This is a genomic window from Leisingera sp. S2M4 (assembly GCF_055398055.1).
On record NZ_AP040861.1, the window covers coordinates 1992834 to 2047601 of the forward strand.

Here is a 54768-nt window from a genome sequence, read left to right on the forward strand (position 1 = left end):
TTCCCCCACATCGGGGAGGCGCATGGCATAAACACCCATCGTGTCAGCCCTCCATCACTTTTTTCAATGCCTCGCCCACCCGGTCCGGGCCGGGGAAATAGTCCCACTCCTGCGCGTGCGGATAGGGCGTGTCCCAGCCGGTTACGCGGATCATCGGTGCCTCGAGGTGGTAGAAACAGGCCTCTTGCACCTGGCTCATCAGTTCTGCGCCAAAGCCGGAGGTGCGGGTGGCCTCATGCACGATCACGCAGCGGCCGGTCTTCTCGACCGAGGCGGTGATGGTGTCCAGATCCAGCGGAAGCAGGGTGCGAAGGTCGATCACCTCGGCATCAACGCCGGTGGCCTCGGCGGCGGCTTCGGCCACGTAAACCATCGTGCCATAGGCCAGAACCGTCACATCCGACCCCTCGCGGGCGATGCTGGCCTTGCCCAGCGGTACGGTCTCGTTGCCCTCCGGCACCTCGCCCTTGGGGTGTTTCTTCCAGCTGGTGACGGGGCGGTCGTGGTAGCCGTCAAACGGCCCGTTATAAAGCCGCTTGGGTTCGAGGAAGATCACCGGGTCGGGATCCTCGATCGAGGCCAGCAGCAGCCCCTTGGCGTCGCGCGGGTTGGAGGGCACCACCACCTTCAGACCGGAGACATGGGTGAACAGCGCCTCCGGGCTCTGGCTGTGGGTCTGGCCGCCGAAGATGCCGCCGCCGGTGGGCATGCGGATCACGATCGGGCAGGTGAAATCGGCGTTGGAGCGGTGCCGCAGCCGCGCCGCCTCGGATACGATCTGGTCATAGGCGGGATAGACGTAATCGGCGAACTGGATTTCGATCACCGGCTTCAGCCCGTAGGCGGCCATGCCGATGGCGGTGCCGACGATGCCGGATTCGTTGATCGGCGTGTCAAAGCAGCGCGATTTGCCGTATTTCGCCTGCAAGCCCGCCGTGCAGCGGAACACGCCGCCGAAAAATCCGACGTCCTCGCCAAAGACGACGACCCGGTCGTCCGCTGCCATGGCGACGTCATGGGCCTCGCGGATGGCTTCGATCATGGTCATGCTGGCCATCTCAGTACCCCGCTTCCTGGCGCTGCCGGATCAGATGCGGCGGCATGGTTTCATATACACCCTCGAACATGTCGCGCGGGCTGGGGGCCTGGCCGTCGCCCAGGGTGCCGATGGCCTCGGCCTGTTTCTGGGTGGCGATCACCGTGTCCATCACCTCGGCTTCGGCCTGCTTGTGGCGCTCCTCGCTCCATTCCCCGATGGTGATGAGGTGCTTTTTCAGCCGCTCGATCGGATCGCCCAGCGGCCAGGCGGCGGCTTCGTTCTTGTCGCGGTAGGCAGAGGGGTCATCGCTGGTGGAATGGCCGCCGGCGCGGTAGGTTACATGTTCGATTAGGGTTGGCCCCAGCCCGCGCCGCGCGCGCTCAGCCGCCCATTTCGCCACCGCATGCACGGCCAGGTAGTCATTGCCATCCACCCGGATCGAGGCGATGCCAAAACCGTGGCCGCGCGCCGCAAAGGTGCCGACGCCCCCGCGGGCAATGCCCTGGAAGGTCGAGATGGCCCACTGGTTGTTGACGATGTTCAGAACCACCGGCGCGTCATAGGTCGAGGCAAACACCATGGCGGAGTGGAAATCGCTCTCCGCGGTGGAGCCGTCGCCGATCCAGCCGGTTGCGATCTTGGTATCGCCGGAAATGGCCGAGGCCATCGCCCAGCCAACCGACTGCACGAACTGGGTGCCGAGGTTGCCGGAGATCGAGAAGAACCCGTGCTCCTTGGAGGAATACATGATCGGCAGCTGGCGGCCGTGCAGCGGATCTTCGGCGTTGGAGTAGATCTGATTCATCATCGTCAGCATCGGATAGCCGCCGGCGATCAGCAGCCCCGCCTGCCGGTAGGTGGGAAAGTTCATGTCCCCAGGCTGCAAGGCGCGCGAGAAGGCGCAGGCGACGGCTTCCTCGCCCAGATGCTGCATGTAGAAGCTGGTCTTGCCCTGGCGCTGGGCGATCAGCATCCGCGCATCAAAGGCGCGCAGGGTTAGCATGTGGCGCAGGCCCTCGCGGAGTTCGTCGGGTGTCAGCGCCCCGGCCCAGTCGCCCACTGCCTCGCCGTCCTTGTTCAGCACCCGCACGATGGAAAAAGCCATTTCGCGGATTTCGTCGGGTTCTACATCGACCGGCGGGCGCTTCACGGCGCCTGCGCGCGGGATCTCGAAATCGGAGAAGTCAGGCGTGTCGCCCGGACGGCAGCCCGGTTCTGGCACATTCAGCGATAGCGGCGGAAAGTCATCACTCATGCGGATCCTCTTTGGTCTGGATGCATCCGGGGCGGGCGTGCGGCGGACCGCGCGCACCTGCGCCGTTCCCACCAGATTAGCAAACCCTGCTGGTTGAAAAATCTCGAATCCGGGGGTAAGACAGCAAAAATAGAGTGAAATCCGCTATAAAGGCGAAAATTTGTGGCTGAAAACACTACTGATCAAGTGGACCGGGAGATACTTCGCGCCCTGCGCGACGATGGGCGTATGCCATTGGTGCAGTTGGCGGCGCGGGTTGGCCTGTCGCAGACCCCCTGCAAGCGGCGCCTGCAGCGGCTGGAGGAAAGCGGGCTGATTTCCGGCTACATGGCGCGCATCGACCGCAAGGCGGCGGGCTTTGGCATCACCGCCTTTGTCTCGGTCGAACTGGAGCGCCAGGACGGTGACGAGATCGCGGAATTCCAGAAGAAAGTCAGCCGCTTCGACGAGGTGATCACCGGCACATTGATGACCGGGGCACAGGACTTCCTGCTGGAGATCGTGGTCGGAAGCCTGGAGGAATTCGAGACCTTCCTGCAGACCAAGCTGCTCAGGATTTCCGGCATTCGCGCCGTGCGCTCGCGCTTTGCGCTGCGCAAGTTCATCGACCGCGCCCGCATCCCCTGACGCGGCCCATGGGCCGGGCAGCCCCGGGGTCAGGTGTCGGTTGGTGTCAGCAGCTTGCCGTACATTTCCAACAGGAAGCTTTCGGCCTCGGCGTAGCGGTTCTGCGCCTTGGCGGGGGCGATTTCCTCGATCTGGACATCGAAATCGGCATAGTGCTGCGTCGTCGCCCAGATCGAGAACAGCAGGTGGTGCGGGTCGGTGGTGTTGATCCGTCCGTCGCGCATCCAGTCCTCCAGCACCATGATCTTGGCGTTGTACAGCTCTTTCAGCGGGCCGAAGATCTCGCTGTGGGACTGCGGCAGGCCGCTCAGCACCTCGTTGGCGAAGAACTTGCTTTCCTTGGGGAAATTCTTGGAGATTTCCAGCTTGCGGCGGATGTATTGGCGGATCTCGTCGATCGGGTCGCCATGCGGGCTCAGCATGTTCAGGGGCGCCATCCACAACTGCAGCGTGCGCGACAGCAATTCGCGGCGGATCGCGTCCTTGCTCTCGAAGTAATACAGCAGGTTGGGCGTCGTCAGCCCGGCGTTCTTGGCGATCAGGTTGATCGACGCGCCGGACGACCCGTGCTGGGCAAATACCTCCAGCGCAGAAGCGAGGATCTGTTCGGTCTTTTTCCGCTGGATCCGAGTCTTGGGCTTTTCAGCTGCCATGCGCGCCATGCAAAATCCGCCAGTTTCAAAAAATCAGTGTGGCGCCCTATTGGCACAAGTCAAATCCCAGTGCCAGCGGTTGCGCCGGGAAGGCGGGCGATATCACTAAACTATCATCTTTGCCGGTGTCCCGGGGCCGGTAAAAGCGGCGGGCAGTGGGGGCTGCCCGCCGGATGCCCCTGCCCGGCGGGGATCTGTCCGGGCAGGAGGGAGAGACTTCAGCGGAAAGCGGGGATGATCTTTTCGCCGTAGTCAGCGATGATCTTTTCCTCGTCGCCGCTGTCCAGGTAGATGTTGAACTGGGTGGTGCCGGCATCGGCCAGATCGCGGATCTTGGCGATATGCTCATCCGGGGTGCCCAGCACGCAGAAGCTTTTCACGATGTCTTCGGTGATGAAGTCCAGGTAGGGGTTATCGCTCTGGCCGTGCTTGGAGTAGTCGTAGCCTTTGCGGTTCTTGATATAGTCGGTCAGGCTGGTCGGCACGTGATCGCCATCGGTGCCGTATTTCTCCACGATGTCAGCGACATGGTTGCCGACCATGGCGGGGAACCACTTGGTCTTCTCGATGCCTTCCTCAATCGGGCCGGTGTGCGCGGGCGCGGCCGCCATCACGCGGTAGTTCGACATGTCGCGGCCTTCCGCTTCGCCGCCGGCCTTGGCCTGATCTGCCAGCCATTTGACGATCTTGGGTTCCGCGATCTGCAGCACCACGCCGTCGCCGACCTTGCCCGCCGAGGCCAGCGCCTTGGGGCCGTAGGCGCCGATCCAGACCGGCAGCTCATAGCCCTGGGCCCAGGGGAATTTCACCGGCTCGGGGCATTCGCCGTACTGCACTTCCTCGCCGCGGATCAGCGATTTCACCACATGGGTAAATTCTTCCATCCGCTTGATGGTCGAGGGCTTTTTGCCCATCACCCGCACGGCGCTGTCGCCGCGGCCGAGGCCGATGTCGAAGCGGCCGTTCGACTGTTTTGCCAGCGAGCCGAACAGCGAGGCCGCCACCGACCACTCGCGCGAGTTCGGGTTGGTCACCAGCGGGCCAAAGCGCATCTTCTTGGTGTGTTCCATGCACATCGCCATGGCGACGAAGCTTTCGCGCCACAGGATGTGGCTGTCGTAGAACCAGCAGTAGGTGAAGCCTGCGTTCTCGGCCTGGCGGACCAGGGCGCGGGCGCGGTCGGGCTCAACGAAGCCTTTGAAGCAAATACCGAATTCCATTTGTGTTTTCTCCCTGTTGGAATCTTAGTGTTCGGGCGGGCAGATGCGGATACCAGCGTGGGTAAAGGGCACTGCCTTGGAAATGTTCTGGCGGATCAGGATCGGGGTGATCGCCTCGATGCAGCGGGCGGCCTCGGCGTCGCCGGCGTTGTAGGCCTCGACGTCCAGCGCGCGGACCAGCTCGATCACCTTCTTGCGGGCGGGCAGGCTGTTGCCGCAGACCAGGATGTCGCAGTTGATCGGCCAGTCGAGGTTGTTCAGCGTGGTGGCCGAGACATTGTGCAGCGCGCCGATCACCGGGATGTCACCGCCCAGCAGCGCCTGCGCAGCCTCGGTGGCGGAGCCTTCGGGCGGCATGTCCACCTTCTTGGGGTCGCCCTCTTTCAGCGGTACCACGATGTCGACCAGGATCTTGCCGGCCAGATGCGGCTTCAGCGCCGTGAGCGTGGCATTATGGGCCGAGAACGGCACCGCGAGGATCACCATTTCATCGGCGGCCTTGGTGGCGGCCTCGTTGTCCAGCCCCTCGATCTTCGCGGCGCCTTCGGGCAGCTTGGCCATCAGGTCGGCGGCGATGCCTGCACTGCGCGCGCCATCGCGCGACCCCAGCGCCACGGCGATCCCGGCGCGGGCAAAGCGCAGCGCCAGACCCTGGCCCTGCGGCCCGGTGCCGCCAATGATTGCGATTTTCATCTGAACATATCCTCCTGTTTTTTCCGTATTATGTCGGCGCCACGGCTGTCGGTCGGCTGCCACTCCAGCCCCCGCAGCAGCACCGCCGGTGTTTTTCCGTTCTTGCGCACCACCAGCCCCGAGGCGGCGGCGATCTCATCCGCCAGCGCCGGTTCGGTGACCATCAGGGGGCGGCCCCAGGCGTCGAGGTTGCCCTGTTCCTGAATGGTGGCAGGCACTTTCGACAGGCCGATCGCGACGTTGATCTGGCCCAGCCGCCAGGGGCGGCCGAAGGTGTCGGTCATCACCACGCCGGTCTGCACGCCAAAGCGGTCTGCAAAGGCCTGCTGAATGCGGGCGCAGCTGGCGTCCGGGTCGGCGGGCAGCACCATGGCGGCGTCCTCCTCGCCGAAATTGGATTCATCCACAGCGGCATTGGCCGAGATGAACCCCAGCCGGTGCTCGCAGATCATCGTGCCGCTGACCTGATCGGGGCGGCGGAAGGCGCGCACCACGCGGGTGCTTTCGCGCAGCACGATCTCGACCTTGCGGGGATCCTTGTTCAGCTCCTCGCCGTATTTGATCGCTTCAGCCGAGGGCGTGACCGTGGACAGCGGAATGATGCAGCCCTCGGCCTTGGAGAAGACCTTTTGCGCGATGCACAGGATGTCGCCCTGCTGCGGTACCAGCCCGGCCTGTTCCATGCAGTCGCCCAGCACCGCAGCCAGATCGTCGCCGTTCTGGATGTCGGGGATGCCGGGAATGGCGGTGAGGGAAACGGACAGGCTCATCGCGCGGCCTCCTGCATCAGCAGCTGCGGCTGATGCGCCAGCAGATGCTGAAGGTCATCTGCGGTGTCGACATCCGCCCGCAGGCTGGCCAGCGGCAGCATCACCGGACACAGGCCGGCGGCCTCGGCCGCCTGCCGGTGGGCAACCACGGATTTCACTCCGTAGGCAAAGCGGAACGGGCAGGGCAGCGGCGCCAATAGGGCGTTGGTGCCCAGATCCTCGGCCGGGCACAGCACCATCTGGCCGCCGCTCAGATCATGCGCCAGCAGCCGGGCCAGCTCAGTCGGTTTGGGGGCCGCGAGATCACCGGGCAGGACGCAGATCGCGCCGTAGCCGCGGCCCGCAGCCCAATCCGCCGCCGTCTCCAGCGCCTCCGACAGGCCGCGGGGGGCGCCCTCGTCGATCAGGATCAGCCCCATGGCACGGGCCAGCCGGGTGATCTTCGGGCTGGAGGTCACGACCGCGATCTCCACCCCGCCGCCGGGCAGCAGTGCCAGCGCCTCCTGCGCACGGGCCACCGTGGCGCGGAACAGGGTCAGCGCCAGCGTTGCGCGCCGCTCGGGGCTCAGCGTCGGGTCCAGCCGGGTCTTGGCGCGGGCGGGATCCTTCATCGGGATCACCACCAGCCGCTTGTCGCTGCGGGCCGCGGTGCTCATGCCACGGCCTCCGCCGCTGCGGGGGCCAGGCACAGGTCGACCACCTCGCGCGCCAGCCGGGCCTTGTCGGCCTTGTCCTTCATCAGGATATGGGCGCAGATCGGCGTCATGCCATGGGCGCGGATCTCATCGCCCAGACCCTCGTCCTGATGGTCGATCACCAAGGTCTGCGCGACACCGGCATAACGTTCGGCGACGCCCGCCGCATCCGCGCGCAGCCCCAGAGCCGCCATCATCCGGTCGGCCGGTCCCTTGACCACCTTGCCCTCGATGAAGGGGCTGACCGCCACCTTGAAGGCGGGCGCGGCGCGCACCGCGTCCCGGATGCCCGGGGTCTCCAGCAGCGGTGCGATGCTGACCAGCGGGTTCGAGGGCGCGATCACGATCAGATCCGCCCCGGCAATCGCCGCCAGCGCCTCTGGCGTGGGGCGGGCCTGTTCGATGCCGTCAAAGGCCAGCTCGCGCACTTCGGGCGCGCAGCGTTCGCGCACGAAATATTCCTGAAAGCTGAGCCAGCCCGCATCGGTCCGCACCCGGGTCTGCACCCGGTCGTCCGTGGGCAGCAGGATCTCTGCCGCGACCCCAAAGGCGCGTGCCACGTCGCGGGCGATCACGCTGGGCCGCTCGCCGCGCAGCCGCCGCATGGTGCGGTGGATGTGCAGGCCAAAGTCGCGGTCGCCCAGCGACATCCAGGTGTCATTGCCGAGCCTTGTCAGCGTGTCCAGCGCCCGGTGGCTTTCATCCGCCACGCCCCAGCCCTGGTTGCGGTCGATCACATCCGCCAGGCTGTAGGTCAGCGTGTCGATATCGGGCGAGACCCACAGCCCGTGAAATTCGTCGTCATCGGCGACATTGCCGATCACCGACAGCTCCACATCCGGCAGCGCCGCCAGCCCCTCGGCCATCTTGGCCCCGCCGACGCCGCCCGCCAGCAGGGTGACCTTATGCTTCGCCGCGCCGCTCATTCCGCTGCCTCCAGCGCGTTGCGTTCGGGGAACATATCAAGGAAATCCAGCGGGTTGCGGCCCTGACGGTCCACCAGCGGTGCCAGCTCCTCCGGGTCGTGGTCATCATAGATGTCGCGGATTTCATAGATGGTGTTGCGGCGCACCGGCACCCGGCCCGCAGCGCGGATGATCTGGGTCAGTTCGCGCGCCGTGATCTCCTGCCCGTGGTCCGAGCCGGCCGCCCGCGAAATGCTCTCGTTCATCAGCGTGCCGCCCAGATCGTTGACGCCGCGTGACAGCATCTGCTGTGCGCGGGCCGCGCCCAGCTTGGTCCAGCTGACCTGGATGTTGTCGATCCAGCCGTGCAGCATGATTCGCGAGACCGCATGCATCAGGTCCACCTCCAGCGCGGTCGGGCCGGGGCGCACCTTGTCCGGGTTCTTGGCCCATAGCGGCGATTCCGTGTGCACGAAGGACAGCGGCACCAACTCGGTAAAGCCACCGGTGTCCTTCTGGATGTCGCGCAGCAGCCGGATGTGGGCGGCCCAATGCTCGGGCGCGTCGATGTGGCCGTACATGATGGTGGCGGTGGTCGGGATACCGACCTCATGCGCGGCGCGGATGATCTCGACCCATTTCTCGGCGCTCAGCTTGTTCTTGGTGAGCTGCATCCGCACTTCGGTATCAAGGATCTCCGCCGCGGTGCCCGGCATCGAGCCGAGGCCCGCCTCCTTCAGATCCGCCAGAAAATCGTGGTAGGACATCTTGGTCTTGGACGCGCCATACCAGATCTCAAACGGCGAGAAGGCGTGGATGTGCATGTCCGGGAGTGCGGCCTTGATGGCGCGCACGATGTCCCGGTAATAGGTGCCTTCCATCTTGGGGTGCAGCCCGCCCTGAATGCAGACCTCGGTCGCGCCGCGGTCCCAGGCCTGCTGGGCGCGCTCGACGATCTGCTCAGGCTCCAGCCACTCGGCGTTCTTGTCCTTGGATCGCTTGGCAAAGCCGCAGAAACGGCAGCCCATGTAGCAGATGTTGGTGAAGTTGATGTTGCGGTTCACCACAAAGGAGACGTGGTCGCCATTGGCGCGGCGGCGCAGCTCGTCCGCGGTGGCATAGACTGCCTCGGCATCGGCGCCACTGGTGCGGAACAGCTCGACGCCTTCCGCCTCGGACACCTCGCCGCCTTCCAGCGCCATTTCCAGGATGGAGCGGATAGGGGCGGAGGCCCCGGCGACGGCCGCGGGCAGAGCGGCAGGCGGGGCGGCAAACTTCTCGGATGCGGGCTGAAGGGTCATGCTGTCTCTCCGATGTGGCGTTGATCGCGGGCCAGCCCGCCAGCCCCGGCCATGCCTGCGGCACGGGCCAGAATGGCGGGGTTGATGAAGTCCTGATCGCGGGTCAGGTAGCGGGGGTAGACGGTCAGCCGCTCGCGCAGCTCGAACCCGGCCTGGGTGCTGGACTGCGCCAGCGCGCGGATCTCCGGCCATTCATGCTGGGGATTGATGAAGTCGATGGTCACGGGGGAAATCCCACCCCAGTCGTTGATGCCCGCTTCCAGGTAGGCGATGTGGCGCGCGCTGAGGTTCGGGGGCGCCTGCAGGCTGATCTCCGGCGCCAGGATGATCCGCGCCGCCGCGATGGTGCGCAGCATGTCCTCCAGCGAGGGCTCCGGGTGGTTGGCCATCTCGATATCCGGCTTGCGCTGGAAGTTCTGGATGATGACCTCTTGTATATGGCCGTGGCGGGCGTGCGCCGCGTTGATCGCATGCAGCGCCTGGATCCGCTCGGCAAAGCTCTCGCCGATGCCGATCAACAGGCCAGTGGTAAAGGGCACCTGTTTCTGCCCCGCCCGCTCCAGCGTGCGCAGCCGCTGCACCGGCACCTTGTCGGGGCAGGCGTAATGCGGCTGGCCCTTGCGGGTCAGGCGGCGGCTGACGGTTTCCAGCATCATCCCCATCGAGGCCGAGACCGGCCGCAGCACGTCGATCTCGTCGTCGGTCAGCGTGCCCGCGTTCACATGCGGCAGCAGGCTGGTTTCCTCCAGCACCAGCTCGCACATGTCGCGCAGGTAGTCGGTGAGGCGGGAATATCCCAGCCGTTCCAGCCCCTTGCGCGCCTTCTCATAACGCAGCTCCGGCTTCTCGCCGAGGCTGAACAGCAGCTCCTTGCAGCCCTCGCGCTCGCCCTTCCTGGCGGTCGCCAGCACCTGCTCCGGCGTCATGATGTTGGCCTCCGGCGAATCCGGGTGCTTGACGAAGGTGCAGTAGCCGCAGGTGTCGCGGCACATGTTGGTCAGCGGCACGAAGGCCTTGCGCGAATAGGTGACCGTGCGCCCCCAGTGGGTGTCGCGGATCCGGGCGGCACGCCGCATCAAGGCATGCAGATCTCCGGTCTCCGCCCAGGCCGTGCCTGTGCTGAGCATTTCAGTGTTCATGGGGTCCTCCCTGTGGCTCTCAGACTGTGGAGGAGGGCCTCAGCTGTCAAATATTTTTTTATCACTAGATCAAAAAAAATACCGCAAACAGCAAATTCGCCTATCTACTTGGCTGTTTTTAAACTGCAAAAAATATGATCTCCAAAAAATATTGACTACTAAGTAAAACGCTCAAATACTTTCCGGCAAACGCGGCGTCCCGGTCCCGCTGGGAACACCGTGCAACGGGAGGACATCAAAGTGCTTATTGGAACGCCGAAGGAAACGGCGAATGGAGAGGCGCGCGTTGCGCTGACGCCGGACTCTGCGCGTCAGCTGCAGAAGCTGGGTTACACTTGCGCGATTGAGACCGGGGCCGGGGCGGCGGCGGGGTTTTCGGATGCCGCCTATGCCGAGGCGGGCGTCGAGATCGTCAAGACCGCGGCGCAGCTGTGGAAGACGGCCGACATCATCGCCAAGGTGCGCCAGCCCAATGAGACCGAGCTGAAGCGGCTGACCAGGGGCAAGACGCTGATCTCCTTCTTCAATCCCGCCGGGAATGGAGAGGGGATGGAGGCCGCCAAAGCCAAGGGCGCCAATGTCATCGCGATGGAAATGGTGCCGCGGATCAGCCGCGCGCAGAAGATGGACGCGCTGTCCTCGATGGCCAATATCGCGGGCTACCGCGCGGTGATCGAGGCGGGCAACAACTTCGGCCGCTTCTTCACCGGCCAGATCACCGCCGCGGGCAAGGTGCCGCCGGCCAAGGTGCTGGTGGTGGGCGCGGGTGTTGCGGGCCTTGCCGCGATCGGCACCGCGACCTCGCTTGGCGCGGTCACTTACGCCTTTGACGTGCGTCCCGAGGTGGCCGAACAGGTGGAATCGATGGGCGCGGAATTCGTCTATCTCGATTTCGAGGAAGAGCAGCAGGACGGGGCCGCCACCGGCGGCTATGCCTCTGTATCCAGCCCGGAATTCCGCGAAGCGCAGCTCGCCAAGTTCCGCGAGCTGGCGCCGGAGATGGACATCGTCATCACCACCGCGCTGATCCCCAACCGCGAAGCGCCCGAACTGTGGACCGAGGACATGGTCGCGGCGATGAAGCCGGGCTCGGTGATCGTGGATCTCGCGGCCGAGAAGGGCGGCAACTGCAAGCTGACCGTCGCGGACGAGAAGATCGTCACGGACAACGGCGTCACCATCATCGGCTACACCGATTTCCCCAGCCGCATGGCGGCGCAGGCCTCGTCGCTCTATGCGACCAACATCCGCCACATGATGAGTGATCTGACGCCGGGCAAGGACGGGCAGATCGTGCATGACATGGAGGATGACGTGATCCGCGGCGCCACCGTGGCGTATCAGGGCGAGATCACCTTCCCGCCGCCGCCGCCCAAGGTGCAGGCGATCGCGGCGCAGAAGAAGCCCGAGGTGAAGGAGCCGACGCCGGAGGAAAAACGCGCCGCCGAAGTGGCCGCCTTCAAGGCGCAGACCAAGGCGCAGGTGACCATGCTGGCAGGCGGCGGCGCGCTCTTGCTGCTGGTCGGGCTGTTTGCGCCGGTCAGCTTCATGCAGCATTTCATCGTCTTTGCGCTGGCCTGTTTCGTGGGCTTCCAGGTGATCTGGGGCGTTGCGCATTCCCTGCACACGCCGCTGATGGCGGTGACCAACGCGATCTCCTCGATCATCATCCTCGGCGCGCTGATGCAGATCGGCTCGGGCAGCTGGCTGGTGATCCTGCTGGCGGCGCTCAGCGTCTTCATGGCCGGGATCAACATCTTCGGCGGCTTCCTCGTCACCCGGCGCATGCTCGCCATGTTCCAGAAATCCTAAGGAGGCCGGACACATGGATTACGGTTTCACCACCGCCGCCTATGTCGTTGCGGCTGTTCTGTTCATCCTGTCGCTGGGCGGCCTGTCGAACCAGGAAAGCGCCAAGCGCGCGGTCTGGTACGGCATCGCGGGCATGGCGCTGGCGGTCTTTGCCACCCTCATCGGCCCCGGCTCGGGCCTGTGGTTGCTGTCGCTCTTGCTGATCGCGGGCGGCGGCATCATCGGCATGTATGTCGCCAAGAAGGTGCAGATGACCGAGATGCCGCAGCTGGTGGCGGCGATGCACTCGCTGGTCGGCCTCGCCGCGGTTTTCGTCGGCTTCATCGCCCATTTCGAGATCGGCAATGTGGCGGCCGCCGCGGCGGCGGGCACGGCGGACGAGCTCGGCACCTTTGCCAAGCTCATCGCCAAGAAGACCCCGGCCGAGATCGCCTTTTTGCGGGTTGAGCTGTTCCTCGGCATCTTCATCGGCGCCATCACCTTCACCGGTTCGGTCATCGCCTTTGGCAAGCTGGCGGGCAAGGTCACCTCGGCGGCCACCAAGCTGCCGGGCGGTCACGCGCTGAACGCCGGTGCCGCGGCGCTCTCCTTCATCTGCCTGATCTGGTACTTCAACGCGGGCACCTTCCTGCCGCTCTTGCTGATGACGCTGGCAGCCCTCTTCATCGGTTACCACCTGATCATGGGCATCGGCGGCGCCGACATGCCGGTGGTGGTGTCGATGCTGAACAGCTACTCGGGGTGGGCCGCGGCGGCGATCGGCTTCTCGCTGGGCAATGACCTCTTGATCGTGGTCGGCGCGCTGGTCGGCTCCTCGGGTGCGATCCTCAGCTACATCATGTGCAAGGCGATGAACCGGTCGTTCGTCTCGGTGATCCTTGGCGGCTTTGGCGGCAGCACCGGCCCGCAGATGGAGGTCGAGGGCGAGCAGGTCGCGATCGACGCCGAGGGCGTGGCGCAGGCGCTGGAGGAAGCGGACAGCGTCATCATCATCCCCGGCTACGGCATGGCGGTGGCGCAGGCGCAGCAGAACGTCGCCGAGCTGACCCGCCGCCTGCGGGCGAAAGGCAAGGAGGTGCGCTTCGCCATCCACCCGGTCGCAGGCCGCCTGCCGGGCCACATGAACGTTCTCCTGGCCGAGGCCAAGGTGCCTTACGACATCGTGATGGAGATGGACGAGATCAACGACGACTTCCCGCAGACGGATGTGGCGATCGTCATTGGCTCCAACGACATCGTAAACCCGGCGGCGCAGGAAGACCCGAACTCGCCCATTGCCGGCATGCCGGTTCTGGAGTGCTGGAAGGCGAAACAGGTGATCGTCTCCAAGCGTGGCCAGGGCACCGGCTACTCCGGCATCGAGAACCCGCTGTTCTTCAAGGAGAACACCCGGATGTTCTACGGCGATGCAAAACAGAGCCTCGACACGCTGCTGACCGCCGTCAGCTGACCCCTCATCAAGACAAAGGAACCCGACATGGACACCAACCCCAAGCGTGCCAATGCCATGGACGCCTATTGGATGCCCTTCACCGCCAACCGGCATTTCAAGCAGAACCCGCGCATGATCGCAGGCGCGGAAGGCATGTATTACACCACCACCGAGGGCAAGAAGGTGCTGGATGGCACCGCGGGCCTGTGGTGCGTGAACGCAGGCCACGCCGCGCCGCGCATCACCGAGGCGGTGACGAACCAGATGACCGAGCTGGACTATGCGCCGGCCTTTCAGATGGGCCACCCAAAGGCGTTTGAGCTGGCCAACCGGCTGGCAGAACTGGCACCGGGTGATCTGAACCACGTGTTCTTCACCAACTCCGGCTCGGAATCGGTGGAGACCGCGCTGAAGATCGCGCTGGCCTATCACAAGGCCAGGGGCAATGCCTCCCGCACCCGGCTGATCGGCCGCGAGAAGGGCTACCACGGGGTGAACTTCGGCGGTATCGCGGTGGGCGGCATCGTCAACAACCGCCGCCACTTCGGCAGCCTGCTGACCGGCGTTGACCACCTGCGTCACACCCATGACCTTGAGCGCAACGCCTACAGCCAGGGCGAGGCCGAGCATGGCGTCGAGCTGGCCGAGGATCTGGTGCCCCTGATCGAGCTGCACGGCGCCGAAACCATCGCCGCGGTGATCGTCGAGCCGATGGCAGGCTCCGCCGGGGTGATCCTGCCGCCCAAGGGCTATCTGAAACGGCTGCGCGAGATCACCCGTGAGCATGGCATCCTGCTGATCTTTGACGAGGTGATCACCGCCTATGGCCGTCTCGGCAAGGCTTTTGGCGCCGATTACTACGGTGTCGAGCCGGACATGATCACCACCGCCAAGGGCCTCACCAATGGCGTCATCCCGATGGGCGCGGTGATGATCAGCAGCGAGATCCACGACGCCTTCATGACCGGCCCCGACCACATGATCGAGCTGTTCCACGGCTACACCTACTCGGGCAACCCGGTGGCCTGTGCCGCCGCACTTGCCGCGCTCGACACCTACCGCGAGGAGGAGCTGTTCGAGCGCGCCGCCTCGCTGGAGGGCTATTGGGCCGAGGCGATGTTCAGCCTGAAGGGCTTGCCGCACGTAAAGGACATCCGCTGCGCGGGCCTGGTCGGCGCGGTGGAGCTGGAGCCGGTGGCGGACATGCCCACCAAGCGCGCCTTGGACGTCTACCTCAGAGCTTGGGACAAGGGGGCGCATCTGCGCACCACCGGCGACATCATCGCCATGTCGCCGCCGCTGATCATCGAAAAGCAGGAAATCGACGAGCTGGTCGGCATCCTCGCCGAATCGCTCATCGCCTAAAAACCTGCCCCTGCCGTGCGGCCCTTGGGCGCGCGGGGCAGGGGCGAACAGGGAGAAAGACATGAAAGACGTGCAAAGCAACGCCCGCATCAACGGCAGCCGCCTGTGGGATTCGCTGATGGAAATGGCACAGGTCGGTCCCGGCCTGCGCGGCGGCTGCAACCGCCAGACGCTGACCGACGAAGACAAGCAGGGCCGCGACCTGTTCAAGCGCTGGTGCGAAGAGGCCGGGATGACCGTCGGTGTGGACAGCATGGGCAACATGTTTGCCCGCCTTGAAGGCGCGGAACCCGATCTGGATCCGGTGATGATGGGCAGCCATCTGGACACCCAACCGACGGGTGGCAAATACGACGGCGTGCTGGGCGTGCTGGCGGGGCTTGAGGTCGTGCGCTCGATCCGCGATCTGGGCATCACCCCGCGCCGCCCCATCGTGGTGGTGAACTGGACCAACGAGGAGGGCACCCGCTTTGCGCCCGCGATGCTGTCCTCCGGCGTTTTTGCCGGTGTGCACACGCAGGACTGGGCCTACGCGCGCGAAGATGCCGAGGGCAAAAAATTCGGCGAGGAGCTGGCACGCATCGGTTACGTGGGTGATGAGCCCGTGGGGCAGCGCAAGATGCACGCGATGTTCGAGCTGCACATCGAGCAGGGCCCGATTCTGGAGGCCGAAGGCAAGGACATCGGCGTCGTCACCCACGGCCAGGGTCTGAACTGGCTGCAGGTGACGCTGACCGGGCAGGAGGCGCACACCGGCTCGACCCCGATGCCGATGCGTCGCAACGCAGGTCTGGGCGCCGCGCGGATCACCGATCTGGTGCACGAAATCGCGATGAGCCACCAGCCCGATGCGGTCGGCGCCGTGGGCCACTGCGACTATTATCCCAACAGCCGCAACATCGTGCCGGGCAAGGTGGTCTTCACCATCGACTTCCGTTCGCCCAGCTTTGACACGCAAGCGGACATGGAACGCCGCCTGCGCGAAGGTGCCGCGAAGATCGCCGAGGAGCTGGAACTGGGGCTCGAGATCGAGCAGGTCGGCCATTTCGACCCTGTCACCTTTGACGAGGGCTGCGTCGCCGCCGTGCGCCGGGCCGCGGAAAAGCTCGGCTATTCGCACCGCAACATCATCTCCGGCGCGGGCCATGATGCCTGCTGGATCAACAAGGTGGCCCCGACCGCCATGGTGATGTGCCCCTGCGTTGACGGGCTCAGCCACAACGAAGACGAGGAAATCAGCCGCGAATGGGCGGCGGCGGGCACCGACGTGCTGCTGCACGCCGTTCTTGAAACCGCAGAAATCGTGGAGTGACAGCCATGACACAACGAACCGTGATCAAGGGCGGCACCATCGTCGCCGCCGACCGCAGCTATGAGGCCGATGTCGCCATCGAGGATGGCAAGATCGTCCAGATCGGCGCAGGCCTGAGCGGCGACAAGGTGCTCGACGCCGCCGGCTGCTACGTCATGCCCGGCGGCATCGACCCGCATGTGCACCTGGAAATGCCCTTCATGGGCACCCATTCGGCGGATGATTTCGAATCCGGCACCCGTGCGGGCCTTGCGGGCGGCACCACCATGGTGGTGGACTTCTGCCTGCCCAGCCCCGGGCAGTCGATGCTGGAGGCGCTGGAGGCCTGGCACGCCAAGTCGAAACGCGCCTGCGCCGACTATTCCTTCCACATGGCGGTGACCTGGTGGAGCGAGCAGGTCTTCAACGAGATGCAGCAGGTGGTCGACCTCGGCATCAACTCCTTCAAGCATTTCATGGCCTACAAGGGGGCCTTGATGGTGGAGGACGACGAGCTGTTCGACAGCTTCCGCCGCTGCGCCGCGCTTGGCGCGCTGCCGATGGTGCATGCGGAAAACGGCGACGTGGTGGCCACCATGCAGCAGAAGCTGCTGGCCGACGGCATCCGCGGGCCGGAAGGCCACGGGTTGTCGCGCCCGCCGGAGGTCGAGGGCGAAGCCACCAACCGCGCCATCATGATCGCCGACATGGCGGGCGTGCCGCTCTATGTGGTGCATACCTCCTGCGAGCAGGCGCATGAGGCGATCCGCCGGGCGCGCCAGAAGGGCATGCGCGTCTTTGGCGAGCCGCTGATCCAGCACCTGGTGCTGGATGAGAGCGAATACCGCAACCCGAACTGGGACCATGCCGCGCAGCGGGTAATGTCGCCGCCGTTCCGTGACAAATCCCATCAGGACAGTCTCTGGGCCGGTCTTCAGGCGGGCTCCTTGCAGGTGGTTGCCACCGACCACTGCGCCTTCACCGTGGAGCAGAAACGCACCGGCATCGACGATTTCACCAAGATCCCCAACGGCACCGGCGGTCTGGAAGACCGCATGCCGGTGTTGTGGACCGAAGGCGTCAACACCGGCCGCCTGACCCCGAACGAGTTCGTCGCGGTCACCTCCACCAACATCGCCAAGATCCTCAACATCTACCCGCAGAAGGGCGCGATCGTGGAGGGCTCCGACGCCGATCTGGTGGTCTGGGATCCCAAGAAATCCAAGACCATCTCGCCCGAGACCCAGCAGTCGGTGGTGGAATACAACGTCTTTGCGGGCCGCGAGGTCACCGGCTTGCCGCGCTACACCCTCAGCCGGGGTGAGGTCGCGGTGGACGATGGCAAGGTCTGCGCCACACCGGGCCACGGGCGCTTTGTCGAACGTGCCCCCTTCCCGGAGGTGAACAAGGCGCTGTCGAAATGGAAAGAGCTGACCGCCCCGCGGCAAGTCCAGCGCTCGGCGGAAAACATGCCCGCCTGCGTCTGATCGAGGTTCCCCGGTGCAAGCCGGGGAATTTTCACATCTGGCGGACCCCGCGACAACAAGAAGGGGCCGTCGCAAGCCAAATAACAGGGAGAACTGATAATGGCTGATATAACAAGCGGATACACCGCACCCGGCGCCCAATCGGCGCAGCAGGTTGATCTGGCTGGGATCGACCCGGAGCTGTACAACGAGGACCAGCTGCCCACCACCGCAGAGCAGCGGACCTGGGACTGGCTGGCGATTGCCGCGCTCTGGGTCGGCATGGTGGTCTGCATTCCGACCTACCTCCTGGCCTCCTACCTGATCGGCTCGGGCATGAGCTGGGATCAGGCGGTGCTGACCATCCTGGCCGCCAATGCCATCGTGCTGATCCCGATGGTGCTGGTCGGCCACGCGGGCACCAAATACGGCATCCCCTTCCCGGTGCTCTTGCGCTCCTCCTTCGGCCCCACCGGCGCCAAGATCCCCGCCGTGGCCCGCGGCATCGTCGCCTGCGGCTGGTTCGGCATCCAGACCTGGGTCGGCGGCTCGGCGATCTTCGTGATCCTCAATACCCTCACCGGCGGCGCGCTGGCGGGAGAGCCGCTGGCCATCCTCGGCATCAGCGCGGGTGAGTTCATCTGTTTCCTCGCCTTCTGGGGTCTGCACCTCTACTTCATCAAGAACGGCACCGAGTCGATCCGCTGGCTGGAAACCTACGCGGCCCCGTTCCTGCTGGCGATGGGTCTGGCGCTGCTGGGCTGGGCCTATGTCAACGCGGGCGGCTTCGGCGAGATGCTGTCGACCCCCAGCGCCTTTGATCCCGGCCAGCCGCAGGAAGGCCAGTTCTGGAAAGTGTTCTGGCCCAGCCTGACCGGCATGATCGGCTTCTGGGCGACGCTGGCGCTGAACATCCCCGACTTCACCCGCCACGCACGCAGCCAGAAGGACCAGTTCCTCGGCCAGATGGTCGGCCTGCCGATCCCGATGGCGCTGTTTGCCTTCATCGCCTCCGCCGTGACCTCGGCCACCGTGGTGATCTTCGGCGAGGCGATCTGGGACCCGATCCAGCTCTCCGAGAAGATGGGCGGCCTGTCGGTGATCATCGCGCTGTTCGCGCTGATCGTGGCAACGCTGACCACCAACCTCGCGGCCAATGTGGTGGCGCCGGCACATGGTTTCGCCAACCTCGCGCCCAGCAAGATCAACCTCAAGCGCGGCGGCTACATCACCGCGGGCATCGGCATCGCCATGTTCCCCTGGGTGCTGGTCAACCACATCGTCGGCTGGCTGATCGCCTATTCGGCGCTGCTGGGGCCGATCGCGGGCGTGATGCTGGCGGACTACTACCTGCTGCGCAAGACCAAGCTGGAAGTCGCTGACCTGTTCAAGATGGACGGCATCTATTCCGGCAAGAACGGCACCAACTGGGCCGGTGTCTGGGCGCTGGTGATCGGCATCCTGCCGAACCTGCCGGGCTTCCTTGCCGGTGTCGGCCTCACCGCGGGCACTTCGGATTTCTTTGCCACGATCTACACCTATGCGTGGTTCGTGGGCCTCTTCGTGGCTGGTGCCGCCTACCTGGTGCTGTCGAAGATCCTCAACAAGTAACACCAAGGCCGGGGCTGCCATCGGCGGCCCCGGTGCTTTCTTTTCGGCGCGCCCGGCCTCAGCTGCCGACGGTGATGCCGATCTTGCCCATGTGGGACTTCTCCAGAAAGGCTTCCTGTGCCACGCGCAGATCGCGCAGGGCAAAGACCTCCGCCACCAGCGGGCGGATCTCGCCTGCCTCGATATAGCGGATCAGGTCGGTGAACACCTCCGGTGCCTGCCGGGTGCTGCCGATCAGGGTCAGATCCTTCAAATACAGCGTGCGCAGGTCCAGCTCGACGATCGGCCCGGCAATCGCGCCCGAGGTGACATAGCGGCCCCGCGGCGCCAGCGCCTCCAGCAACTCCGGCCAGCGCGGTCCGCCGACGAGATCCAGCACGACATCGAAACCGTCCTGCGGCAGCGCCGCGTCGCGCGCCAGCACTGCGTCGGCCCCCAATGCGGCCAGGGCCTCGGCCTTGGCCGGGCTGGTCACGGCGGTGACATGCGCGCCACGGCGCTTGGCCAGCTGCACCGCGGCCGAGCCGACCCCGCCGGAGGCGCCGGTGATCAGCACCCGTTCTGCGCCCAGTGCGGCACGCTGGATCATGCCTTCGGCGGTGGAGAAAGCGCAGGGGAACGAGGCCAGCTCGACATCCGACAGCGCGCTGTCGATGCGCAGCGCTTGGTCCGAGGCCGCCACGGCATAGGCTGCAAAAGCGCCGTCGCATTCCGAACCAAAGGTTGCCAGCGCATTCGCCTCCGCCCCGGCAGGGTGGAACATCGGCCGCACCAGCACCCGCTCGCCCAGCCGGGACGCGGGCACATCCGCGCCCAGGGCGACGATCTCGCCGCAGCAGTCCGCCCCCTGGATGCGCGGAAAGCTGAGCGCCCCGGACCAGCCGCCATCGGCATCGGAGGCGCCGCCATAGCCTTCCGTCGCGGCAGAGCCGGTGTCGCCGCGCACCGCCTTGGAATACCAGCCCGTGCGGGTGTTCACGTCTGTGTTGTTCACCGCCGAGGCGCCAACCCGGATCAGCACCTCGCCCGGGCCGGGGCGCGGCACCGGCACATCCTCGCGCCACTGCAGCTTGTCCAGTCCGCCATGGCCGGTCAGCACCATGGCGCTCATCGTTTGGGGCAGGGTCATCGCATCGCTCTCCAGTGTAGAATGGTTGCTCTACTTGCATGGGTAGAGGGATCATTCTACATCTGTCAACCATGGCAGAGATGATCGAGAGAATATCCGCAGGGCTTGAGCGCGCATTTGCCGCCCGCGGGTTTGCGTCACCCAGCGTCGAGGAGCTGCGCGATGCGGCGGGCGTCAGCCTGCGTACGCTGTACAAATACACGCCCTCGCGCGCAGACATGGTGCTGGCCGCGCTGGAGCATAGGCACCGGCGCTACATGGCGCGGATCTTTACCGAGTTGCCGGAGGCGCAGAGTGGGGCGCTGGATACCCTGTTGGCCCGGGTTGGTGGCTGGATGGCCGAGGAGGCCGCCCACGGCTGCCTGTTCCACGCCGCAGTGGCCGCCGATCCCGACAGCGCCCGGCTGCGCGCGCTGCTCCAGCGCCACAAGGCCGAGGTCGCGGAGCGTGCGGCCAGCGCCTGCGGGCTGCCGGGGCGCGAGGCGGAGCTTTTGCTGCTGATCGAGGGGCTCACCCAGTCCTGGCCGCTGCATGGCGCGCAGGCGGTTGCGGCGGCGCAGCGGCTGGGTCGCGCGCTGATTCAGGCGCCGCAATAGCAAGGTCGCAACAGGCTGCGGCGCGGCCGCGGCCAGGATGCACAATCGGTGCACAAACGGCTGGCGCAGCTGTTCCCGGAGCGGGTGCGCTGGTGTCTATCGTCTTGATAATGAAGGGTGTTTGGTGGAGCCTAGCGGGATCGAACCGCTGACCTCCTGCATGCCATGCAGGCGCTCTCCCAGCTGAGCTAAGGCCCCAAACCTGTCCGCTTCCGTGTCCGTTCCGTTTCCGGTGTGGTCCGTCTTGCGGTGTGAGCGTCGTTTACGGGACAGCGGCGCGGGCTGCAAGAGAAAAAATGCGCCGGGGTCCAATTTTTTTCAGCTTCCGCTGAAAGCTGTCCGGGAGAGCGGTAACTCCCCCGAACGGCGAGCGTTTTCAGGAGTCATCCTCGGGTGTCGACACGTCTGCGATCTCGTCCAGAGAGACGTTGTCCTCGTCATCGTCGTCATCCAGGACATCATCGCCCAGGTCCACGTCGACCGCGTCGTCATCATCCAGAACGACGTCATCGGCATCCGCCGATTCCTTGGCCTTCAGGGTTGCCGCGTCCTCGGCATCCGCTTCGATCATCCGGGTCTTGCCGGTGTCCACCTCGACGACCTCGCCCGTGTAGGGGCTGATGATCGGGTCCTTGTTCAGGTCATAAAAGCGTTTGCCAGTGGTGGGGCAGACGCGCTTTACACCCCATTCTTCCTTGGGCATGTGGATCCCCTTGATTTACTGGTGAGTCGTATCGACGATTCCGGTGCCTTGCCATATGAGGGTGGCACTGTCAAAGCCTTTGCCGGAAAGGGGCATCTGCATGGCCGAATATCACCTGTCCGGGACACCGCCGGTGCCCCTGACCCTGCGCCGCTCCGGGCGGGCAAGGCGGATCAGCCTGCGGATCTCCTCGTTGGACGGGCGGGTGACGCTGACCCTGCCTGCGCATTTGCCGGACCACGCCGGTCTCGCCTTTGCCGAGGAAAAGGCCGACTGGATCCGCAGCCACCTCGCCCGGCACCCGGCCGCGGTGCTGGTGGGGCTTGGCGCGGTGCTGCCAATCGACGGGCAGGACAGGGTGGTGGAGCGGGCCGAGGGCCGCCGCATCGTGCTGGACGCGGGCCGGGTCGCGGTGCCGGGCACCAACCCGGGACCACCGCTGCAACGCTACCTCAAGGAGCTGGCCCGCAACCGCCTGGCGGAAGCATCGGATTTCTACGCCGCCCGGCTGGGGCGTGGCTACAGCCGCCTGACCCTGCGCGACACCCGCTCCCGCTGGGGGTCCTGCACCGCGGACGGTGCGCTGATGTATTCCTGGCGGCTGATCCTGGCGCCACCGGCGGTGCTGCGCTATGTCGCCGCCCATGAGGTGGCGCATCTGCAGGAGATGAACCACTCGCAGGACTTCTGGGCGGTGGTCGAACGGCTCTATGGCCGCTACCACGAGCCCCGCGCCTGGCTGCGCGAAAACGGCGCCAGCCTGCATCGCTATCGCTTCGATGCCACGGCCGAGGCCGCGCCGCCCGCTTGACGTGGCGCAATTTTGTGATCACATGGACGCATGACCTTGTCCAATCGCCCGTCTCCGGATGTCGCGGCCGTCGCCACGGTTGCCACCACCGCCCCCGTTGCCGCCGCGGCCCCCGCCCATGATAGGGTCTACCGCGCGCTGCGCACCCGTATCATGCACGGCGAAATCGCGCCCGGCGCGGCACTGACCCTGCGCGGCATCGGCCGCGACTACGAGGTCTCGATGACGCCTGCCCGCGAGGCCGTGCGCAGGCTGGCGGCCGAAGGTGCCCTGTTCCTGTCCTCTTCGGGCCGGGTGTCGACGCCGGAGCTGACCAACGAGCGGATCGAGGAGCTGGCCGCCCTGCGCGCCCTGATCGAGGTCGAACTGGCCAGCCGGGCGCTGCCGCGTGCGCATATGGCGTTGATCGACCGCTTGCAGCACATCAACAGCAATGTCGCCGAAATGGTCAGCAAGCGGGACGCGGTGGGCTATATCCGCACCAACCTCGAATTTCACCGCACCCTTTACCTGCGGGCGCAGGCGCCGGCCATGCTGGCGATGGCGGAGACCGTCTGGCTGCAGCTCGGGCCGACCATGCGGGCGCTGTACGGCCGGTTGCGGCGCACCGATCCGCCGCCGCACCACCGCCATATCATCGCGGCACTCAAGGCCGGGGATGAGCCGGGCCTGCGGTTGGCGGTGCGCTCGGACGTGACCCAGGGGTTGCGCCTGCTGGCCGGCTGACCTGGCGCTGGTCAGATGACCCGGTCCAGCGCGCCCTGCAGGGTCTCGGTGGTCGGGTCCGTTGCCTTGGGCACGATGCGGTAGCAGGCGTTGACGAGGCAGAACAGCGCAAAGCCCAACAGCCCGAGGCATAGCAGCGTGACCAGAACCCGGCCATACGCCTTGGTGCTGAGCCAGTCGAAGGCGCTGCCCATGCCCCCGGCCGGTGCGCCGGAGGACGACAGCGCCGCCTGCAGGATCAGCACGCCGATGATCGCGATGACCACGCCATGGGCGGCGATCCCCGCTTTCAGCAGGGTGTTCATATGCACCGTCGTGGGAACAGCGCGCAGGTGGGCGCGATAGGTCTCGCGCCAGGCCTTCTGCAGATAGTAGCCCGCGGCGCCGAGCGTCAGCAGCCCAGCCACGAAGACGGCGATGCGACCGCCCGGCTGCGCCAGCAGCGTGGCAAGGCCGCTGCCCTGACCGCCTCCGCCATCGCCGAAACCCAGCAGGACGGCAACCGCCAGACCGCCAAGACCAAGATGCACCAGCCCGGTGGTGAACATGCTGACGCGCGCGACCAGCCCCTTGGCGCCGTTGCCATAGGCCTCCAGATCCCAGATGCTGTCGACCGCCCGCCACAGCGCATAGGCAAACAGCCCAAGCGCAATCAGGACGACGATCGCGGTGCCCCAGCCGCCCTGCAGCCATTCCAGGGCTTCGGCCGTTCCCTTGGCCTCGCCGCCCTGCCAGATCGAGTAGAGCGAGACCCCGGCGACCGCGAGATAGACCAGCGCCCGCCCGGCATAGCCCGCGCGCATGACCGGCACCGCCCAGGCGAAATCCTCCGCGTTCACGGCCTCAAGGCGCTGGCGGCGGGCATGGCTTTGCGAAGTATCGGGTAACATGGCGGGGTCTCCGGGGCACGCGGGCTGAGCGGCGCTCATGATACCAATGCGCGAGACGCGGGATGGTTCCGCGACAGCCGTTCAGGCCCGCTCAGCCGGATGCCTTCAGCCCACGCCCCACCAGCGCAGCGTCTGCCTGAAATGGTGCTGGATGGCGGCCGTCGCGGCCTCGCCGTCGCGGGCCTCCAGCGCATCGATGATGGCCAGATGCTCGGTCATTGCCGAGGCGATCCGGTCCTGCAGAAACGGGCGTGCATTCTGGATGATGGCAATCCGCATCCGGTTGGCTGCGTAGGCAGCGGTCAGCTGCGCGTTGTCCAGCCCGGCGGCGAGGTAGTCGTGCAGCGACAGGTCCACCGCGATGGCATCGCCGCCGGGATGCGCGCCCGGCGCTTGCGCAGCACTGTCGAGGAAGCTTTGATGGCGTTCGCGCAGGGCGGCCAGACCGTCCAGAGACTCGCTGGAAATGCGTCGGCGTGCGCCCTCCTGGTCCAGGACCATGCGAAAATCGAGGCATTCTCGAATGGTTTCGGGGCGCGCTTCCATCACCTGGATGCCGCGCTTGGGCAGGGTGGTCACCAGCCCCAGGGAGCTGGCGTGCTTGACCGCCTCGCGCACCGCCGAGAGCGGCAGTTCCAACATGGTAACCAGTTGGGACATCGACAGAAACTGGCCGTCGCGCAGGGTGCCGTTTCGCAGTGCCTGCCACAGGGCTTCCTGCGCCTTGGCGGCCAATAGCTGAACATCTTTGGTTTGGGTCATCGGTGGTCCCTAGGCCGCATTGCCTGCGGATTCAATAAGGTGCTTTCTGGAATTCCTTACGGACTTCTACCTAAAATACAGTCTAGCATGTTAGTTGCAAGAGCAGTTTCAGGGACGCTGGCAGCAGGCAGAACCGCCAGCCGCAGAACTGCAGCAGGGAGACTGAAATGACGACAACAGACAATATGCCAATGGCGCACGGCGGGACGCTCGATCCCGAGGGCAACGCGCTCAACCCCGTCGAACCACAGGAAAAGACCTGGGGCTGGTTCGCCATCTTCAACATCTGGGCCAACGACGTGCAGTCGCTGTTCGGCTATTCGCTGGTGGCCTCGCTGTTCATCTCCTACGGGGTGGGCGGCTGGACCGCCTTTGCGGCGCTGATCTTCTCCGGCCTCTTCGTGATGTGGATGGTCAACCTCTCCGGCGCGCCGGGCGAGAAATACGGCATCCCCTATCCGGTGCTGGCCCGCGCCAGCCTCGGCACCCAGGGGGCCAAGCTGCCCGCGGTGCTGCGGGCCACGGTGGCGGTGTTCTGGTACGGGGTGCAGGTCTATTTCGCCTCCACCGCGCTGGCGCTGCTGATCCGCTCGCTCACCGGCATCTCGGGCGGTGCCGAGATCCTTGGCCTGACCGGCATCGACTGGCTGTCCTTCGTGATCGTCTGGGGCTTCCACATCGTCATCTTCTGGCGCGGCATGGCCTGGGTTGAAACCTTCCTCAACATCGCCGGTCCCTTCGTCTACGTGGTGATGATCGGCCTTGTGATCGTGCTGTGGCAGCGCTCCGACGGGCAGCTTCTGACCGCCACCGCCACCATCTTTGCCAACCCCGAGGGCACCTTCTGGAGCGAGCTCCGCGGCTTCATCGCCATCGTCGGCACCATGGTCGCCTATTTCGCGGCGGTGATGATCAACTTCAGCGACTTCTCGCGCTATTCCCGCAGCCGCGAGTCGATGGTGATGGGCAATCTCGCCGGGCTGCCGTTCAACATGATCCTGTTCTCGGCGCTGGCCCTGTTGACCACCGGCGGTGCTGCCGTGGTCTTTGGCGAGGAGATCATCAACCCGACCGAGATCGTCGAGCGCACCGACAGCGTGCTGTTGGGCGTGATCGCCGCGATCACCTTCTTTGCCGCCACCGTCGGCATCAACCTGGTGGCCAACTTCATCCCCGCGGTGAACGGCATCGCCAACCTGTCGCCCGAGAAGATCAGCTTCCGCAAGGCGGGTCTCATCACCTCGCTGTTCGCCCTGGTGATCGGCGGTTTCTGGAACAGCTTCATCAGCCAGTTCGGCATCAGCGGCTTCGTCAACACTTTGGGCGCAACGCTGGCACCGATCTTTGGCATCATGATCGTCGATTACTACCTGCACCGCAACCAGCAGCTCGAGCTGGCCGACCTCTACGACATGAAAGGCGGCGCCTACCATTATGACAACGGCTGGAACGGCGCCGCGGTCAAGGCCTTCGGACTGGCGGCGATCTTCTCGGTGGCCACCGTCTGGGTGCCGTGGTTCGCCTTCCTGTCCGGCTACAACTGGGTGATCGGTGCGGTTCTCGGTGGGGTGGTCTACCACCTGATGGCCAAGGGGCGCAGCGCGGGCTGATCGCGCCGCTCATCACGGCAACAAAAAACCCGGCGCCAGCGCCGGGTTTTCCTGTTGTCTGCGGGGCAGGTGGCTCAGGCCGCCAGCCCTTTCGAGCCGATGTCGAGGAACTTCTTGCGACGGTCGCGGATCAGCTCCTCGGCGCTCTTGCCGTCCAGCTCTTCCAGCATCTCGGAGATTGCCTTGGCAACCGCGTTCATCGCGGCCTTGGGGTCGCGGTGCGCGCCGCCCAGCGGCTCGGGGATGATGCGGTCGTTGACGCCCAGCTTGTTCAGATCCTGCGCCGTCAGACGCAGCGCCTCGGCGGCTTCGCGCATCTTCTCGGCATCCTTCCACAGGATCGAGGCGCAGCCTTCGGGGCTGATCACCGAATAGATCGAATGCTCCAGCATCGCCACGCGGTTCGCCGTGGCAAAGGCCACCGCGCCGCCGGAGCCGCCCTCGCCGATGATCACCGAGATCAGCGGCACGCCGATCTTCAGGCACATCTCGGTCGAGCGCGCGATCGCCTCGGACTGGCCACGCTCCTCGGCGCCCTTGCCGGGGTAGGCGCCGGCGGTGTCCACCAGGGTGATCACCGGCAGGCCGAAGCGCCCGGCCATCTCCATCAGCCGCACCGCTTTGCGATAGCCCTCGGGGCGCGCCATGCCGAAGTTGCGCTCGATCCGGGACTTGGTGTCGCTGCCCTTCTCGTGGCCGATCACCATCACCGGCTGGTCGTTGAACCGGGCCAGCCCGCCCATCACCGCCAGGTCGTCGGCAAAGTTGCGGTCACCGGCCAGCGGCGTGAACTCGGTGAACAGCGCCTCGATGTAATCCTTGCAATGGGGGCGTTCGGGATGCCGCGCCACCTGGCATTTGCGCCAGGGGGTCAGGTCCTTGTACAGGTCCTTCAGCAGCTGGGCTGCCTTGGCATCCAGCGCCGCGGCCTCGTCGGCCACATCCATTTCTTCATTCGCGCGCGCCAGCGCCCGCAGCTCCTCCGCCTTGCCTTCGATTTCGGCCAGCGGTTTTTCGAATTCCAGATACTGGGTCATGGTGCCTCTGCTCTGACGGTTTGCAGCTATATGGCCTTAGCGGCGGCAAGATGCAACTCGGCAAGCGGCGGCGTGTTCCACGGCGGCCGTCATGCCTGCTGCAGCAGGATCCACACCAGCGAGGCAACCAGCACCGCGGCCATCGTCCAGTTGAATGCCCGCAGTTGCGCCGGTCGGCGCAGCAGCCGCCGCAGCTGCTGGCCCAGCATGGTCCAGGTCGAGGCCGAAAAGCAGCCGATCAGCAGATAGGTTCCGGCCACCCACAGGATCGCGCTCAGGTCGCGGCTGGCGGCATAGAGCGTGATCGCCCCCAGCGCCATCGCCCAGGCCTTGGGGTTCACCCACTGGAAGGCGCAGGCCTGCACGAAGCTCAGCGGGCGGCCCTGCGCCGCGCTGTCCTCGGGCGGGGCGGCATTGGCGATCTTCCAGGCCAGCCACAGCATGTAGACCACCGACAGCGCCGTCATGATCGTGGTCAGCGGCGGGAAGGCCTCGAACAGCTGCATCACGCCGAGCCCGACGGGCACGATCATCAGCGGAAAGCCGATGGCCACCCCCAGCAGATGCGGGATCGAGCGCTGAAAGCCAAAATTCGCGCCCGAGGCCATCAGCATCAGGTTGTTGGGGCCGGGGGTGAAGACGGTGCCAAAGGCAAAGGCGGCCAGGGCCAGGAAGAGTTCGTAAGTCATGTGCGCAAGATTGCGCGAAATATGCCAAATGAAATTGCGTTTTGCGTCGCCTTGGCGGTAGTTTTGCAATCAATGGCGAAAAATGACCGAATAAACCAGCGGATATTGCAGGAACTGACCCGTGATGGCCGCATCAGCAACCTCGACCTGGCCGAGCGCGTGGGCCTGTCGCCGTCGGCCTGCCTGCGCCGGGTGCAGGAGCTGGAGCGCAGCGGCATCATCACCGGTTACCGCGCGGTGCTGGACCGCCAGCAGATGGGGCTGGGCTTTGTAACCTATATCGGCGTCGGGCTGGGCGAGCACACCAAGGAGGCGCAGGAGGCTTTCGAGCGCGCCATGCAGGCCGCGCCCGAGGTGGTGGAATGTCACAACATCACCGGCACCATCGAATACCTGTTGCGCGTCGAATGCGCCGACCTGCCCAGCTACAAGCGGTTCCACACCGATATCCTCGGCACCTCGCCCTATGTCACCGCGATCACCACCTATGTTGTGATGGGCTCGCCCAAGGATCTGCGCGCGTGACCCGGCGGCGAGGGCGGGATTTTGAGTATTTAAGGGAAAGATGAAGGGCGGAACGGCGCGTTTCATCTTTCCCCAAATACTCATTGCGCGGCATCGCCATCTTGCGCGGCGCCGGTGTTGCGCGTCTTGCGTACGCCGCTGTCACCATATCCTAAGGTGCATCAGGCACTCTGCTGCCTGATCGCGATTTCCCGTCGGGCCTGACACCCCCGGCACTCCTGGAACCGGATCCGCTTTTGCGGGCCGTGCAGAGACAACGTTTAGCACGCGGGCGGATACGCCCGTCCACCTCCGCCTGTTTGGCGGCGCCGCCAGCTTTAATTTTCTCTGGCCATGAGCGTTTGGGCGTTCAGCGCAGAAAGACAGATCAGCGCAGGGCGGTCCCGCCGCCTCCCGGCAGCCAGCCAGGAAAGAAGGGCGCCCGCCACTGCGGGACGCCCCTGTTGGCGTGGCAAGGCCGTCTGTCAGCTCTCGGCGATCAGCTCCGCCTGGGCCACGATCACCTCGGCCTGCTTGATCGAGGCGATGTCGACCAGCCGCCCCTTGTAGACGGTGGCACCGGCCCCGCTGGCCTTGGCCGCCTCCATCGCGGCGAGGATCTCGCGCGCCTCGGCCACGGCGGCGGCGGAGGGTGTGAACACCTCGTTGGCGAGGCTGATCTGGCTGGGGTGGATCGCCCATTTGCCGACCATGCCCAGCGTCGCCGAGCGTTTGGCCTGCGCGATATAGCCCTCGGCATCCGAGAAATCGCCAAACGGCCCGTCCACCGGCAGGATGCCATGGGTGCGGCAGGCGGCGACGATCGCGGCCTGCGCCCAGTGCCAGGGGTCGGACCAGTGTTTCTGCCCCTCGCGCAGCATGTAGTAGTTCTCCTGGGTGCCGCCGATGCCGGTGGTCTGCATCCCCATGGAGGCGGCAAAATCCGCCGCCCCCAGGCTCATCGCCTGCAGGCGGGGCGAGGAGGCGGCAATCGCCTCCACATGGGCGATGCCCGCCGCCGATTCGATGATCACCTCGAAGGAGACTGGCTTGGTGCGGCCCTTGGCGCGCTCGATCGCGGTGACCAGCGCGTCCACCGCATAGACGTCCTCGGCGCAGCCCACCTTGGGGATCATGATCTGGTCGAGCCGGTCGCCCGCCTGCTCCAGGATGTCCACCACGTCGCGGTACCAATAGGGGGTGTCCAGCCCGTTGATCCGCACCGACAGGTATTTCTTGCCCCAGTCCACCGTATTGATCGCTTCGATCACGTTGGCGCGGGCCTGTTCCTTGTCCGAAGGCGCCACCGAATCCTCGAGGTCGAGGTTGATCACATCCGCGTCCGAGGCCGCCATTTTCGGAAACAGCAGGGACTTGGAGCCGGGGCCGAACAGCTGGCAGCGGTTGGGGCGGGCCGGGGCGGCAGGCTGGATGCGAAAGCTCATGGCGGCATGTCTCCGGGTAATGAAATTGCTTGTTGCTCAGTGCTTGGGTTATTAAATTGCGCATCGTCACGCAAGGAAATTTTGCACCTGCGGCAAGGAACGCCGCGTTGCGGCATTCCGGCGGGCGCGGCGGCCTGATGGATGATTGCGCGATCCCGGTGATCGGGCAAGCGGAAGGCGGCTTTGCCGTCCGGATGCGGGAGGATCTTCGAATGATTGCGCTAAATGAAGGAGGAAATCACCGTATCGGAATAATCTTTCGCGATTATGAGAGGAATTTGCATGGCAAACCGGACAGACTGGCGCGGAAGAACGAGATCAAAGACCAAGAAGGAAGCGCGCGATGATCGAGACCCCCTATCTGCTGTTCCTGGGCGACGCGCCTGACATGCTGGCCGCCAAGGTTGCCATCGGCATCCGCGACTGGCGCCCCGAGCATGCGGTCGGCCAGATTTCCCTGCCCGGCTGCGGCGCCGATCTGGGCCTGACCGAGATGACCCTGGCCGAGGCCAAGGAAGCCGGTGCCAAGACGCTGGTGATCGGCGTGGCCAACCGCGGCGGCGTGATCTCTCCGGCCTGGAAGGAAGTGCTGATCGCGGCGCTGGAAATGGGCTTTGACATCGCCTCTGGCCTGCACAACCTGCTGCGCGACGAGGGCGACCTGGTCGCCGCGGCGCAGACCTATGGCGGCACCCTGCATGACGTGCGCGTGCCCACCGTCGGCTACCCGATCGCCAACGGCAAGAAGCGTCGCGGCAAGCGCTGCCTCGCCGTGGGCACCGATTGCTCGGCGGGCAAGATGTACACCGCGATGGCGATGGACGCCGAGATGCAGAAGCGTGGCATGAAGTCGACCTTCCGCGCCACCGGCCAGACCGGCATCCTGATCACCGGCCACGGCGTGCCGCTGGACGCGGTCGTGGCGGACTTCATGGCGGGCTCGATCGAGTATCTGACCCCGGACAACGATGACGACCACTGGGACCTGATCGAGGGGCAGGGCTCCCTGTTCCACGTCTCCTACTCGGGTGTGACCATGGCGCTGATCCACGGCGGCCAGCCGGATGCGCTGATCCTGTGCCACGAGCCGACCCGCACCCATATGCGCGGCCTGCCGGAGTATGACGTGCCCTCGCTGGAAGAGCTGCGCGACCTCGCGCTGCCGCTGGCGCAGCGTGCCAACCCCGCCTGCAAGGTGGTCGGTATTTCCGTCAACACCCAGCATCTGTCCGAGGAAGAAGCCAGCAAATACCTGGCCGAGACCGAAAAGAGAATGGGGCTGCCGGCGGTGGATCCCTATCGCCACGGCGCAGGCCGCCTGGTGGACGCGCTGGACGCGATCTGATCTAACCACCCCGCCGGAGGCTTTCAGGCGCGCCCTGGGGAGCCTCCGGCGGGAGTATTTTTTGAAAGATGAAAAGGCGGGATGCCTGTCCGGGCCGGCGGTGTGCCGGTCTGGTGCGGCAGCGGCCTGCCACAGGGAAAGGGACAGGCCATGCAGGTTTCCGTCACCCGCGACGTATTCAAACTGGCGCAGGTGTTCACCATCTCGCGCGGCTCGCGCACCGAGGCCAAGGTGCTGACCGTGCGGATCGAAAAGGACGGTGTCACCGGCTGGGGCGAATGTGTGCCCTATGCCCGCTACAACGAGACGCTGGAGAGCGTGACCGCCGAGATCGAAGGCCTGCCCGCCGAGTTCACCCGGCAGGAGCTGCAATCCTTGCTGCCTGCCGGTGCCGCCCGCAACGCCGTCGACTGCGCGCTGTGGGACCTGGAGGCGAAACAGGCCGGAAAGCGCGTCTGGGAGCTGGCGGGCCTGCCGGAGCCGAAGCCGGAGATCACCGCCTATACGCTGTCGCTCGACACGCCGGAGAAAATGCAGCAGCAGGCGGCGGAGAACGCCCATCGGCCCTTGTTGAAAATCAAGCTCGGCACCCCCGATGACATGCCGCGGCTGGAGGCGGTGCGGGCAGGCGCGCCGGACGCCAAGATCATCATCGACGCCAACGAGGGCTGGTCGGCCGCGGTCTATGCGGACCTTGCGCCGCATCTGGTGCGCCTTGGTGTCGAACTGGTCGAACAGCCGCTGCCCGCGGGCGAGGATGAGGCCCTCATCGGCATGGAACGCCCGGTGCCGGTCTGCGCCGACGAGAGCTGCCATGACCGCGACAGCTTGGCGAAGCTCAAGGGCAAATACGATGTCGTCAACATCAAGCTGGACAAGACCGGCGGGTTGACCGAGGCGCTGAAATTGCGCGATCAGGCGCTGGCCGAGGGCTACCAGGTGATGGTTGGCTGCATGGTCGGCTCGTCCCTGGCGATGGCGCCCGCGACGCTGGTGGCACAGGGTGCGGCGGTAACGGATCTTGACGGGCCGCTGCTTCTGGCCGAAGACCGCGAGGAACCATTGAAGTTTGACGCCGACGGGGTCCACCCCCCGAAAGCTGCCCTGTGGGGGTGAGGAGAAAAAGATGACCCGTACCGTTTATGTGAATGGCGAATACCTGCCGGAAGACGAAGCCAAGATCTCTGTCTTCGACCGCGGCTTCCTGTTTGCCGATGCCGTTTACGAGGTGACCTCGGTGCTGGACGGCAAGCTGATCGACTTCGAGGGCCACGCGGTGCGGCTGCAGCGCTCGCTGGATGAGCTGGAGATGGCCAGCCCCTGCAACAAGGACGAGCTGTTGGAGATCCACCGCAAGCTGGTGGAGCTGAACGGCATCGAGGAAGGGCTGGTCTACCTGCAGGTCAGCCGCGGCTCTGACGGTGACCGCGATTTCGTGTTCCCCTCCGAGGACACCCCGCCCAGCCTGGTGCTGTTCACCCAGAACAAGCCCGGCCTGGCCGACAGCCCGGCGGCGAAAAAAGGCGCCAAGGTGATCTCGATCGAGGACATCCGCTGGGGCCGCCGTGACATCAAGACGGTGCAGCTGCTGTATCCGTCGATGGGCAAGATGATGGCCAAGAAGGCGGGTTGCGACGATGCCTGGCTGGTCGAGGACGGCTATGTGACCGAGGGCACCTCGAACAACGCCTATTTCGTCAAGGACGGTGTGATCGTGACCCGGCCGCTGTCCAACGACATCCTGCACGGCATCACCCGCAGGGCGGTCCTGCGCCTGGCCGAGGAAGCCCAGATGCAGATCGAGGAACGCCTGTTCACCATCGAGGAAGCCAAGGCGGCGGATGAGGCCTTCACCACCTCGGCCTCGGCCTTTGTGATGCCGGTGGTGGAGATCGACGGTGTGGCGCTGGGCGACGGCACCCCGGGTCCGGTGGCCAGGCGCCTGCGCGAGATCTACCTGGAAGAAAGCCGCAAGACCGCGATCTGACGCGGGTTGCTGTTGAACCGCAAAAGCCGCCCCACGGGGCGGCTTTTTTGGTGTCAGGTTGGCCGTGCGGGCCTCACGTCTTGTCGGCGACGTTTTCCTTGAAGGCCACCTCGAAGGCTGCCTGCGTCTCGGCACTGGCCTCGGTCTGGTGCTTGGCCTTCCACTCGGCCATCGGCATGCCATAGAAGATCTCGCGGGCCTCGTCCTTGCCCATTTCGATGCCGCGCGCGTTGGCGGCCTCCTGGTACCAGCGGCTCAGGCAGTTGCGGCAAAAGCCGGCCAGGTTCATCAGGTCGATGTTCTGCACTTCCGGGCGGTCCTGCATCAGGTGTTGCTGCAGGCGGCGGAAGGCGGCGGCCTGGAGTTCGATTTCGGTCTGCTTGTCCATCGCGGGCTCTCCGGGTTTGCGGGTGTCTTGGGCTGGCCTAGCAGCGGCGGGCGCGGCGGGCAATGGCCGAGCCGGGCGCGAGGGCAGGGCGGAACGGTCGCTCAGATCAGCTGCAGGGCCAGCCACGGGGGCAGCGCGGTCGCCAGGATCACGATCTTGTAGCTGCCCAGCCAGCGGTAGATCGCCAGTCGCACAGCCTCCGGCGCCAGGCCGAACATCCGCCCGTGCAGCCCGCAGATCCGGTCACGCAGCGCCAGCACCAGCAGCGCCGACAGGGTGAACAGGCCCAGGTGCAGCAGGGTCAGCCAGCCGAAGAAGGCCGAAAGCGTCTCATGGGTCATCGCGGCTCCTTTCTGCGGCAGCCCGGTCCTTTGGATATTGGGTGCCGGGCCTGCCTGTGCAACCTGCGCCGGTCCGCGGCGGGGAAAATCCCGCTGGCAACTGAAAAATGCCAAACTGTCATCCGCCTGATATGTTTTGCCGCAACCTGTTCGCAGCAGTTGCGCGACGCGGGGAATTGGGAGATAAGCACCTCAGCGCTGTTTGCGTTAACATATGCAGCCCCGAAGGAGATCCGCCCCATGAAACGTTCGCGCAGTGTCAAGATTGTCGCCACCCTCGGGCCGGCATCGGAGACCTATGACACCATCCGGGCGCTGCATGAGGCGGGGGCGGACGTGTTCCGCCTGAACATGTCGCACGGCAGCCACGAAGAAATCGCCGAAAAGCACCGCATCATCCGCCAGGTGGAGCAGGAACTGGACAGCCCGATCGCCATCCTCGCCGACCTGCAGGGGCCGAAGCTGCGTGTCGGCGTCTTTGCCAATGGCGCCGAGGAACTGGAGGAGGGCGCCGCGTTCCGGCTCGACCTCGACGAGGCGGCGGGCGATGCAACCCGCGTCTGCCTGCCCCACCCCGAGATCTTCCAGGCGCTGGAGCCGGGTGCGCATCTGCTGGTCAACGACGGCAAGATCCGGCTCAAGGTTGCCGACTGCGGCCCGGATTTTGCCGATTGCACCGTTGTCACCGGCGGCACCATCTCCAACCGCAAGGGTGTGAACGTGCCCGACGTGGTGCTGCCGCTGGCCGCGCTGTCGGAAAAGGACCGCGCCGATCTTGAGTTTGTCTGTGATCTCGGCGTCGACTGGCTGGCGCTGTCCTTCGTGCAGCGCGCCAAGGACGTGTTCGAGGCCCGCCAGCTGGCCGATGGCCGCGCCGCGGTGCTGTCGAAGATCGAAAAGCCGCAGGCGGTCGAGGACTTTGATGCGATCCTGGACGCCTCCGATGGCATCATGGTGGCGCGTGGCGACCTCGGGGTCGAACTGCCGGTCGCCGCGGTGCCGCCGATCCAGAAGCGCCTGGTGCGCAAGTGCCGCGCCGCCGCCAAGCCGGTGATCGTGGCCACCCAGATGCTGGAAAGCATGATCGAGAGCCCGATGCCCACCCGCGCTGAGGTCTCCGACGTGGCCACCGCCATCTACGAGGGCGCCGATGCGGTGATGCTGAGCGCCGAAAGCGCGGCAGGCCAGTATCCGATCGAGGCGGTGCAGACCATGAACAAGGTCGCGATCGAGGTCGAGGCCGACCCGACTTATGCCCAGATCATCGCCGCCTCGCGCACCGCCAAGGGCACCACCGTCGCCGATGGCATCGTCGCCGCCGCGCGCGAGATCGCGGAGAAGACCGAGATCAAGGCGATCTGCTGCTTCACCCAGTCCGGCACCACCGCGCTGCTGACCGCGCGCGAGCGCCCCGGCGTGCCGATCATCGCCATGACCCCGGTCAGCACCACCGCGCGGCGGCTGTGTCTCAGCTGGGGCTGCACCTGCGTGATGACGCCGGAGCTGGACCGCTTCAAAGGGGCGGTGGTCAGCGCCGCGCGGGCCGCGCGGGCCAATGGCTTTGCCGGTGAGACCGATCAGATCGTGGTCACCGCGGGCGTGCCTTTCAACGTGCCCGGCACCACCAACATCCTGCGCATCGCGCCCTGCGACGAGCGGTTGATTTACAGCACCGACCCGGAATAACATTTCCCTTACGTCAATGTGAACGTGAGGGGTGCCGGGGGATGGAGACGGATCTGCCGCTGGTCGCGGGTCTGGTCATCGGGGCACTGTCGGTGCCGTCTGTGCTGTCGGCCGTCAGCGAACGCCGCCCGCCGCGCGTGTCGCTGCTGTCGATCCTCGTCGCCATCGCGCTGGTCACCTACGCGGTGATGTTCAAACCCGGCGGATACCGTGTCGCGGATGTGCCAGAGGTGTTTTTCCGGGTGCTGGGGCAGCTTTTCTAGAGAATCCGCTTGCCCCGCCGCGCCGCTTTGCGTATTGGGCAGCCCTGTTCCGCGCGGCCGGCCATCGTGGCATGCCGAGTCGCGCGCCTAGCGAACCTGCATTGAAGGAGACGGAAATGCCCAAGATGAAGACAAAGTCGAGCGCCAAAAAGCGCTTCAAGATTACCGCCAGCGGTAAGGTGAAGGCGGGTCAGGCCGGCAAACGCCACGGCATGATCAAGCGCACCACCAAGTTCATCCGCGACGCCCGCGGCACCACCACCCTGTCGGCCCCCGACGCCAAGATCGTCAAGGGCTTCATGCCCTACGACCGCTAAGAGGAGATTGAGATATGTCCCGCGTTAAAGGTGGTACCACGACTCACGCCCGTCACAAGAAGGTCATCAAGGCAGCCAAAGGTTACTACGGCCGCCGCAAGAACACCTTCAAGGTTGCCCGTCAGGCCGTCGACAAGGCGAACCAGTACGCAACCCGCGACCGCAAGAACCGCAAGCGCAATTTCCGCGCGCTGTGGATCCAGCGGATCAACGCTGCCGTCCGTTCGCACGACGAGGCACTGACCTACTCCCGCTTCATCAACGGCCTGAACCTGGCCGGCATCGAAGTGGACCGCAAGGTTCTGGCCGACCTGGCCGTGCACGAGCCCGAAGCTTTCGGTGCGATCGTGCGCCAGGCACAGGACGCGCTGGCCGCCTGAGCCGCCAGCCACGTCTGAACATCTTCAAGGCCGCTCCATCCGGGGCGGCCTTTTTGCGCCGAACGGCCGCTTTGCGGGTTCATTTGGTTGCCAAGCCGGGCAAAGCCACCCATAGTCGCGCGATTGCTGACTTGGCTGGAGGCCGAAGATGAAAGCGACCCCTCACCCGCAGCAGGAAGACCGCCTTCTTGCCCTTCGTTCCTATGATGTCCTGGACACCGAGCGGGAGAGGGACTTCGATGAAATCGTCGAACTTGCCGCCGCGCTGTGCGGAACCGCGATTTCGGTGGTTAACCTGATCGATGCCGAACGGCAGTGGTTCAAGGCCGAGACCGGGCTGGGCGTGCGTGAGACGCCGCTGGAGACATCGATCTGCTCGCATGTGATCCTCGAGGAGGATTTCGTCGAGATCAACGACACGCTGACCGACCCGCGCATGTGCGACAACCCCCTGTGCCTGGCGGAGCCGGGGCTGCGGTTCTATGCGGGCGCGCTGCTGAAGACGGCCGAGGGGCTGCCGCTGGGCACGCTCTGCGTGCTCGACTACCAGCCGAGGGAGCTGAGCGAGGTCCAGCGCAACGCGATCAAGGTGCTGGCGCGGCAGGTGATGGCCCAGCTGGAGCTGCGCAAGTCGCTGCGCGCCGAAGCCGTGCTGCGCAAGGAGGCCGATCACCGGGTCAAGAACTCGCTGATGTCGCTGTCCGCCTTCGCGCGGCTGCAGCAGCGCAGCTACCACGCGCCCCAGGCGCAATCGGCGCTGGCCAAGGTCATCGCGCGCATCGACGCGATGAGCCGGGTGCATGAGCTGCTGTACAAACACGCCGAGCAGGGGCGCCTGTGTCTCAAGCCCTACCTCGAAGAGGTCTGTGCCCATACCGCCGAACTGGCGCCGCCGCAGGTGGCGCTGACGGTGGAGGCCTGCCCGGTGCGGGTCAGCGCGCCCCAGGCGGTGGCGGTGGGCACTTTCGTCAACGAGTTCATTGCCAATTCCTACAAGCACGCCTTCCCCGACAACCGTCCCGGCGCGCTGCGCATTGCGCTGGACCTGCTCGAAGAGGGCCGGGTGCGGCTGCTGTGCGCCGATGACGGGGTCGGCATGCCGGCCGATTTCGGCCAGGAGGGCACTGGTCTTGGCATCAAGATCGCCGAGGTGGTGAAGATGGAACTGCAGGGCGAGCTGTCCTACGGCACCGAGGGGCCGGGGGTCACCGCGACGCTGCTGTTCCCGGTCTGAGGTGGCCAAGGCCGCCCGGACCCTCGCCGGACCCTGACAGGACACCGGGCGGAACCCGAGCGGCAGCCTCTGCGTTGATCCCGTGACCGTGCCGCAAGGTCAGCCCGGGACAAACGCAGGAGGACGCCGTGACCGCCACCACCCCCTCAGAGGCCAGAACGGAAACCACCGCCACCACCGCGAAGCTCTACCGCATGGACATGCCGGGGCATCTTTGTCCCTACGGGCTGAAATCAAAGGCCCTGCTGCGATGGCAGGGCCATGAGGTCGAGGATCACCTGCTGACCACCCGCGAGGAAGTCGACCGCTTCAAGCAGGAAGCCGGGGTCGACACCACGCCGCAGACCTACATCGGCGGGACCCGGATCGGCGGCTATGATGCGCTGCGGAGCCATTTCGGCCTGCCGTTGCGCGCCGAGGGGGAGACCACCTACACGCCGGTCATCGCGCTGTTCGCAATGGCGCTGGGGATCGCGCTGGCGGCGCAATGGGCGGCCTTTGGCAGCCTCGCGGCGGGGCGCAGCCTGATCTGGTTCGTTGCGATCTCCATGTGTCTCCTGGCACTGCAGAAGCTGCGCGACGTGGAGAGCTTCTCCACGATGTTCCTGAACTACGACCTGCTGGCGCGCCGCTTTGTGCCCTATGCCTATTTCTACCCCTTCGCCGAGGGGCTGGCCGGTCTGCTGATGCTGGCGGGGATCATGACCTGGCTGGCGGCACCGCTGGCGCTGGTGATCGGCTCCATCGGCGCGGTGTCGGTGCTGAAGGCGGTCTACATCGACCGGCGCGAGCTGAAATGCGCCTGCATGGGCGGCAGCAGCGAGGTGCCGCTGGGCTTCGTCTCGCTCAGCGAGAACCTGATGATGGCGGCGATGGGCGCCTGGATGCTGCTGGGCTGACCCCTCCCTGATCCTGTCCGTCACCGCCTGCGGCGCAGCGGGGTGACACATGCGGTGCCATTGCCCCCGCGCCCCTTGCTTTCGCCCGCCCTTGTGGTAGCAGGGCACAAGCAGAATTCGAGGGGCCGTGATGGACGATCTTAAAGCCAAATATCTGGGTCAGATTGCAGAGGCCGCCGACGAGTCGGCGCTGGAGGCGATCCGCCTTGCCGCTGTCGGCAAGAAGGGCGAAGTGGCGCTGAAGATGCGCGAACTGGGCAAGATGACGCCCGAGGAACGCCAGGTCGCAGGCCCGGCGCTGAACGCGCTGAAGGATGAGATCAACTCGGCGCTGGCGGCCAAGAAGGCGGCGCTGGAAGATGCCGCGCTGGATGCGCGCCTGCGCACCGAATGGCTGGACGTGACCCTGCCCAGCCGCCCGCAGCGCCAGGGCAGCCTGCACCCGATCAGCCAGGTCCAGGAAGAGATCACCGCGATCTTTGCCGAACTGGGCTTCTCGGTCGCCGAAGGGCCGCGGATCGACACCGACTGGTACAACTTCGACGCGCTGAACATCCCCGGCCACCACCCTGCGCGGGCCGAGATGGACACCTTCTACATGCACCGCGCCGAGGGCGACGATCGCCCGCCGCATGTGCTGCGCACCCACACCTCGCCGGTGCAGATCCGCGCGATGGAGAAGATGGGCGCGCCCCTGCGCATCATCTGCCCGGGCGGCGTCTACCGCGCCGATTACGACCAGACCCACACGCCGATGTTCCACCAGGTCGAGGGCCTCGCGCTCGACAAGGACATCTCGATGGCGAACCTTAAGTGGGTGCTGGAGGAGTTCGTCAAATCCTTCTTCGAGGTGGACGACGTCGAGCTGCGTTTCCGCGCCTCGCACTTCCCCTTCACCGAGCCGTCGGCCGAGGTCGACATCCGCTGCTCCTGGCAGGACGGCACGCTGAAGATCGGCGAGGGCGACGACTGGATGGAGATCCTCGGCTCCGGCATGGTGCACCCCAAAGTGATCGCCGCGGGCGGCATCGACCCCGAGGTCTACCAGGGCTTTGCCTTCGGCATCGGCATCGATCGTCTGGCGATGCTGAAATACGGCATCCCGGACCTGCGCGCCTTCTTTGACAGCGACCTGCGCTGGCTGCGCCACTACGGCTTCCGCAGCCTCGACGTGCCGGCGCTGCATGGCGGGCTCAGCAGGTGATCCGCCGGGAGTGATCGATGCTATTTGACCGGGACCATCAAAGCGGCTCTGCCGCGAAACGGCGCAAATACGCGGCCTACGAGATCGTCTACACGATCATCGATTTTTCTGCCGCCTTGTGCTTCGTTGTGGGGTCGGTCTTCTTTTTCGACGAAAGCCTGAAAACGGCAGGCACCTGGCTGTTCCTGTTCGGCTCCATTCTGTTTGCCGCCAAGCCCACGCTCCGCCTGGTGCGGGATCTGCGGCTGGCGGCGATGGGGGACGACGAGGATCTGGCCCAGAGGTTCAAGGACTAAACACATGAAATTCACGCTTTCCTGGCTGAAAGACCACCTCGACACCGACGCCAGCGTCGAGGAAATCACCGAAGCCCTGACCGATCTGGGCCTTGAGGTCGAAGAGGTCGTGAACCCGGCCGAGCGGCTGAAGGATTTTACCCTCGGCTATGTGAAACATGCCGAGAAACACCCCGATGCCGACAAGCTGCGGGTCTGCAAGGTGGACACCGACGAGGGCGAGATGCAGATCATCTGCGGCGCCCCCAACGCGCGCGAGGGCATCACCGTGGTGGTCTGCAAGCCGGGCATGTATGTCCCCGGTCTCGACATCACCATCGGCGTCGGCAAGATCCGCGGCGTCGAGAGCTTCGGCATGATGGCCTCCGAGCGCGAGCTGGAGCTGTCGGACGAGCACGACGGCATCATCGAACTGCCCTCGGGCAACGTCGGTGACCGTTTCGTCGACTGGCTGGCGGAAAACGATCCGGCCAAGGTCGACCCGGTGATCGAGATCGCCATCACCCCCAACCGCCCCGATGCGCTGGGCGTGCATGGCATCGCCCGCGATCTCGCGGCGCGCGGTCTCGGCACGCTGAAAACCACCAGCTATGAATCCATCCAGGGCGATTTCGCCAGCCCGATCAAGGTGACCATCGACGAGGACACGCTCGACGGCTGCCCGCTGTTCACCGGCCGGGTGATCCGCGGCGTCAAGAACGGCCCCAGCCCGCAGTGGCTGCAGGACCGGCTGAAGGCGATTGGCCTGCGCCCGATCTCGGCCCTGGTGGACATCACCAACTTCTTCACCTTCGACCAGAACCGGCCGCTGCACGTGTTTGACGCTGCCAAGGTCGAGGGCGACCTGCGTGTGCACCGCGCCCAGGGCGGCGAGGTGCTGAAGGCGCTGGACGAGAAGGAATACACCTTTGAAGCCGGGCAGATGGTGATCTCTGATGCCAACGGCCCGGAAAGCATCGGCGGCATCATGGGCGGCGAGGCGACCGGCTGCACCGAGGAGACCGTGGACGTCTTCCTCGAGAGCGCCTTCTGGGATCACGTGCAGATCGCCACCACCGGCCGCGCGCTGAAGATCAACTCCGATGCCCGCTACCGCTTCGAGCGCGGCGTGGACCCGGAGTACACCATCGAGGGCCTGCACCGCGCCACCAAGATGATCCTCGAGCTTTGCGGTGGTGAGCCGTCCGAGATGGTGATCGCGGGCGACGTGCCGGACCATTCGCGCGCCTACAAGCTGGACGCGGGCCGGGTGCAGTCGCTGGTGGGCATGGACATTCCCGAAAGCGATCAGCGCCAGACGCTGACCCGTCTCGGCTTCCGCCTCGAGGGCAACATGGCGCATGTGCCGAGCTGGCGTCCCGACGTGCAGGGCGAGGCCGACCTGGTGGAAGAGGTCGCGCGCATTGCCTCGCTGACCAAGCTGAAGGGCAAGCCGCTGCCGCGGCTGACCGACGGCATCCCCAAGCCGGTGATGACGCCGCAGCAGCGCCGCCAGCAGATGGCGCGCCGCACCTGCGCCAGCCTCGGCTACAACGAGGTGGTGAGCTACACCTTCATCGACAAGGCCTCGGCGACACTGTTCGGCGGCGGTGATGACGCCACCATGCTGGCCAACCCGATCTCGTCGGAGATGTCGCACATGCGCCCGGCGCTGCTGCCCGGCCTGTTGCAGGCCGCGGCCCGCAACCAGGCGCGCGGCATCATGGACCTGGCGCTGTTCGAGGCCGGTCCTGCCTTCCACGGCGGAGAGCCGGGCGAGCAGCACAACCTGATCTCCGGCCTGCTGGTGGGCCGCACCGGTCCCAAGGATGTGCACGGCGCCTCGCGCGCGGTGGACGTCTATGACGCCAAGGCCGATATCGAGGCGGTGCTGGCCGCCATCGGCGCGCCCGCCAAGGTGCAGATCCTGCGCGGCGCCGACAGCTGGTGGCACCCGGGCCGCCACGGCAAGATCTGCCTCGGCCCGAAAAAGGTGCTGGGCGTCTTTGGCGAGCTGCACCCCAAGGTGCTGAAGGAAATGGGCATCAAGGGCGCCGCGGTGGCCTTCACCATCTGGCCGGACGAGGTGCCGCTGCCGCGCAAATCCGGTGCGGCACGCCCGGCGCTGGCGATCAGCGACCTGCAGGCGGTGGAGCGTGACTTTGCCTTTGTCGTCGATGCCGATGTCGAGGCGCTGACGCTGGTCAACGCGGCGGCCGGTGCCGACAAGGCGCTGATCGAAGACGTGCGCGTCTTTGACGAATTCATCGGCGGCTCCTTGGGCGAGGGCAAGAAGTCCCTGGCCCTGACCGTGCGCCTGCAGCCGACCGACAAGACGCTGAAGGAAAAGGACATCGAAGCGGTGAGCGAGAAGATCATCGCCAAGGTGACCAAGGCCACCGGCGGCACCCTGCGCGGCTGAGGCCGCGTCCGGGGCCGTTGGTGACAGTCCCGGGATCTGCAGTTTCTGCATGGGCAGCGCTCCTTTCCGGGCGCTGCCCTTTTCATGTTCGCCGGGCAGTCTCATGCGGGCGGTGGACGCGCCGGGCGGCTTGGGGGATACTCCGGCCTGCTGTCGGGGCCGGAGCAGAGTGCCCGGACGGCAGGACACAGGATTATGTCACCCGGGCATGCGGGGCGGTCGATCTGTCGGCGCGCGCCTGCCGGGGGCCGCGAAAAGGAATGAACCATGGCATTGAACGTCTACCTCTCGGGCGAGATTCACACCGACTGGCGGGAGCAGATCATCGAGGGCGCCAAGGGGCTGGAGGTCAGCTTTGCTGCGCCGGTGACCGATCATGACGCCAGCGATGATTGCGGCGTCGCGATCCTCGGTGCCGAGGAGAACAAGTACTGGCACGACCACAAGGGGGCGATGGTGAACGCGATCCGCACCCGCAAGGGGATCGAGGACGCGGATGTCGTGGTGGTGCGCTTCGGCGACAAATACAAGCAGTGGAACGCCGCCTTTGATGCGGGCTATGCGGCGGCGCTCGGCAAGTCGATCATCGTGCTGAGCCCGCCGGAGCATCAGCACGCTCTGAAGGAAGTCCATGCCGCCGCCCTGGCCGTGGCCGAGGAGCCGCGCCAGGTGGTTGAGATCCTGGCCTATGTGCTGACCGGAAAACTGCCTGCATGAGCCCCCGGAACCCGCCGGTTCTGGAAAGCGAACGGCTGATCCTGCGCCCGCATGTGGCGCAGGATTTCGACGCGGTGGCCCGGCTTTGGGCCGACCCGGAGGTGGTGCGGTTCATCTCTGGCACGCCGGCCACACGCGAAGAAAGCTGGGCGCGGCTGCTGCGCTATATGGGCCATTGGCAGGCGCTTGGCTTTGGCTATTGGGCGGTGACGCTGCGCGATGGCGGCGACTTTGTCGGCGAGGTCGGCTTTGCCAATTTCCGCCGCGACATGCAGCCGGGCCTGGACGACGTGCCGGAGGCGGGCTGGGTGCTGTCCCCGGCCGTGCATGGGCGCGGCATCGCCAGCGAGGCAGTGGCCTGCATGCACCGCTGGGCCGAGCAGCACACCGACTGGAGCGAGACCGCCTGCATCTTCGATCCGGCCCATGAGGTGTCGCAGAAGGTGGCGCGACGGCTGGGTTACACCCCGCGCCCCGAGGCGCGCTACAAGGGGGGCACGGTTCTCGTGATGGCGCGCCCGATCGCGCGGTAGGCGGACCCCCGGCACCTTGGCCGCGCGGGCAGGTGGCAACCCTTCGTTAAGTCGGCTCGTGTAAACAACTGGCGCTGAACAACTTTCATTCTGGGATGGTGCCTGTGGCCGCAGGCATCGCAAAGCGCGTATGACCAACCGCCGAAGACCCGCCTGGCAGATCACCCCGTTGATCGAGGACGGTGGCCTGTTCAAACGGGAAGTCCGCGATGTCGCGGTGGAGCTGGTGCCAGTGTTCTGGCGCAACAATCGCAATGATCTTCTGGTGACGGGGCTGGTGCCGCCGGGCACCGAGATCGAAGTTGTCTTTGCCGGCCGGCGCACGCGGGAGGCGGTGTCGCTGGTCGATCGCATGAAACATCTGCGCCGACAGGGGCTGCGCTGTGCCGACAGCGGGCATGAGGCGCTGAACGCGGTGCGCCAGCTGCGTCTGGCGGTGCAGATCCGCGGCACCTGGCGGCTGCGGTTCGAGCGGGACGACAGCGGCTGGGAGGCAAAGAAATACCAGCTGATTGCCGCGCAATGGGCGTTTCACGACCTCGACGGCTTTCGTGTCGTGGCGGGCTGCCCGCCGGCCGAACCGGAACCGGCGCAGCGGTTGCAGGAGCGCGCCCGCGCCGAGCGGGCCCGGCTTGCCGCCCGCCGCAGCCGGGCCGCCGCCCCGCGCGACGGCGTCTGAACGCCGCGCGGCGGGGCTGCGCCTGCGCCGCCGGGGCGGCACGGGCCTTGGTCATGGTCGCGGTGACGCTACCGGGACGGGGCGGGGTCAGCCCTCTTTCTGGATTTCCACGCTGTGCGGGTAGGGAATGGAGATGCCCCGGGCGTCAAAGGCTTCCTTCACGCCCTGGGTGAGGGCGAATTTCAGCTCCCAGAAATCTTCGGACTTGCACCAGACGCGGGTGGTCAGATCCACCGAGCTGTCGCCGAGGTTGGTGACCCGGACCCAGGGGGCGGGATCCTGCAGCACGCGCGCATCGGCGTTGACCTGTTCGAGGATGATCGCCTTGGCCTCGTCGGCGTTGTCGCCGTAGTCGATGCCGAAGACGAGCTCGACGCGGCGGGTGGGGTGATGCGAGAAATTCTTGATGATCGCGCCCCAGGCCTGACCGTTGGGCACGATGATCTGCACGTTGTCGGCGGTGGCCAGTTCCGTGACGAAGAGGTTCAGATCCTTCACCGTGCCGGAGGTGCCGCCGATGTCGACAAACTGGCCGATCCGGTAGGGGCGGAACAGGATCAGCATGAAGCCGGCCGCCAGATCGCTGAGCGTGCCTTGCAGCGCGAGGCCGATGGCCAGGGTGGCGGCGCCCAGCATGGCGACCAGGCTGGTGGCTTCGATGCCGAAGATGTTCAGGACCGCAACCAGCACCACCGCCAGCAGCACCCAGCGGACCGCGCTGGCCGCGAAATTGCCCAGGGTCGGGTCGATCTGCGGGGTGTTGTTGATCCGGTTGCGCACCGCGGTGCTGATCCAGCCGGTGGCGATCCAGCCGAGGACCAGCACCACCAGTGCCTTCACCCCGCTCACCAGCAGGGGCCAATAGGCGCCTGCCTGTTCCATCATCTGTTCCATCTTCACTGTCCTGAATGGTTTTTCTCTGTGCGGCGAATGTTTCGGAAAGCGCCGGCTGTGGCAATAGCGCGCAGGGGGGAAAGATCGTCGTGGCGCGGCTCAACCACAGGTGGCCCCGACGCCGCTGTGCCCAATCGGCAACGTGCTGGCCCCCATGACGCGCGTAAGGCGGTGCTTTCCTGTTGCGCCGGGTGGGCCGACGGCCAGTATCGCTGAGGGGCGACCGTCAGGGAGGGATGACAGCATGGGGAAGGCCAACCCGCTCGAGGGGCAGTATGACTACATCATCGTGGGGGGTGGCACCGCCGGCTGCGTGCTGGCCAACCGGCTGAGCGCCAACCCCGCCAACCGGGTGCTGCTGCTGGAGGCCGGCGGGTCGGACAATTACCACTGGGTGCATATCCCGGTCGGCTATCTCTACTGCATCGGCAATCCGCGCACCGACTGGATGATGAAGACCGCCGCCGAGCCGGGGCTGAACGGGCGCAGCCTGGTCTATCCGCGCGGCAAGGTGCTGGGCGGCTGCAGCTCGGTCAACGGGATGATATACATGCGCGGGCAGTCCACCGACTACGACCAGTGGCGGCAGCTGGGCAATCCCGGCTGGTCGTGGCAGGACGTGCTGCCCTATTTCCTGAAGTCCGAGGACCACCATGGCGGCGCCAGTGCGCTGCACGGGGCAGGCGGCGAGTGGAAGGTCGCAAAACAGAAGCTGCAGTGGGACATCCTGCGCGCGGTGCAGGAGGGCGCGAAGGAGTTCGGCATCCTGCCGCGCGCGGATTTCAACGATGGCAGCAACGAGGGCTCGGGCTTTTTCGAGGTGAACCAGAAGAACGGCGTACGCTGGAACACCGCCAAGGCCTTTCTGCGCCCGGCGATGAAGCGGGCGAACCTGCGGGTGCTGACCCATGCCGAGACCGCGCGGCTGACGCTCGAGGGTCGCCGCGCCACCGGGGTCGAATTCTATCGCGGCGGCCAGCTGCACCGGGTTGAGGCGCGGCGCGAGGTGCTGCTGGCGGCGGGGGCGATCAACTCGCCCAAGCTGCTGGAGCTGTCGGGCATCGGCAATCCGGAACTGTTGCAGCGGCTGGGCATCTCCGTCTGTCACGCGCTGCCTGCGGTGGGCGAGAACCTGCAGGACCATTTGCAGCTGCGCACCGTGTTCAAGGTGCGGGGCGCCAAGACGCTGAACACGCTGGCAAACTCCTGGACCGGCAAGCTGCGCATCGCGGCGCAATACGCCTGGAACCAGAGCGGGCCGATGTCGATGGCGCCAAGCCAGTTCGGCATGTTCACCAAGTCGGACCCCTCGCTGGAGATGCCGAACCTCGAATACCACGTGCAGCCCCTGTCCACCGACAAGCTGGGTGATCCGCTGCACCGGTTTCCGGCGATCACCGTCTCTGTCTGCAACCTGCGCCCGGAAAGCACCGGCAGCAGCCATGTCACCACCGCCGATTTGGCGCAGCAGCCGGAGATCCGGCTGGGCTACCTGTCGGCGCAGGCCGACAAGCGCGTGGCCGTGGCCTCGATCCGGCAGGCGCGGCAGATCATGACGGCCCGCGCGCTGGCGCCCTATGCGCCGGAGGAGATCCTGCCCGGCCCCGCGGCGCAAAGCGATGCGGAGCTGCTGGAGCAGGCGGGCAATATCGGCACCACCATCTTTCACCCGGTCGGCACCTGCCGCATGGGCAGCGACGCGGCGGCGGTGGTGGATCCGCAGCTGCGGGTCAACGGCATCGAGGGGCTGCGCGTCGTGGATGCCTCGATCATGCCGCGGATCGTGTCCGGCAACACCGCCTCGCCGGTGGTGATGATTGCAGAAAAGGCCGCCGACATGATCCTGCGCCCGGCCCAGGCAGGCTAGCCGCCGCCGCAAGGGCGTTTCAGTCCAGGAAGAACAGCAGTGTCATCCCGAGGCCAATGACGGTGACGAAGTGGCGCAGCAGGTCGGTGCGGTGAATGCGACGGCTGAGGCGGGCGCCGAGGTAGCCGCCGACGGTTGCGCTGATTGCCATGATCAGGGCGGGCTCCCAGGCGATCAGCCCGGCGCTGATAAACATCGCCGCCGAGGCCAGTGAAACCACCGCCGACAGCAGGCTCTTGAGCCCGTTCATGCCGTGCAGGTTGACGTAGCCGATGAACCCGAAGGTGGCGAGCAGCATGATGCCGAGGCCGCCGTTGAAATATCCTCCGTAGATCGACACCGCGGTGAGTGCGGCCGCCGAGGCGACGGCGCCGACCTGGCCCGCCCCGTGGCGACGGGCAAGGCGCAGCAGGCGGGGGCCGAAGGCAAACATCAGCGTGGCCAGCAGCAGCAGCCAGGGCACCACCCACAGGAAGGTCTCGCCGGGCGTCACGATCAGCAAGACAGCTCCCAGCAGGCTTCCGAGCGCGCCGATCAGCGCGATGGCGCGCAACGACAGGCGGCCCTCGGCGCGCATGTCGTGGCGAAAGCCCCAGGCGCTGCTGAGGTACCCGGGCAGCGCGGTCAGCGTGGCGGTGGCATTGGCCGCAACGGGCGGCACCCCGATGTGGATCAGGGCGGGCAGGCTGAGGAAGGTGCCGCCACCCGCCACGGCGTTGAGCATGCCCGCGGCCAGCCCGGCGGCGGCCAGCAGCAGGGTTTCGGCGACGCTCATGTGCGGCGCCTGGATCTTTCCGCACCGCCGGGCTGGCCTGCGGACAGCGGCAGGCGGGCGCGCAGGCGCTGCATCAGGCTGCGGCGGTCGGGGTATTCCAGCACCACCGCCGCGGTGGCCTCCAGCGCGTGGCGGGCGGCGCGGGCGGCTTCGAGATCGCGGAACACCTGCGCCTCGGTGTCGGCGGCGGGCCCATCGGTGCCTGCGCGGCGGGTGCTCTGGTGGGGTTCAGTCATGGCGCTCTCCTGGTCGGTCTCCTGGATTCTTGGAGAGCGCCTTTGTGCTGCGCCGTGGATTGGTCTGCAAATTGGCCTGCTATATTTTCGGCGAGAGGGATGCGCGGGGCCGCACGAAAATGGCCCCGCCGACAGGGCAGGGCCATTTCGTTTCGATCCAAAAAATGCGGTGGGGCGCAGGCCGCCCCTTAGGCCAGGTCGATGTCCTCCACCTCGGGGTCGCTGTCGGCGCCGATCTCCGCGCTGCCGTCGTCCTCGAGGCTGAGCGCCGCCATCAGGTCTTCGCCGGAGGTCTCTGCCATGTCCATCAGCGCCTCGTCATAGGCGGCCAGCACGTCGTCGGCGTCCTCAAAGCCGCCTTCGGGGGCGTCGAGGCGGAACAGCTCCTGCGGGTTGCCGTCCGGGTCGGTGCCGTAGAACACCACGGATTCCAGCGCGGCGGGGTCGCCGCCGACCTCGTCCGAGAGGTAGAAGGACAGGTAGTTCTCGAAGGTCGCCTCGGTGCCCTCGGGCAGCGCCAGGTTGTTGTAGGGGTTGGGGTCGGGTTCCTCGTCCAGAATGTAGGCGCCGCTGATCGGAAAACCGGTGTCGGAGAATTCTTCGCCGAAGAACACCTTTTCATAGGTGGGCTCTTCCGGCTCCTCGGGTTCCTGCGGGTCACCGCTGACGGCCTTGATCGAGCCTTCTTCGGTGGTGGTCGAGGTGGCGCGGATGCCGAAGATGCTGATGTCGTCCAGGCTGGCGGCGTCCAGTTCCACCGTCATGGTGTCGCCGGTCTGCAGGTAGGTTTCCTTGTCCTCGCCCTCGGGGCCGAGACCGGGCCTGCTGAGCTCGGTGGCCGCGTCCCATTGCACCTTTTCGCCGTCCAGGCTGGCGCCGTTCATGTTCAGCGGACCTTTCAGCGATTCGCTGGAGCCGGAAAAATCCTCGTCGCCGAAATAGATCGCGTTTACGTCCATCGCGCCTTCGCCGACGGTGATGTCGGCATAAAAGGCACCCGCTTCCTCGTAGACGGTGACGGAGTAGGCGAGGCCTTCTGCTTCGTATGTAAAGACTTTTGTGTTCTCAGGCACTGTGTTTGATCCCCCATGGCCGGTAATCGCTGCGCGCGCCGCCTAAGGCCGACCTCCGTGGGGCGGGCACATCGCAATATGGGCACAATTTTAACAAACTTTGTGACGGTTCGGCACGTGATGTGCGGAAACAATCGGCGGCGATTGTTGCGACCTCGGAGCGGTGGCCCGAAACGGGAAAGCCCCGCCTGAGGGGCGGGGCTTGGGAGGGGTTGGAAGGGGCGGTGCGTTACTGCTTGAGCGCCAGTTTCGGCGACAGAACGTCGATCCCCAGGGCTTCACCCACGGCGTAGTAGGTCAGCTGGCCCGCATGCACGTTGAGGCCGTTCAGCAGGTGCGGATCGTCCTCGCAGGCCTGACGCCAGCCCTTGTTGGCCAGGTTCAGCAGGAACGGCAGGGTGGCGTTCCCCAGCGCCTGGGTCGAGGTGCGGGCAACCGCCCCCGGCATGTTGGCGACGCAGTAGTGCATGATGCCGTCGACCTCGTAGATCGGCTCGGCATGGGTGGTCGCCTTGGAGGTCTCGAAGCAGCCGCCCTGGTCGATGGCCACGTCCACCAGCACCGCGCCGGGCTTCATGTCCGACAGCTGCGCGCGGGAGACCAGTTTCGGCGCCGCCGCACCCGGGATCAGAACCGCGCCGATCACCATGTCGGCTTCGCGCACCAGCTCGGCGGTGGCGCCGGCGGTGGAGTACTGGTTCTTGAAGGTGCCGCCAAAGACGTCGTCCAGGTACTTCAGGCGGTTCAGCGAGCGGTCCAGCACGGTCACATCCGCGCCCATGCCCGCGGCGATCTTGGCCGCGTGGGTGCCGACGACACCGCCGCCGATCACCACCACCTTGGCCGGGGCCACGCCGGGCACGCCGCCCATCAGCACGCCACGACCGCCGTTGGCCTTTTGCAGCGTCCAGGCGCCAACCTGCGGTGCCAGGCGGCCAGCCACTTCGGACATCGGCGCCAGCAGCGGCAGGCCGCCGCGGTCGTCGGTGACGGTTTCATAGGCAATCGCGGTGCAGCCCGATTCCAGCAGGTCCTTGGTCTGCTCCGGGTCCGGTGCCAGGTGCAGGTAGGTGAACAGCAGTTGACCTTCGCGCAGCATCTTGCGCTCAACCGCCTGGGGTTCCTTGACCTTGACGATCATGTCCGCGGTGGCAAAGATTTCTGCGGCGGTGTCGAGGATCACCGCCCCGGCCGCGGCATAATCCTCGTCGGTGAAGCCAGCGCCAAGGCCGGCGCCTTTCTGGATAACGACCTCATGGCCGTTGTGCACGGCTTCGCGAGCGGCGTCCGGGGTCATGCCGACGCGAAACTCCTGCGGTTTGATCTCGGTTGGGCAGCCGATCTTCATGGGATTTCCTCCGTAAATTGTGGAGGACATTTTGCCGCAGTTCCGACAAAATGTGCTGCTTTTTTAAGCGAAATAAAAACATGCCAATCGAAGATTCTTTGGTTATACTGCCGGTCTGACGCAAGGATCTTCGACATATGGCGCTAGACGAAACAGATCGTCGCATACTTTCGGTTTTGCAAAAGCAGGGACGGATCTCCAACGCCGACCTGTCGGAACGGGTAAACCTGTCGGCCTCGGCCTGCCACCGGCGGGTGCAGCGGCTGGAGGCGGAGGGCTACATTCGCGAGTATGTCGCGCTTTTGGATGCGCGCAAGATGAACGTGCCGACCACGGTGTTCGTCGAGATCACCCTGTCGGGGCAGGCGGATGAGCTGCTGGACGCCTTCGAGAAGGCCGTGGCGCTGACCCCGGATGTGCTGGAGTGCCACCTGATGGCGGGCACGGCGGATTACATTCTGAAGGTGGTGGCGGAAAACACCGATGATTTCGCCCGCATCCACCGCCAGCATCTGTCGCGCCTGCCCGGGGTGGCGCAGATGCAATCGAGCTTTGCCCTGCGGACGGTGTTCAAAACAACGGCACTTCCGGTCTGATCCGCCGGGATGCGGGGCCCGGGCGCAGGGGCGTCGCGCTTTTGCGCTTGAACCCGGTCGGGATTTCCGCTGTCCTTGGGTCAGCCCCGCCGGACGCCCCGGACCCTGCGCCAAGCAGGGGAATCGTCCCGCGCCCGGCACTGCGACATCAAACCGTTACATGCCGTCCCTAAGGGCGGTGTCTGCATGACCTGACAAGGAAGGAGTCCTGCCTGTGACCCGCGAATTTGAAACCGCTTCCCTCGACTGGCTGGAAGCGGAGCTGCAGGACACGCTGGATGAGGACATCGAGATCGAGTTCGCAGAACCGATGCTGTCGCGCGAGATCCGCAAGATCTACCGCGAACAGCACCCGGAAATGCTGGACCGGAAGGTCTATTTCCGCAACCTTCTGCGGCTTCAGGCCGAGCTGATCAAGGTGCAGGACTGGGTGCAGCATACCGGCGCCAAGGTCTGCATCCTGTTCGAGGGCCGCGATGCGGCGGGCAAGGGCGGCGTGATCAAACGCATCACCCAGCGCCTGAATCCGCGGGTTGCGCGGGTGGTGGCGCTGCCCGCACCCAGCCGCCGCGAACAGAGCCAGTGGTATTTCCAGCGCTACGTGCCGCATCTGCCGGCCGCGGGGGAGATCGTGCTGTTCGACCGCTCCTGGTACAACCGCGCCGGGGTCGAGCGGGTGATGGGATTTGCCAGCGACGACCAGGTGGAACAGTTCTTTCAGGACGTTCCCGAATTCGAGCGGATGCTGGTGCGCTCGGGCATCATCCTGCTGAAATACTGGTTCTCGATCACCGACGAAGAGCAGCAGCTGCGCTTCATGATGCGGATCCACGACCCGATGAAACAGTGGAAGCTGTCGCCGATGGACCTGGAGAGCCGGATCCGCTGGGAACAGTACACCAAGGCCAAGGAGGAGATGTTTGCGCGCACCAACATCCCCGAGGCCCCCTGGTTCATTGTCGAGGGCAACGACAAGAAGCGCGAACGGCTGAACTGCATCGAGCACCTGCTGACCAAGATACCTTACGAGGAGGTGCCGAGCGAGAAGGTCGAGCTGCCGGACCGTGAGTACAACCCGGACTACGAGCGCCGGGTGCTGCCGGACGAACTGTACGTGCCCAAGGTCTACTGAGACCGGCTGCACGCAAAGGTAAACGGGCGCGCCACGATGGCGCGCCCGTTTCGGATCCGGTCCCCGGCCCGGATAAGAACAGCCCGGATCAGAACAGGAAGTCGTCGGCCTGCAGGCTCTGGGTGGTGATCCCCGACAGCAGCATCGTGTCGCCATCCGCATCGGTAATCTGCAGCCCGCCCGAGGTCTGGGCGACATGGTTGGCAATCAGGTCGGCGTAGTCGGTGATTCCGTCCGCTGCGCCGAGGTGGATGCGCTCGCCCGCGGCGCTGGCGTCGAAATCCTTGACCGTGTCGTCGCCGCGACCAAAGATGAAGGTGTCGCCGCCGCCACCGCCGTGAAGCAGGTCGTTGCCGCCGCCGCCGTCCAGCGTGTCGCGCCCCTTGCCGCCCCAGAGCCGGTCATTGCCGTTGCCACCGTCGAGACTGTCCCGGCCGCCGCCGCCGCGCAGGCGATCCAGACCGCCGCCGCCCTGCAGCTCGTCACTGCCCTGGTTGCCGGAGAGGGTATCGCGACCGCTGCCCCCGGAGAGCGCATCGTCGCCGCCGCGCCCGGTCAGCAGGTCGCGGCCGTCGCCTCCGCCCAGATCGTCGCTGCCGGAACTGCCGTTCAGCGTGTCATTGCCGGCCAGGCCTTGCAGGCTCCCGGCGCTGCTCAGGCTGAGGCTGTCGTCACCCTCGGTGGCGACGTTGGCGTCGGGCCTGTTGTCGGCGCTGGCCGTCGGGGCCGCGTTGTCCAACTCCACCGGGGCGCTGGTGCGGGCAAAGTTCTGGGTCACCATCACCGCGTCCCAGCCATCGAAGTTGCCCTGTTCGATGCCGATGCCGACAAGCTCGACATCGGGGCTGAGGATATTGGCCCGGTGGCCGGGGCTGTTCATCAGGGAGTTGTGCAGGTCGGCCACATCGTCTGCCAGACCGGGGGCGCCGCGGGTGCTTTGCCAGGCGATGTTCTCGGCCCAGGTCCAGGAGCCGGAGAATTGAAACCCGGCGGATTCCATGCGTTGCCCGGCGCTGGAGCCGCCCGCACCGGTGTGGGAAAAGACATCCTGTTGCAGCATCCAGCTGCTGTGGTCCTCGGCCGAATCGTTGAGGCGCAGTTCCAGCTGCACCGGGTTCAGCCCGCGGGACGTGCGCTCGGCGTTGATGAGGTCGAGCATCTGCCGCTCAAGTTCGCTTGCCTGTGACATCAGGGTCGTGCTCCGAAAGAAAAAAGGGCCGTCTAGGCGGCGGTCTTCCATCGGTTAACGGAATTTTAAGGCGCGAAAAGGGCGGGGCTGTGACAGGGTTAATAGCGGCAGGCCTCTGCCATCGGGGTGCGCGCGCTACGCGGAAAACCGCGCGCAATCCGCACGGGGCAACCGTTGACGGCACGCTTTTGCCGACCCCGGCAGAACGCAGCGGATCGCTGCCGGTGTGACGCTTCCTCGCGGTTCCGGCCTGCGCGGCAGCTCCGCCGGTCCGGGGTGACGGCGGCGCGGGGTGTTTGGGGGCTGTCGTTCGGTTCAGCCGCGGGTGGAGGAGGGAAGGGGAGGAAGGCCGGACGCCGGCTTGGGGGAGAGCAGGCGCCCGGTATTTCAAGGTCCCGGACAGGCTGTGCCTTGCGTGCAGGCGGCAAGGCGGGCGCAAAAATTGGTGGGGGCGCGCCAGACCCGGGACACTTCAAGCCGGGTGTTCCAGTCCCGGCAGGCGAGGGTGCGATAAGGGAAACGCATCAGGCTAACCCCGCCGTATCTCCTTATTAGCATATGCTAAACAAGAAATACACCCTAAAGATGAGTTTGCTGGAATTTTCACGCTTTAACAGTATTTCGGCGGGCGCGCGCGGCATTGACTCGGGCCGGATACGACAAACCCCCGAGGCGGGGCCGCGGGGGTCGTCTTATCATCGAATGGCTGACACAAAGGCCAACCTAGTGCTGTCCGAAGCTGGAGAGCAAGGTGTGCTTAGAGCAGACCTTCGCGCTGGGCTTTCTTGCGTGCCAGTTTACGGGCACGGCGG

General features: G+C 65.8%; 58 protein-coding genes and 1 tRNA gene (2 of these 59 running past the window's edge). 31 read left to right on the forward strand and 28 right to left on the reverse strand.

Annotated features, from left to right (window positions below; translation table 11 throughout):
* The 3 genes in view from ACZ52D_RS09675 to ACZ52D_RS09685 are tightly spaced (at most 4 nt apart) and all read right to left on the reverse strand, a layout consistent with a single transcriptional unit that may run on beyond the window.
* Positions 1-39: the beginning of a dihydrolipoamide acetyltransferase family protein gene (locus ACZ52D_RS09675; RefSeq protein WP_464441182.1), read on the reverse strand. Its footprint begins 1269 nt before the window's first position; 39 of the gene's 1308 nt are visible here — the first part of the coding sequence; the start codon lies at positions 37-39; its stop codon lies off the left edge, out of view.
* A 4-nt stretch (positions 40-43) separates the two neighbouring features.
* A complete protein-coding gene (locus ACZ52D_RS09680) occupies positions 44-1057 on the reverse strand; it encodes an alpha-ketoacid dehydrogenase subunit beta (protein ID WP_464441183.1) in 1014 nt (337 codons plus the stop codon).
* Between the two features lies 1 nt (position 1058).
* Positions 1059-2294, reverse strand: coding sequence for a thiamine pyrophosphate-dependent enzyme (locus tag ACZ52D_RS09685; protein ID WP_464441184.1), 1236 nt, complete (start codon positions 2292-2294; stop codon positions 1059-1061).
* A 162-nt stretch (positions 2295-2456) separates the two neighbouring features.
* Between ACZ52D_RS09685 and ACZ52D_RS09690 the strand changes: the two genes are divergently transcribed.
* Positions 2457-2921, forward strand: coding sequence for an Lrp/AsnC family transcriptional regulator (locus ACZ52D_RS09690; RefSeq protein WP_464441185.1), 465 nt, complete (start codon positions 2457-2459; stop codon positions 2919-2921).
* 29 nt (positions 2922-2950) lie between these two features.
* On the opposite strand, the gene ACZ52D_RS09695 is transcribed toward ACZ52D_RS09690, so the two are convergent.
* From ACZ52D_RS09695 to cofG, 8 genes are all read right to left on the reverse strand, one after another.
* Entirely contained in the window at positions 2951-3583 is a 633-nt protein-coding gene (locus ACZ52D_RS09695) for a TetR family transcriptional regulator C-terminal domain-containing protein (RefSeq protein WP_369925094.1), read from the reverse strand.
* 209 nt (positions 3584-3792) lie between these two features.
* A complete protein-coding gene (locus ACZ52D_RS09700) occupies positions 3793-4794 on the reverse strand; it encodes a TIGR03842 family LLM class F420-dependent oxidoreductase (protein WP_464441186.1) in 1002 nt (333 codons plus the stop codon).
* A 24-nt stretch (positions 4795-4818) separates the two neighbouring features.
* Positions 4819-5487, reverse strand: coding sequence for an NADPH-dependent F420 reductase (gene npdG / locus ACZ52D_RS09705; RefSeq protein ID WP_464441187.1), 669 nt, complete (start codon positions 5485-5487; stop codon positions 4819-4821).
* On the reverse strand, positions 5484-6257 hold the full coding sequence (gene cofE, locus ACZ52D_RS09710) for a coenzyme F420-0:L-glutamate ligase (protein ID WP_464441188.1): 774 nt from the start codon (positions 6255-6257) through the stop codon (positions 5484-5486). Before cofE ends, npdG begins: the two co-directional genes overlap by 4 nt.
* On the reverse strand, positions 6254-6913 hold the full coding sequence (gene cofC, locus ACZ52D_RS09715; protein ID WP_464441189.1) for a 2-phospho-L-lactate guanylyltransferase: 660 nt from the start codon (positions 6911-6913) through the stop codon (positions 6254-6256). The genes cofE and cofC overlap by 4 nt, the downstream gene beginning before the upstream one ends.
* Complete coding sequence (gene cofD / locus ACZ52D_RS09720) at positions 6910-7878, reverse strand: 2-phospho-L-lactate transferase (protein WP_464441190.1); 969 nt, start codon at positions 7876-7878, stop codon at positions 6910-6912. Before cofD ends, cofC begins: the two co-directional genes overlap by 4 nt.
* Entirely contained in the window at positions 7875-9158 is a 1284-nt protein-coding gene (gene cofH, locus ACZ52D_RS09725) for a 5-amino-6-(D-ribitylamino)uracil--L-tyrosine 4-hydroxyphenyl transferase CofH (RefSeq protein WP_464441191.1), read from the reverse strand. Before cofH ends, cofD begins: the two co-directional genes overlap by 4 nt.
* Positions 9155-10297, reverse strand: coding sequence for a 7,8-didemethyl-8-hydroxy-5-deazariboflavin synthase CofG (cofG, locus tag ACZ52D_RS09730; RefSeq protein ID WP_464441192.1), 1143 nt, complete (start codon positions 10295-10297; stop codon positions 9155-9157). Before cofG ends, cofH begins: the two co-directional genes overlap by 4 nt.
* Before the next feature lie 240 nt (positions 10298-10537).
* On the opposite strand from cofG, the gene ACZ52D_RS09735 reads away from it, so the two are divergent.
* The 6 genes from ACZ52D_RS09735 (at position 10538) to ACZ52D_RS09760 (ending at position 19274) form a co-directional block, all read left to right on the forward strand.
* Positions 10538-12109 (forward strand): Re/Si-specific NAD(P)(+) transhydrogenase subunit alpha, encoded by a 1572-nt coding sequence (locus ACZ52D_RS09735; RefSeq protein ID WP_464441193.1) that lies wholly within the window; start codon positions 10538-10540, stop codon positions 12107-12109.
* 13 nt (positions 12110-12122) lie between these two features.
* Positions 12123-13559: an NAD(P)(+) transhydrogenase (Re/Si-specific) subunit beta gene (locus ACZ52D_RS09740; RefSeq protein WP_464441194.1), complete on the forward strand. Its 1437-nt coding sequence runs from the start codon at positions 12123-12125 to the stop codon at positions 13557-13559.
* Positions 13560-13586: 27 nt separating this feature from the next.
* Positions 13587-14906 (forward strand): omega-aminotransferase AptA, encoded by a 1320-nt coding sequence (aptA, locus tag ACZ52D_RS09745; RefSeq protein WP_464441195.1) that lies wholly within the window; start codon positions 13587-13589, stop codon positions 14904-14906.
* A 61-nt stretch (positions 14907-14967) separates the two neighbouring features.
* A complete protein-coding gene (locus ACZ52D_RS09750) occupies positions 14968-16218 on the forward strand; it encodes a Zn-dependent hydrolase (protein WP_222454698.1) in 1251 nt (416 codons plus the stop codon).
* A 5-nt stretch (positions 16219-16223) separates the two neighbouring features.
* Positions 16224-17684: a dihydropyrimidinase gene (hydA, locus tag ACZ52D_RS09755; RefSeq protein ID WP_464441196.1), complete on the forward strand. Its 1461-nt coding sequence runs from the start codon at positions 16224-16226 to the stop codon at positions 17682-17684.
* Positions 17685-17783: 99 nt separating this feature from the next.
* On the forward strand, positions 17784-19274 hold the full coding sequence (locus ACZ52D_RS09760; protein WP_369928855.1) for an NCS1 family nucleobase:cation symporter-1: 1491 nt from the start codon (positions 17784-17786) through the stop codon (positions 19272-19274).
* Positions 19275-19332: 58 nt separating this feature from the next.
* Here the strand turns inward: ACZ52D_RS09760 and ACZ52D_RS09765 are convergent, their stop codons facing one another.
* Entirely contained in the window at positions 19333-20403 is a 1071-nt protein-coding gene (locus tag ACZ52D_RS09765) for an alcohol dehydrogenase family protein (protein WP_464441197.1), read from the reverse strand.
* Positions 20404-20474: 71 nt separating this feature from the next.
* Between ACZ52D_RS09765 and ACZ52D_RS09770 the strand changes: the two genes are divergently transcribed.
* Positions 20475-20999, forward strand: coding sequence for a TetR/AcrR family transcriptional regulator (locus ACZ52D_RS09770; protein ID WP_464441198.1), 525 nt, complete (start codon positions 20475-20477; stop codon positions 20997-20999).
* Between the two features lie 122 nt (positions 21000-21121).
* Here ACZ52D_RS09770 and ACZ52D_RS09775 read toward each other — a convergent pair.
* A tRNA-Ala gene (locus ACZ52D_RS09775) sits at positions 21122-21197 on the reverse strand.
* Positions 21198-21375: 178 nt separating this feature from the next.
* Complete coding sequence (locus ACZ52D_RS09780; protein ID WP_222454703.1) at positions 21376-21702, reverse strand: TIGR02300 family protein; 327 nt, start codon at positions 21700-21702, stop codon at positions 21376-21378.
* A gap of 100 nt (positions 21703-21802) precedes the next feature.
* Between ACZ52D_RS09780 and ACZ52D_RS09785 the strand changes: the two genes are divergently transcribed.
* Positions 21803-22513 carry a M48 family metallopeptidase gene (locus tag ACZ52D_RS09785; RefSeq protein ID WP_369928849.1) on the forward strand — a complete coding sequence of 237 codons (711 nt, stop codon included), beginning with the start codon at positions 21803-21805 and terminating at the stop codon, positions 22511-22513.
* Between the two features lie 30 nt (positions 22514-22543).
* Positions 22544-23239 carry a GntR family transcriptional regulator gene (locus tag ACZ52D_RS09790; protein WP_222454705.1) on the forward strand — a complete coding sequence of 232 codons (696 nt, stop codon included), beginning with the start codon at positions 22544-22546 and terminating at the stop codon, positions 23237-23239.
* Positions 23240-23250: 11 nt separating this feature from the next.
* Here the strand turns inward: ACZ52D_RS09790 and ACZ52D_RS09795 are convergent, their stop codons facing one another.
* Entirely contained in the window at positions 23251-24129 is an 879-nt protein-coding gene (locus ACZ52D_RS09795) for a DUF1206 domain-containing protein (RefSeq protein WP_464441199.1), read from the reverse strand.
* Positions 24130-24234: 105 nt separating this feature from the next.
* On the reverse strand, positions 24235-24891 hold the full coding sequence (locus ACZ52D_RS09800; protein WP_417473133.1) for a GntR family transcriptional regulator: 657 nt from the start codon (positions 24889-24891) through the stop codon (positions 24235-24237).
* A gap of 167 nt (positions 24892-25058) precedes the next feature.
* Here ACZ52D_RS09800 and ACZ52D_RS09805 point away from each other — a divergent pair, with 167 nt between their 5' ends.
* A complete protein-coding gene (locus tag ACZ52D_RS09805) occupies positions 25059-26501 on the forward strand; it encodes an NCS1 family nucleobase:cation symporter-1 (protein WP_464441200.1) in 1443 nt (480 codons plus the stop codon).
* A gap of 74 nt (positions 26502-26575) precedes the next feature.
* Here ACZ52D_RS09805 and ACZ52D_RS09810 read toward each other — a convergent pair whose 3' ends face one another.
* Together ACZ52D_RS09810 and ACZ52D_RS09815 are read right to left on the reverse strand one after the other, a co-directional pair.
* Entirely contained in the window at positions 26576-27538 is a 963-nt protein-coding gene (locus ACZ52D_RS09810) for an acetyl-CoA carboxylase carboxyltransferase subunit alpha (protein ID WP_222454709.1), read from the reverse strand.
* Positions 27539-27627: 89 nt separating this feature from the next.
* A complete protein-coding gene (locus ACZ52D_RS09815; protein ID WP_369928841.1) occupies positions 27628-28227 on the reverse strand; it encodes a LysE family translocator in 600 nt (199 codons plus the stop codon).
* 72 nt (positions 28228-28299) lie between these two features.
* Here ACZ52D_RS09815 and ACZ52D_RS09820 point away from each other — a divergent pair, with 72 nt between their 5' ends.
* Positions 28300-28752, forward strand: a complete 453-nt coding sequence (locus ACZ52D_RS09820) for an Lrp/AsnC family transcriptional regulator (RefSeq protein ID WP_222454711.1) — start codon at positions 28300-28302, stop codon at positions 28750-28752.
* A gap of 464 nt (positions 28753-29216) precedes the next feature.
* On the opposite strand, the gene ACZ52D_RS09825 is transcribed toward ACZ52D_RS09820, so the two are convergent.
* On the reverse strand, positions 29217-30176 hold the full coding sequence (locus ACZ52D_RS09825) for an L-malyl-CoA/beta-methylmalyl-CoA lyase (protein WP_222454712.1): 960 nt from the start codon (positions 30174-30176) through the stop codon (positions 29217-29219).
* A gap of 29 nt (positions 30177-30205) precedes the next feature.
* Here ACZ52D_RS09825 and ACZ52D_RS09830 point away from each other — a divergent pair, with 29 nt between their 5' ends.
* The 4 genes from ACZ52D_RS09830 (at position 30206) to ACZ52D_RS09845 (ending at position 33508) form a co-directional block, all read left to right on the forward strand.
* Complete coding sequence (locus ACZ52D_RS09830) at positions 30206-30523, forward strand: hypothetical protein (protein ID WP_464441201.1); 318 nt, start codon at positions 30206-30208, stop codon at positions 30521-30523.
* The gene (gene dgcN, locus ACZ52D_RS09835; RefSeq protein WP_369928833.1) at positions 30520-31521 is read left to right on the forward strand and encodes an N-acetyltransferase DgcN; all 1002 of its coding nucleotides are present in this window, start codon (positions 30520-30522) and stop codon (positions 31519-31521) included. Before ACZ52D_RS09830 ends, dgcN begins: the two co-directional genes overlap by 4 nt.
* Before the next feature lie 150 nt (positions 31522-31671).
* Positions 31672-32637, forward strand: a complete 966-nt coding sequence (gene dgcA, locus ACZ52D_RS09840) for an N-acetyl-D-Glu racemase DgcA (protein WP_417473124.1) — start codon at positions 31672-31674, stop codon at positions 32635-32637.
* 10 nt (positions 32638-32647) lie between these two features.
* Positions 32648-33508 carry a D-amino-acid transaminase gene (locus ACZ52D_RS09845; RefSeq protein ID WP_464441202.1) on the forward strand — a complete coding sequence of 287 codons (861 nt, stop codon included), beginning with the start codon at positions 32648-32650 and terminating at the stop codon, positions 33506-33508.
* Between the two features lie 73 nt (positions 33509-33581).
* Here ACZ52D_RS09845 and ACZ52D_RS09850 read toward each other — a convergent pair whose 3' ends face one another.
* Positions 33582-33896 carry a DUF1244 domain-containing protein gene (locus ACZ52D_RS09850; protein WP_464441203.1) on the reverse strand — a complete coding sequence of 105 codons (315 nt, stop codon included), beginning with the start codon at positions 33894-33896 and terminating at the stop codon, positions 33582-33584.
* A 101-nt stretch (positions 33897-33997) separates the two neighbouring features.
* Positions 33998-34237, reverse strand: a complete 240-nt coding sequence (locus tag ACZ52D_RS09855) for a DUF6868 family protein (protein ID WP_464441204.1) — start codon at positions 34235-34237, stop codon at positions 33998-34000.
* A 240-nt stretch (positions 34238-34477) separates the two neighbouring features.
* Here ACZ52D_RS09855 and pyk point away from each other — a divergent pair, with 240 nt between their 5' ends.
* The 12 genes from pyk to ACZ52D_RS09915 all read left to right on the forward strand — a co-directional run bounded on the left by pyk (position 34478) and on the right by ACZ52D_RS09915 (position 44846).
* Positions 34478-35923: a pyruvate kinase gene (pyk, locus tag ACZ52D_RS09860; RefSeq protein ID WP_464441205.1), complete on the forward strand. Its 1446-nt coding sequence runs from the start codon at positions 34478-34480 to the stop codon at positions 35921-35923.
* A 41-nt stretch (positions 35924-35964) separates the two neighbouring features.
* Positions 35965-36186, forward strand: coding sequence for a hypothetical protein (locus tag ACZ52D_RS09865; RefSeq protein ID WP_222454720.1), 222 nt, complete (start codon positions 35965-35967; stop codon positions 36184-36186).
* A 116-nt stretch (positions 36187-36302) separates the two neighbouring features.
* Positions 36303-36503, forward strand: coding sequence for a 50S ribosomal protein L35 (gene rpmI / locus ACZ52D_RS09870; protein ID WP_222454721.1), 201 nt, complete (start codon positions 36303-36305; stop codon positions 36501-36503).
* Between the two features lie 14 nt (positions 36504-36517).
* Entirely contained in the window at positions 36518-36883 is a 366-nt protein-coding gene (gene rplT / locus ACZ52D_RS09875) for a 50S ribosomal protein L20 (RefSeq protein WP_008206278.1), read from the forward strand.
* Between the two features lie 148 nt (positions 36884-37031).
* On the forward strand, positions 37032-38117 hold the full coding sequence (locus ACZ52D_RS09880) for a sensor histidine kinase (protein ID WP_222454722.1): 1086 nt from the start codon (positions 37032-37034) through the stop codon (positions 38115-38117).
* 194 nt (positions 38118-38311) lie between these two features.
* Positions 38312-39016 (forward strand): glutaredoxin family protein, encoded by a 705-nt coding sequence (locus ACZ52D_RS09885; RefSeq protein ID WP_464443131.1) that lies wholly within the window; start codon positions 38312-38314, stop codon positions 39014-39016.
* A 130-nt stretch (positions 39017-39146) separates the two neighbouring features.
* Entirely contained in the window at positions 39147-40220 is a 1074-nt protein-coding gene (pheS, locus tag ACZ52D_RS09890) for a phenylalanine--tRNA ligase subunit alpha (protein ID WP_222454724.1), read from the forward strand.
* Between the two features lie 17 nt (positions 40221-40237).
* Entirely contained in the window at positions 40238-40516 is a 279-nt protein-coding gene (locus tag ACZ52D_RS09895) for a YrhK family protein (protein WP_222454725.1), read from the forward strand.
* A gap of 4 nt (positions 40517-40520) precedes the next feature.
* Positions 40521-42917, forward strand: coding sequence for a phenylalanine--tRNA ligase subunit beta (gene pheT, locus ACZ52D_RS09900; protein ID WP_222454726.1), 2397 nt, complete (start codon positions 40521-40523; stop codon positions 42915-42917).
* A gap of 267 nt (positions 42918-43184) precedes the next feature.
* A complete protein-coding gene (locus ACZ52D_RS09905) occupies positions 43185-43634 on the forward strand; it encodes a YtoQ family protein (protein ID WP_464441206.1) in 450 nt (149 codons plus the stop codon).
* A complete protein-coding gene (locus ACZ52D_RS09910; protein ID WP_464441207.1) occupies positions 43631-44167 on the forward strand; it encodes a GNAT family N-acetyltransferase in 537 nt (178 codons plus the stop codon). Before ACZ52D_RS09905 ends, ACZ52D_RS09910 begins: the two co-directional genes overlap by 4 nt.
* A gap of 130 nt (positions 44168-44297) precedes the next feature.
* Positions 44298-44846 (forward strand): hypothetical protein, encoded by a 549-nt coding sequence (locus ACZ52D_RS09915; protein WP_222454729.1) that lies wholly within the window; start codon positions 44298-44300, stop codon positions 44844-44846.
* A gap of 87 nt (positions 44847-44933) precedes the next feature.
* Here the strand turns inward: ACZ52D_RS09915 and ACZ52D_RS09920 are convergent, their stop codons facing one another.
* Positions 44934-45740, reverse strand: a complete 807-nt coding sequence (locus ACZ52D_RS09920) for a mechanosensitive ion channel family protein (protein WP_417473117.1) — start codon at positions 45738-45740, stop codon at positions 44934-44936.
* Positions 45741-45984: 244 nt separating this feature from the next.
* Here ACZ52D_RS09920 and ACZ52D_RS09925 point away from each other — a divergent pair, with 244 nt between their 5' ends.
* A complete protein-coding gene (locus ACZ52D_RS09925; protein WP_464441208.1) occupies positions 45985-47607 on the forward strand; it encodes a GMC family oxidoreductase in 1623 nt (540 codons plus the stop codon).
* 19 nt (positions 47608-47626) lie between these two features.
* On the opposite strand, the gene ACZ52D_RS09930 is transcribed toward ACZ52D_RS09925, so the two are convergent.
* The 4 genes from ACZ52D_RS09930 to ald form a co-directional block, all read right to left on the reverse strand.
* Positions 47627-48382, reverse strand: coding sequence for a sulfite exporter TauE/SafE family protein (locus tag ACZ52D_RS09930; protein WP_464441209.1), 756 nt, complete (start codon positions 48380-48382; stop codon positions 47627-47629).
* Positions 48379-48618 carry a hypothetical protein gene (locus ACZ52D_RS09935; RefSeq protein WP_464441210.1) on the reverse strand — a complete coding sequence of 80 codons (240 nt, stop codon included), beginning with the start codon at positions 48616-48618 and terminating at the stop codon, positions 48379-48381. Before ACZ52D_RS09935 ends, ACZ52D_RS09930 begins: the two co-directional genes overlap by 4 nt.
* Before the next feature lie 188 nt (positions 48619-48806).
* Entirely contained in the window at positions 48807-49691 is an 885-nt protein-coding gene (locus tag ACZ52D_RS09940; protein ID WP_464441211.1) for a hypothetical protein, read from the reverse strand.
* Between the two features lie 229 nt (positions 49692-49920).
* The gene (gene ald, locus ACZ52D_RS09945) at positions 49921-51039 is read right to left on the reverse strand and encodes an alanine dehydrogenase (protein ID WP_464441212.1); all 1119 of its coding nucleotides are present in this window, start codon (positions 51037-51039) and stop codon (positions 49921-49923) included.
* A gap of 137 nt (positions 51040-51176) precedes the next feature.
* Between ald and ACZ52D_RS09950 the strand changes: the two genes are divergently transcribed.
* Both ACZ52D_RS09950 and ppk2 read left to right on the forward strand, forming a co-directional pair.
* On the forward strand, positions 51177-51635 hold the full coding sequence (locus ACZ52D_RS09950) for an Lrp/AsnC family transcriptional regulator (RefSeq protein WP_222454736.1): 459 nt from the start codon (positions 51177-51179) through the stop codon (positions 51633-51635).
* Positions 51636-51849: 214 nt separating this feature from the next.
* Positions 51850-52767, forward strand: a complete 918-nt coding sequence (gene ppk2, locus ACZ52D_RS09955) for a polyphosphate kinase 2 (protein WP_369928799.1) — start codon at positions 51850-51852, stop codon at positions 52765-52767.
* An 88-nt stretch (positions 52768-52855) separates the two neighbouring features.
* Here the strand turns inward: ppk2 and ACZ52D_RS09960 are convergent, their stop codons facing one another.
* Both ACZ52D_RS09960 and rpsU read right to left on the reverse strand, forming a co-directional pair.
* Complete coding sequence (locus ACZ52D_RS09960) at positions 52856-53956, reverse strand: CAP domain-containing protein (protein WP_464441213.1); 1101 nt, start codon at positions 53954-53956, stop codon at positions 52856-52858.
* Between the two features lie 757 nt (positions 53957-54713).
* A protein-coding gene (gene rpsU / locus ACZ52D_RS09965) for a 30S ribosomal protein S21 (RefSeq protein ID WP_005614280.1) crosses the window boundary here: on the reverse strand, positions 54714-54768 show its 3' portion. Its footprint extends 152 nt past the window's final position; only the last 55 of its 207 coding nucleotides appear in the window; the start codon falls outside the window, past its right edge — the gene reads right to left on this strand; it ends in the stop codon at positions 54714-54716.

Bases quoted from the DNA above. Each gene is read 5' to 3' on its own strand.
- ACZ52D_RS09680 (WP_464441183.1), bottom strand. From the start codon at position 1,057: ATGGCCAGCATGACCATGATCGAAGCCATCCGCGAGGCCCATGACGTC.
- ACZ52D_RS09685 (WP_464441184.1), bottom strand. From the start codon at position 2,294: ATGAGTGATGACTTTCCGCCGCTATCGCTGAATGTGCCAGAACCGGGC.
- ACZ52D_RS09695 (WP_369925094.1), bottom strand. From the start codon at position 3,583: ATGGCGCGCATGGCAGCTGAAAAGCCCAAGACTCGGATCCAGCGGAAA.
- ACZ52D_RS09700 (WP_464441186.1), bottom strand. From the start codon at position 4,794: ATGGAATTCGGTATTTGCTTCAAAGGCTTCGTTGAGCCCGACCGCGCC.
- npdG (WP_464441187.1), bottom strand. From the start codon at position 5,487: ATGAAAATCGCAATCATTGGCGGCACCGGGCCGCAGGGCCAGGGTCTG.
- cofE (WP_464441188.1), bottom strand. From the start codon at position 6,257: ATGAGCCTGTCCGTTTCCCTCACCGCCATTCCCGGCATCCCCGACATC.
- cofC (WP_464441189.1), bottom strand. From the start codon at position 6,913: ATGAGCACCGCGGCCCGCAGCGACAAGCGGCTGGTGGTGATCCCGATG.
- cofD (WP_464441190.1), bottom strand. From the start codon at position 7,878: ATGAGCGGCGCGGCGAAGCATAAGGTCACCCTGCTGGCGGGCGGCGTC.
- cofH (WP_464441191.1), bottom strand. From the start codon at position 9,158: ATGACCCTTCAGCCCGCATCCGAGAAGTTTGCCGCCCCGCCTGCCGCT.
- cofG (WP_464441192.1), bottom strand. From the start codon at position 10,297: ATGAACACTGAAATGCTCAGCACAGGCACGGCCTGGGCGGAGACCGGA.
- ACZ52D_RS09740 (WP_464441194.1), top strand. From the start codon at position 12,123: ATGGATTACGGTTTCACCACCGCCGCCTATGTCGTTGCGGCTGTTCTG.
- aptA (WP_464441195.1), top strand. From the start codon at position 13,587: ATGGACACCAACCCCAAGCGTGCCAATGCCATGGACGCCTATTGGATG.
- ACZ52D_RS09750 (WP_222454698.1), top strand. From the start codon at position 14,968: ATGAAAGACGTGCAAAGCAACGCCCGCATCAACGGCAGCCGCCTGTGG.
- hydA (WP_464441196.1), top strand. From the start codon at position 16,224: ATGACACAACGAACCGTGATCAAGGGCGGCACCATCGTCGCCGCCGAC.
- ACZ52D_RS09760 (WP_369928855.1), top strand. From the start codon at position 17,784: ATGGCTGATATAACAAGCGGATACACCGCACCCGGCGCCCAATCGGCG.
- ACZ52D_RS09765 (WP_464441197.1), bottom strand. From the start codon at position 20,403: ATGACCCTGCCCCAAACGATGAGCGCCATGGTGCTGACCGGCCATGGC.
- ACZ52D_RS09770 (WP_464441198.1), top strand. From the start codon at position 20,475: ATGGCAGAGATGATCGAGAGAATATCCGCAGGGCTTGAGCGCGCATTT.
- ACZ52D_RS09780 (WP_222454703.1), bottom strand. From the start codon at position 21,702: ATGCCCAAGGAAGAATGGGGTGTAAAGCGCGTCTGCCCCACCACTGGC.
- ACZ52D_RS09785 (WP_369928849.1), top strand. From the start codon at position 21,803: ATGGCCGAATATCACCTGTCCGGGACACCGCCGGTGCCCCTGACCCTG.
- ACZ52D_RS09790 (WP_222454705.1), top strand. From the start codon at position 22,544: ATGACCTTGTCCAATCGCCCGTCTCCGGATGTCGCGGCCGTCGCCACG.
- ACZ52D_RS09795 (WP_464441199.1), bottom strand. From the start codon at position 24,129: ATGTTACCCGATACTTCGCAAAGCCATGCCCGCCGCCAGCGCCTTGAG.
- ACZ52D_RS09800 (WP_417473133.1), bottom strand. From the start codon at position 24,891: ATGACCCAAACCAAAGATGTTCAGCTATTGGCCGCCAAGGCGCAGGAA.
- ACZ52D_RS09805 (WP_464441200.1), top strand. From the start codon at position 25,059: ATGACGACAACAGACAATATGCCAATGGCGCACGGCGGGACGCTCGAT.
- ACZ52D_RS09810 (WP_222454709.1), bottom strand. From the start codon at position 27,538: ATGACCCAGTATCTGGAATTCGAAAAACCGCTGGCCGAAATCGAAGGC.
- ACZ52D_RS09815 (WP_369928841.1), bottom strand. From the start codon at position 28,227: ATGACTTACGAACTCTTCCTGGCCCTGGCCGCCTTTGCCTTTGGCACC.
- ACZ52D_RS09820 (WP_222454711.1), top strand. From the start codon at position 28,300: ATGGCGAAAAATGACCGAATAAACCAGCGGATATTGCAGGAACTGACC.
- ACZ52D_RS09825 (WP_222454712.1), bottom strand. From the start codon at position 30,176: ATGAGCTTTCGCATCCAGCCTGCCGCCCCGGCCCGCCCCAACCGCTGC.
- dgcN (WP_369928833.1), top strand. From the start codon at position 30,520: ATGATCGAGACCCCCTATCTGCTGTTCCTGGGCGACGCGCCTGACATG.
- dgcA (WP_417473124.1), top strand. From the start codon at position 31,672: ATGCAGGTTTCCGTCACCCGCGACGTATTCAAACTGGCGCAGGTGTTC.
- ACZ52D_RS09845 (WP_464441202.1), top strand. From the start codon at position 32,648: ATGACCCGTACCGTTTATGTGAATGGCGAATACCTGCCGGAAGACGAA.
- ACZ52D_RS09850 (WP_464441203.1), bottom strand. From the start codon at position 33,896: ATGGACAAGCAGACCGAAATCGAACTCCAGGCCGCCGCCTTCCGCCGC.
- ACZ52D_RS09855 (WP_464441204.1), bottom strand. From the start codon at position 34,237: ATGACCCATGAGACGCTTTCGGCCTTCTTCGGCTGGCTGACCCTGCTG.
- pyk (WP_464441205.1), top strand. From the start codon at position 34,478: ATGAAACGTTCGCGCAGTGTCAAGATTGTCGCCACCCTCGGGCCGGCA.
- ACZ52D_RS09865 (WP_222454720.1), top strand. From the start codon at position 35,965: ATGGAGACGGATCTGCCGCTGGTCGCGGGTCTGGTCATCGGGGCACTG.
- rpmI (WP_222454721.1), top strand. From the start codon at position 36,303: ATGCCCAAGATGAAGACAAAGTCGAGCGCCAAAAAGCGCTTCAAGATT.
- rplT (WP_008206278.1), top strand. From the start codon at position 36,518: ATGTCCCGCGTTAAAGGTGGTACCACGACTCACGCCCGTCACAAGAAG.
- ACZ52D_RS09880 (WP_222454722.1), top strand. From the start codon at position 37,032: ATGAAAGCGACCCCTCACCCGCAGCAGGAAGACCGCCTTCTTGCCCTT.
- ACZ52D_RS09885 (WP_464443131.1), top strand. From the start codon at position 38,312: ATGGACATGCCGGGGCATCTTTGTCCCTACGGGCTGAAATCAAAGGCC.
- pheS (WP_222454724.1), top strand. From the start codon at position 39,147: ATGGACGATCTTAAAGCCAAATATCTGGGTCAGATTGCAGAGGCCGCC.
- ACZ52D_RS09895 (WP_222454725.1), top strand. From the start codon at position 40,238: ATGCTATTTGACCGGGACCATCAAAGCGGCTCTGCCGCGAAACGGCGC.
- pheT (WP_222454726.1), top strand. From the start codon at position 40,521: ATGAAATTCACGCTTTCCTGGCTGAAAGACCACCTCGACACCGACGCC.
- ACZ52D_RS09905 (WP_464441206.1), top strand. From the start codon at position 43,185: ATGGCATTGAACGTCTACCTCTCGGGCGAGATTCACACCGACTGGCGG.
- ACZ52D_RS09910 (WP_464441207.1), top strand. From the start codon at position 43,631: ATGAGCCCCCGGAACCCGCCGGTTCTGGAAAGCGAACGGCTGATCCTG.
- ACZ52D_RS09915 (WP_222454729.1), top strand. From the start codon at position 44,298: ATGACCAACCGCCGAAGACCCGCCTGGCAGATCACCCCGTTGATCGAG.
- ACZ52D_RS09920 (WP_417473117.1), bottom strand. From the start codon at position 45,740: ATGGAACAGATGATGGAACAGGCAGGCGCCTATTGGCCCCTGCTGGTG.
- ACZ52D_RS09925 (WP_464441208.1), top strand. From the start codon at position 45,985: ATGGGGAAGGCCAACCCGCTCGAGGGGCAGTATGACTACATCATCGTG.
- ACZ52D_RS09930 (WP_464441209.1), bottom strand. From the start codon at position 48,382: ATGAGCGTCGCCGAAACCCTGCTGCTGGCCGCCGCCGGGCTGGCCGCG.
- ACZ52D_RS09935 (WP_464441210.1), bottom strand. From the start codon at position 48,618: ATGACTGAACCCCACCAGAGCACCCGCCGCGCAGGCACCGATGGGCCC.
- ald (WP_464441212.1), bottom strand. From the start codon at position 51,039: ATGAAGATCGGCTGCCCAACCGAGATCAAACCGCAGGAGTTTCGCGTC.
- ACZ52D_RS09950 (WP_222454736.1), top strand. From the start codon at position 51,177: ATGGCGCTAGACGAAACAGATCGTCGCATACTTTCGGTTTTGCAAAAG.
- ACZ52D_RS09960 (WP_464441213.1), bottom strand. From the start codon at position 53,956: ATGTCACAGGCAAGCGAACTTGAGCGGCAGATGCTCGACCTCATCAAC.